The sequence below is a fragment of the Microvirga vignae genome, from assembly GCF_001017175.1.
Taxonomy (GTDB): Bacteria; Pseudomonadota; Alphaproteobacteria; order Rhizobiales; family Beijerinckiaceae; genus Microvirga; species Microvirga vignae.
On sequence record NZ_LCYG01000003.1, the window covers coordinates 57672 to 106109 of the forward strand.

Annotated in this window: 48 protein-coding genes, 2 tRNA genes and 2 pseudogenes (1 of these 52 cut by a window edge); 21 read left to right on the forward strand and 31 right to left on the reverse strand. The window is 61.9% G+C overall.

Going from position 1 to position 48438, the window contains the following annotated elements; translation table 11 throughout:
* A protein-coding gene (gene amaB, locus AA309_RS00595; protein ID WP_047187039.1) for an L-piperidine-6-carboxylate dehydrogenase crosses the window boundary here: on the forward strand, window positions 1-1180 show its 3' portion. Its footprint begins 368 nt before the window's first position; the window shows 1180 of its 1548 coding nt (coding positions 369-1548); its start codon lies beyond the left edge, outside the window; the stop codon is at window positions 1178-1180.
* Window positions 1181-1256: 76 nt separating this feature from the next.
* A complete protein-coding gene (locus AA309_RS00600) occupies window positions 1257-2936 on the forward strand; it encodes a thiamine pyrophosphate-binding protein (protein WP_047187040.1) in 1680 nt (559 codons plus the stop codon).
* Window positions 2937-3021: 85 nt separating this feature from the next.
* Here the strand turns inward: AA309_RS00600 and AA309_RS00605 are convergent, their stop codons facing one another.
* From AA309_RS00605 to AA309_RS00615, 3 genes are all read right to left on the reverse strand, one after another.
* Complete coding sequence (locus tag AA309_RS00605; RefSeq protein WP_047187041.1) at window positions 3022-3579, reverse strand: cysteine hydrolase family protein; 558 nt, start codon at window positions 3577-3579, stop codon at window positions 3022-3024.
* A 5-nt stretch (window positions 3580-3584) separates the two neighbouring features.
* Window positions 3585-4556 carry a transaldolase gene (tal, locus tag AA309_RS00610; protein ID WP_047187042.1) on the reverse strand — a complete coding sequence of 324 codons (972 nt, stop codon included), beginning with the start codon at window positions 4554-4556 and terminating at the stop codon, window positions 3585-3587.
* Between the two features lie 333 nt (window positions 4557-4889).
* On the reverse strand, window positions 4890-5780 hold the full coding sequence (locus AA309_RS00615; RefSeq protein WP_047187043.1) for a LysR family transcriptional regulator: 891 nt from the start codon (window positions 5778-5780) through the stop codon (window positions 4890-4892).
* A 114-nt stretch (window positions 5781-5894) separates the two neighbouring features.
* Between AA309_RS00615 and AA309_RS00620 the strand changes: the two genes are divergently transcribed.
* The 5 genes from AA309_RS00620 (at window position 5895) to mmsB (ending at window position 10377) form a co-directional block, all read left to right on the forward strand.
* Entirely contained in the window at window positions 5895-7391 is a 1497-nt protein-coding gene (locus tag AA309_RS00620) for a CoA-acylating methylmalonate-semialdehyde dehydrogenase (RefSeq protein ID WP_047187044.1), read from the forward strand.
* A gap of 148 nt (window positions 7392-7539) precedes the next feature.
* Window positions 7540-8691: an isobutyryl-CoA dehydrogenase gene (locus AA309_RS00625; RefSeq protein WP_047187045.1), complete on the forward strand. Its 1152-nt coding sequence runs from the start codon at window positions 7540-7542 to the stop codon at window positions 8689-8691.
* The gene (locus tag AA309_RS00630; RefSeq protein WP_047187046.1) at window positions 8688-9059 is read left to right on the forward strand and encodes a DUF5367 family protein; all 372 of its coding nucleotides are present in this window, start codon (window positions 8688-8690) and stop codon (window positions 9057-9059) included. The genes AA309_RS00625 and AA309_RS00630 overlap by 4 nt, the downstream gene beginning before the upstream one ends.
* Window positions 9056-9490, forward strand: coding sequence for a DUF4267 domain-containing protein (locus tag AA309_RS00635; protein ID WP_047187047.1), 435 nt, complete (start codon window positions 9056-9058; stop codon window positions 9488-9490). The genes AA309_RS00630 and AA309_RS00635 overlap by 4 nt, the downstream gene beginning before the upstream one ends.
* Complete coding sequence (gene mmsB, locus AA309_RS00640) at window positions 9487-10377, forward strand: 3-hydroxyisobutyrate dehydrogenase (RefSeq protein ID WP_047187048.1); 891 nt, start codon at window positions 9487-9489, stop codon at window positions 10375-10377. Before AA309_RS00635 ends, mmsB begins: the two co-directional genes overlap by 4 nt.
* On the opposite strand, the gene AA309_RS33945 is transcribed toward mmsB, so the two are convergent.
* Complete coding sequence (locus tag AA309_RS33945; protein ID WP_150117341.1) at window positions 10335-10535, reverse strand: hypothetical protein; 201 nt, start codon at window positions 10533-10535, stop codon at window positions 10335-10337. The genes mmsB and AA309_RS33945 overlap by 43 nt on opposite strands.
* Before the next feature lie 160 nt (window positions 10536-10695).
* On the opposite strand from AA309_RS33945, the gene AA309_RS00650 reads away from it, so the two are divergent.
* Both AA309_RS00650 and AA309_RS00655 read left to right on the forward strand, forming a co-directional pair.
* Entirely contained in the window at window positions 10696-11907 is a 1212-nt protein-coding gene (locus AA309_RS00650; protein WP_047187050.1) for a hypothetical protein, read from the forward strand.
* Window positions 11908-11993: 86 nt separating this feature from the next.
* The gene (locus tag AA309_RS00655; RefSeq protein WP_047187051.1) at window positions 11994-13163 is read left to right on the forward strand and encodes a M20 aminoacylase family protein; all 1170 of its coding nucleotides are present in this window, start codon (window positions 11994-11996) and stop codon (window positions 13161-13163) included.
* Window positions 13164-13210: 47 nt separating this feature from the next.
* Here AA309_RS00655 and ribA read toward each other — a convergent pair whose 3' ends face one another.
* Window positions 13211-14323: a GTP cyclohydrolase II RibA gene (gene ribA, locus AA309_RS00660; protein WP_047187083.1), complete on the reverse strand. Its 1113-nt coding sequence runs from the start codon at window positions 14321-14323 to the stop codon at window positions 13211-13213.
* A gap of 231 nt (window positions 14324-14554) precedes the next feature.
* Here ribA and AA309_RS00665 point away from each other — a divergent pair, with 231 nt between their 5' ends.
* Entirely contained in the window at window positions 14555-15511 is a 957-nt protein-coding gene (locus tag AA309_RS00665) for a hypothetical protein (protein ID WP_047187084.1), read from the forward strand.
* Between the two features lie 137 nt (window positions 15512-15648).
* On the opposite strand, the gene AA309_RS00670 is transcribed toward AA309_RS00665, so the two are convergent.
* Window positions 15649-16647, reverse strand: a complete 999-nt coding sequence (locus tag AA309_RS00670; RefSeq protein ID WP_084730784.1) for a DMT family transporter — start codon at window positions 16645-16647, stop codon at window positions 15649-15651.
* Window positions 16648-17248: 601 nt separating this feature from the next.
* Between AA309_RS00670 and AA309_RS00675 the strand changes: the two genes are divergently transcribed.
* Window positions 17249-17521, forward strand: a complete 273-nt coding sequence (locus AA309_RS00675) for a hypothetical protein (protein ID WP_047187052.1) — start codon at window positions 17249-17251, stop codon at window positions 17519-17521.
* Window positions 17522-17528: 7 nt separating this feature from the next.
* On the opposite strand, the gene AA309_RS00680 is transcribed toward AA309_RS00675, so the two are convergent.
* Together AA309_RS00680 and AA309_RS00685 are read right to left on the reverse strand one after the other, a co-directional pair.
* Entirely contained in the window at window positions 17529-19307 is a 1779-nt protein-coding gene (locus AA309_RS00680) for an SLC13 family permease (protein ID WP_047187053.1), read from the reverse strand.
* 85 nt (window positions 19308-19392) lie between these two features.
* The gene (locus AA309_RS00685; protein ID WP_047187086.1) at window positions 19393-19857 is read right to left on the reverse strand and encodes a CAP domain-containing protein; all 465 of its coding nucleotides are present in this window, start codon (window positions 19855-19857) and stop codon (window positions 19393-19395) included.
* 154 nt (window positions 19858-20011) lie between these two features.
* Between AA309_RS00685 and AA309_RS00690 the strand changes: the two genes are divergently transcribed.
* Complete coding sequence (locus tag AA309_RS00690) at window positions 20012-21283, forward strand: BaiN/RdsA family NAD(P)/FAD-dependent oxidoreductase (RefSeq protein WP_047187087.1); 1272 nt, start codon at window positions 20012-20014, stop codon at window positions 21281-21283.
* Window positions 21280-23082 carry a DNA helicase RecQ gene (gene recQ, locus AA309_RS00695; RefSeq protein WP_084730785.1) on the forward strand — a complete coding sequence of 601 codons (1803 nt, stop codon included), beginning with the start codon at window positions 21280-21282 and terminating at the stop codon, window positions 23080-23082. The genes AA309_RS00690 and recQ overlap by 4 nt, the downstream gene beginning before the upstream one ends.
* Window positions 23083-23210: 128 nt before the next feature.
* Here the strand turns inward: recQ and AA309_RS00700 are convergent, their stop codons facing one another.
* The 4 genes from AA309_RS00700 to AA309_RS00715 all read right to left on the reverse strand — a co-directional run bounded on the left by AA309_RS00700 (window position 23211) and on the right by AA309_RS00715 (window position 27489).
* A complete protein-coding gene (locus AA309_RS00700; protein ID WP_047187054.1) occupies window positions 23211-24329 on the reverse strand; it encodes a Gfo/Idh/MocA family protein in 1119 nt (372 codons plus the stop codon).
* A 216-nt stretch (window positions 24330-24545) separates the two neighbouring features.
* On the reverse strand, window positions 24546-25331 hold the full coding sequence (locus AA309_RS00705) for an ATP-binding cassette domain-containing protein (RefSeq protein ID WP_200901914.1): 786 nt from the start codon (window positions 25329-25331) through the stop codon (window positions 24546-24548).
* The gene (locus tag AA309_RS00710; RefSeq protein WP_244470211.1) at window positions 25331-26473 is read right to left on the reverse strand and encodes an ABC transporter permease; all 1143 of its coding nucleotides are present in this window, start codon (window positions 26471-26473) and stop codon (window positions 25331-25333) included. The genes AA309_RS00705 and AA309_RS00710 overlap by 1 nt, the downstream gene beginning before the upstream one ends.
* 74 nt (window positions 26474-26547) lie before the next feature.
* Window positions 26548-27489, reverse strand: coding sequence for a sugar ABC transporter substrate-binding protein (locus AA309_RS00715; protein WP_047187055.1), 942 nt, complete (start codon window positions 27487-27489; stop codon window positions 26548-26550).
* 265 nt (window positions 27490-27754) lie between these two features.
* Here AA309_RS00715 and AA309_RS00720 point away from each other — a divergent pair, with 265 nt between their 5' ends.
* Complete coding sequence (locus AA309_RS00720) at window positions 27755-28615, forward strand: MurR/RpiR family transcriptional regulator (protein WP_047187056.1); 861 nt, start codon at window positions 27755-27757, stop codon at window positions 28613-28615.
* 152 nt (window positions 28616-28767) lie between these two features.
* On the opposite strand, the gene iolG is transcribed toward AA309_RS00720, so the two are convergent.
* Window positions 28768-29757, reverse strand: a complete 990-nt coding sequence (gene iolG, locus AA309_RS00725) for an inositol 2-dehydrogenase (RefSeq protein ID WP_047187057.1) — start codon at window positions 29755-29757, stop codon at window positions 28768-28770.
* A 150-nt stretch (window positions 29758-29907) separates the two neighbouring features.
* On the opposite strand from iolG, the gene AA309_RS00730 reads away from it, so the two are divergent.
* The 4 genes from AA309_RS00730 (at window position 29908) to iolB (ending at window position 35493) form a co-directional block, all read left to right on the forward strand.
* Window positions 29908-31821 (forward strand): bifunctional 5-dehydro-2-deoxygluconokinase/5-dehydro-2-deoxyphosphogluconate aldolase, encoded by a 1914-nt coding sequence (locus AA309_RS00730; protein WP_047187058.1) that lies wholly within the window; start codon window positions 29908-29910, stop codon window positions 31819-31821.
* Window positions 31822-31921: 100 nt separating this feature from the next.
* Window positions 31922-33769 (forward strand): 3D-(3,5/4)-trihydroxycyclohexane-1,2-dione acylhydrolase (decyclizing), encoded by a 1848-nt coding sequence (iolD, locus tag AA309_RS00735; protein WP_047187059.1) that lies wholly within the window; start codon window positions 31922-31924, stop codon window positions 33767-33769.
* Window positions 33770-33792: 23 nt separating this feature from the next.
* Window positions 33793-34677: a myo-inosose-2 dehydratase gene (gene iolE / locus AA309_RS00740; RefSeq protein WP_047187060.1), complete on the forward strand. Its 885-nt coding sequence runs from the start codon at window positions 33793-33795 to the stop codon at window positions 34675-34677.
* 12 nt (window positions 34678-34689) lie between these two features.
* Window positions 34690-35493, forward strand: coding sequence for a 5-deoxy-glucuronate isomerase (gene iolB / locus AA309_RS00745; protein WP_047187061.1), 804 nt, complete (start codon window positions 34690-34692; stop codon window positions 35491-35493).
* Between the two features lie 99 nt (window positions 35494-35592).
* Here iolB and AA309_RS31560 read toward each other — a convergent pair whose 3' ends face one another.
* The 4 genes and pseudogenes from AA309_RS31560 to AA309_RS37540 all read right to left on the reverse strand — a co-directional run.
* Window positions 35593-36027, reverse strand: a complete 435-nt coding sequence (locus AA309_RS31560) for a PilZ domain-containing protein (RefSeq protein WP_052954411.1) — start codon at window positions 36025-36027, stop codon at window positions 35593-35595.
* 204 nt (window positions 36028-36231) lie between these two features.
* Window positions 36232-36549 (reverse strand): hypothetical protein, encoded by a 318-nt coding sequence (locus AA309_RS00755; protein ID WP_047187062.1) that lies wholly within the window; start codon window positions 36547-36549, stop codon window positions 36232-36234.
* Between the two features lie 184 nt (window positions 36550-36733).
* A tRNA-Arg gene (locus tag AA309_RS00760) sits at window positions 36734-36810 on the reverse strand.
* Window positions 36811-37060: 250 nt separating this feature from the next.
* A pseudogene (locus AA309_RS37540) lies at window positions 37061-37150 on the reverse strand (hypothetical protein); the annotation flags it as partial.
* A gap of 333 nt (window positions 37151-37483) precedes the next feature.
* Between AA309_RS37540 and AA309_RS00765 the strand changes: the two are divergent.
* Window positions 37484-37876, forward strand: coding sequence for a DNA-binding transcriptional response regulator (locus AA309_RS00765; protein ID WP_047187063.1), 393 nt, complete (start codon window positions 37484-37486; stop codon window positions 37874-37876).
* Here the strand turns inward: AA309_RS00765 and AA309_RS31565 are convergent.
* From AA309_RS31565 to AA309_RS33950, 3 genes and pseudogenes are all read right to left on the reverse strand, one after another.
* Window positions 37861-38184: pseudogene (locus AA309_RS31565) on the reverse strand (RNase H family protein); the annotation flags it as partial. The gene AA309_RS00765 and the pseudogene AA309_RS31565 sit on opposite strands and share 16 nt — an antisense overlap.
* A gap of 313 nt (window positions 38185-38497) precedes the next feature.
* Window positions 38498-38899: a hypothetical protein gene (locus AA309_RS00775; protein ID WP_047187064.1), complete on the reverse strand. Its 402-nt coding sequence runs from the start codon at window positions 38897-38899 to the stop codon at window positions 38498-38500.
* Between the two features lie 886 nt (window positions 38900-39785).
* Complete coding sequence (locus AA309_RS33950) at window positions 39786-40181, reverse strand: hypothetical protein (protein WP_210166506.1); 396 nt, start codon at window positions 40179-40181, stop codon at window positions 39786-39788.
* Between the two features lie 301 nt (window positions 40182-40482).
* Here AA309_RS33950 and AA309_RS33955 point away from each other — a divergent pair, with 301 nt between their 5' ends.
* Window positions 40483-40698 (forward strand): DUF6894 family protein, encoded by a 216-nt coding sequence (locus tag AA309_RS33955; RefSeq protein ID WP_150117343.1) that lies wholly within the window; start codon window positions 40483-40485, stop codon window positions 40696-40698.
* 260 nt (window positions 40699-40958) lie between these two features.
* Here AA309_RS33955 and AA309_RS37545 read toward each other — a convergent pair whose 3' ends face one another.
* Window positions 40959-41153, reverse strand: a complete 195-nt coding sequence (locus AA309_RS37545) for a NepR family anti-sigma factor (RefSeq protein WP_047187066.1) — start codon at window positions 41151-41153, stop codon at window positions 40959-40961.
* 1563 nt (window positions 41154-42716) lie between these two features.
* On the opposite strand from AA309_RS37545, the gene AA309_RS33965 reads away from it, so the two are divergent.
* Window positions 42717-43004 carry a hypothetical protein gene (locus tag AA309_RS33965; RefSeq protein ID WP_150117345.1) on the forward strand — a complete coding sequence of 96 codons (288 nt, stop codon included), beginning with the start codon at window positions 42717-42719 and terminating at the stop codon, window positions 43002-43004.
* A gap of 74 nt (window positions 43005-43078) precedes the next feature.
* Here AA309_RS33965 and AA309_RS37125 read toward each other — a convergent pair whose 3' ends face one another.
* The 10 genes from AA309_RS37125 to infA form a co-directional block, all read right to left on the reverse strand.
* Window positions 43079-43258, reverse strand: a complete 180-nt coding sequence (locus AA309_RS37125; RefSeq protein WP_280136860.1) for a site-specific integrase — start codon at window positions 43256-43258, stop codon at window positions 43079-43081.
* Window positions 43236-43451: a tyrosine-type recombinase/integrase gene (locus tag AA309_RS37130; protein WP_280136861.1), complete on the reverse strand. Its 216-nt coding sequence runs from the start codon at window positions 43449-43451 to the stop codon at window positions 43236-43238. Before AA309_RS37130 ends, AA309_RS37125 begins: the two co-directional genes overlap by 23 nt.
* A gap of 695 nt (window positions 43452-44146) precedes the next feature.
* Window positions 44147-44223 (reverse strand) — tRNA-Arg (locus AA309_RS00800).
* Between the two features lie 157 nt (window positions 44224-44380).
* Window positions 44381-45061 (reverse strand): TerC family protein, encoded by a 681-nt coding sequence (locus AA309_RS00805; RefSeq protein ID WP_047187068.1) that lies wholly within the window; start codon window positions 45059-45061, stop codon window positions 44381-44383.
* A gap of 184 nt (window positions 45062-45245) precedes the next feature.
* Complete coding sequence (locus tag AA309_RS00810; protein ID WP_047187069.1) at window positions 45246-45602, reverse strand: hypothetical protein; 357 nt, start codon at window positions 45600-45602, stop codon at window positions 45246-45248.
* 112 nt (window positions 45603-45714) lie between these two features.
* Window positions 45715-46464, reverse strand: coding sequence for a pseudouridine synthase (locus tag AA309_RS00815; RefSeq protein WP_047187070.1), 750 nt, complete (start codon window positions 46462-46464; stop codon window positions 45715-45717).
* Window positions 46461-47375: a class I SAM-dependent methyltransferase gene (locus AA309_RS00820; RefSeq protein WP_047187071.1), complete on the reverse strand. Its 915-nt coding sequence runs from the start codon at window positions 47373-47375 to the stop codon at window positions 46461-46463. The genes AA309_RS00815 and AA309_RS00820 overlap by 4 nt, the downstream gene beginning before the upstream one ends.
* A gap of 93 nt (window positions 47376-47468) precedes the next feature.
* Entirely contained in the window at window positions 47469-47690 is a 222-nt protein-coding gene (locus tag AA309_RS00825) for a hypothetical protein (RefSeq protein ID WP_047187072.1), read from the reverse strand.
* 20 nt (window positions 47691-47710) lie between these two features.
* A complete protein-coding gene (locus AA309_RS00830) occupies window positions 47711-47974 on the reverse strand; it encodes a hypothetical protein (protein ID WP_047187073.1) in 264 nt (87 codons plus the stop codon).
* Between the two features lie 42 nt (window positions 47975-48016).
* A complete protein-coding gene (gene infA, locus AA309_RS00835) occupies window positions 48017-48295 on the reverse strand; it encodes a translation initiation factor IF-1 (protein ID WP_047187074.1) in 279 nt (92 codons plus the stop codon).
* Window positions 48296-48438: the final 143 nt, after the last annotated feature.

The following is a 48438-nucleotide window of genomic DNA, read 5'->3' on the forward strand; positions in this document are numbered from 1 at the left end:
CATCTGCGATTTCGCCGTCGGTCTCTCTCGCCAGCTTTACGGCCTCACCATCGCCACCGAGCGCGCCGACCACCGCATGATGGAAACCTGGCATCCGCTGGGCGTGTGCGGCGTGATCTCCGCCTTCAATTTCCCCGTCGCCGTGTGGTCGTGGAATGCCGCGCTTGCCCTCGTGTGCGGTGACAGCGTGGTGTGGAAGCCCTCCGAGAAGACCCTGCTGACGGCGCTCGCCACGCAGGCCATCGTCGAGCGTGCCGCGAAGCGCTACGGCGGCGTGCCGGAAGGCCTCTGCGAAGTTCTCCTCGGCGGCCGCGAGATCGGCGAGATCCTCGTCGACGATCACCGCGTGCCGGTCCTCTCGGCCACCGGTTCCACCGCGATGGGTCGCCAGGTCGGTCCGAAGCTCGCTCAGCGCTTTGCTCGTGCGATCCTCGAACTCGGCGGCAACAACGCCGCGATCGTCGCTCCTTCGGCTGATCTCGATCTCGCGCTTCGTGGCATCGCTTTCGCCGCCATGGGCACGGCCGGTCAGCGCTGCACCACGCTGCGTCGCCTCTTCGTGCATGACAGCGTGTACGACCAGCTCGTTCCGCGCCTCGTCAAGGTGTATGGCAGCGTGAAGATCGGCGATCCGCGCGAGCAGGGCACGCTCGTCGGCCCGCTGATCGACAAGGCCGCCTTCGAGGGCATGGAGCGCGCGCTCGACGAGGCCCGCACTGCCGGCGGCAAGGTGCATGGCGGCGGACGCTACACGGATGTGGCGGCTGATGGTCTCTACGTTCGTCCCGCTCTCGTCGAGATGCCGAAGCAGACCGGTCCCGTTCTGCGCGAGACCTTCGCTCCGATCCTCTACGTGATGCGCTACACGGATTTCGACGAGGTGATCGAGCAGCACAACGCGGTCGGCGCCGGTCTCTCCTCGTCGATCTTCACGCTCAACATGCGTGAGGCCGAAGCCTTCATCTCGGTGACGGGTTCGGATTGCGGCATCGCCAACGTGAATATCGGCCCCTCGGGTGCCGAGATCGGCGGCGCGTTCGGCGGCGAGAAGGAAACGGGCGGCGGCCGCGAGTCGGGCTCCGATTCCTGGAAGGCCTATATGCGCCGCGCCACCAACACGATCAATTACGGCAACACGCTTCCGCTCGCCCAGGGCGTGAAGTTCGACGTGGGCGCCTGATCATTCCGAAAATCCCTGCGGAGGGCAGCGATGCCCTCCGTTTTTCTGGTCCCCTCGTTTACACCGTGAGCCTTCCATGACAGCGACTTCCCGCACCGGCGGCCAGATTCTTGTCGATCAGCTTACTCTGCACGGAGTCGATCACATCTTCTGCGTTCCGGGCGAGAGTTATCTCGCTGCCCTGGACGCGCTGCATGATGCGAACATCAACGTCACCGTCTGCCGCCAGGAAGGTGGTGCTGCGATGATGGCCGAGGCCTACGGCAAGCTCACCGGCCGCCCCGGCATCTGCTTCGTCACCCGTGGCCCCGGCGCGACGAACGCCTCGCCCGGCATTCATATCGCCAAGCAGGATTCGACGCCGATGATCCTCTTCGTCGGCCAGATCGAGCGCGGCATGCGCGAGCGTGAAGCCTTCCAGGAACTCGACTACCGCGCCGCCTTCGGCCCGCTCGCCAAGTGGGCGACGGAGGTGGACGATCCGGCTCGCTTCCCCGAGATCATCTCGCGCGCCTTCCATGTCGCGACATCGGGCCGTCCCGGTCCTGTCGTGATCGCGCTGCCGGAAGACGTGCTCACCGAGATGGCGGACGTTGCCGATGCGCCGCGTTACCAGGTCGTCGAGACGCATCCATCGCTTGCGCAGATGGCCGATCTGCAGAAGCTGCTTCACGGCGCGAGGAAGCCGGTGGCGCTCATCGGCGGCAGCCGCTGGTCCGAAGTCGCGGTGCAGCGCTTCGTGCGCTTTGCCGAGCGCTTCGAGCTGCCGGTCGCCTGCACCTTCCGCCGCCAGATGCTCTTTCCGGCCGACCATGCCTCCTATATCGGCGATCTCGGCCTCGGCGTGAATCCGAAGCTCTTGGCGCGCATCAAGGAAGCCGATCTCGTCCTGCTCGTGGGCGGCCGTCTCTCCGAGATCCCGAGCCAAGCCTATACGCTCCTCGACATTCCGGCACCGCAGCAGAAGCTCGTTCACATCCATCCGGATCCGAGCGAGCTGGGCCGCGTCTATTCTCCGCATCTTGCCATCAACGCCTCGCCCATCGCCTTCACGGCGGCGCTGGAAGGCGTGCATCCGCCGGCGTCGCTCCCCTGGAGCGAGAGCACCAGGACGGCGCATGCGGATTATCTCAACTGGAGCAACCCGGCTTCGGTCCGCGTGCCGGGCGCGCTGCAGATGGGCGAGGTGATGGCGCACCTGCGCGAGGTGATGCCCTCCGACACGATCTACTGCAACGGCGCGGGCAACTTCGCCACCTGGGTGCATCGCTTCTGGCCTTTCCGTCACTATGGCACGCAGCTTGCCCCCACCTCCGGCTCCATGGGCTACGGCGTGCCCGCCGCCGTCGGCGCCAAGCGCATTCAGCCCGACAGCACGGTCGTGGTGTTTGCCGGCGACGGCGATTTCCTGATGAACGGTCAGGAATTCGCGACCGCCGTGCAATACGACCTTCCGATCCTCGTCATCCTGCTCGACAACGGCATGTACGGCACGATCCGCATGCACCAGGAGCGCGAATATCCCGGCCGCGTCTCGGCGACGATGCTGAAGAACCCGGACTTCGCAGCCTATGCGAAAGCCTTCGGCGGCTATGGCGAGCGGGTGGAAACCACGGAAGATTTCCCTGCCGCACTCCAGCGCGCCCTGACCTCCAGCAGGCCTGCGATCCTGCACTGCATGCTCGACCCTGAGGCGATCACGCCCACCCTGTCGCTCTCCGCGATCCGCGACAAGGCGCTGGAGAGCAAGAAGTAAGCTCTGCCGTTTCAGAGCCCGCCAGAAACAAGAAAGGCGCTATGATCACCGTAGCGCCTTTTCTGCAGGTCCATGCGGGTTCAGATCATGCCGAAACGAAAGCCTCGCTCGCAGGCTTGACCCTGATCATCGCCGTTCCCGCATCGAAGCCATCGAGCAAAGCATTGTGATGATCCACGATCTGCTCGACATTGAGCTTCGGCATGTCGGCCGTCGTATGGGCGTCGGCCACGAGCGTCACGTCGTAACCCAGGCTCACGGCGCGGCGGCAGGTGGTGTCGACGCAATATTGCGTCATGAGCCCGCCAACGACGAGGTGACGGACTCCATGGCTCGCCAGAACATCCTGCAGATCCGTCTCGTAGAACGAGTCGCAGGCCGTCTTGTTGACGACGACATCGTCGTTCGTCCGCCCGAGATCTTTGCAGATCTCCCATCCCGGAGTACCAACTTCCAGGCGGTGCCCCGGCTCTCCATTGTGCTGGACGAAGATGACGGGGAGGCCCTGGCGTCTGGCCTCGCCCGCCAATCCGAAGATGCGGCCACGCACCTCGTCGAAGCGCTGCCTGACGGCGGGGCGCTCCGATCCTTTTTCGGGAAGAATGCCTTCCTGCACGTCGATGATGACGAGAGCTTTCGTCATGACCTTCAGGCCGCCTTCGCCTCGTCGAGCCGCTTCGCGACGAGCGTGCGCAAGCTGCGCAGGTCCTTCACGAAGGAGCGGATGCCCTCGGCGAGCTTTTCGGTCGCCATCGCATCTTCGTTGAGCGCGAAGCGGAAGGTCTTCTCGTCCATGCGCGGCAGGGCCGGGATCTTCTCGACATTGTCGGCCGAGAGCTTGCGGGGCAGTTCGCCTTCCGCCTTCGCCAGCTCGTCGAGGAGCGCGGGCGAGATGGTGAGGCGGTCGCAACCGGCGAGCGCTTCGATTTCGCCGATGTTACGGAAGGACGCGCCCATCACCACGGTCTTGAAGCCTTGCGCCTTGTACGAAGCGTAGATGTTGCGCACGGAGAGCACGCCCGGATCGGTCTCGCCGGTATAGGGCCCACCGCCCGCCTTCACGTGCCAGTCGAGGATGCGACCGACGAAGGGCGAAATGAGGAACACGCCCGCCTCCGCACAGGCCTGCGCCTGGGCCATGGAGAACAGGAGGGTGAGATTGCAGTCGATGCCTTCCTTCTGAAGGACCTCCGCTGCGCGGATGCCCTCCCAGGTGGAGGCGATCTTGATGAGGACGCGCTCGCGCCCGACGCCGCGCTCCTCGTAAGCCTTGATGATCTCCCGCGCCGTGGCGATCGTTCCCTGCGTGTCGAAGGAGAGATCCGCATCCACCTCCGTCGAGACGCGGCCCGGAACGATGCCGGCGAGCTCCGCCCCGAAGGCAACGGCGAGGCGGTCGCAGATCGCAGCCACCACGCTCTCGTGCGTTCCACCCTGCTTGCGGCCCCAGGCCAGGGTCTCCTCAAGGAGGTGCCCGTAGGCAGGGATCTCGACCGCTTTGAGCAGCAGGGTCGGATTGGTGGTGCAGTCCTGAGGCTTCAGGCGGCGCACCGCGTCGAGATCGCCGGTATCGGCGACAACCACCGTCATGGCGCGCAATTGGTCGAGCTTGGAGGGCATTCCGGTCTCCGTGGGTTTTTCTGGTGTCAGACTTAGTGGCTTAAGGGGCCTGAGTGAAGACATTTCAGTGTCATTCCCGGCCTGCGCACCTCCCCTTTCCCGGCGGGGAGGGGCAGGGGTGAGGGTGGTGCGACCGGGTGAGTGGTGGAGCCCGATCGCTTCCCGCCATGCCCGCGCCTGTCGCGGGCATCCACGTCTTTTGACGTGGCGGCTCCTAAGACGCGGATGGCCGGCACGAGGCCGGTCATGACGTGATATCTCCCTCTCCGGCGCAAATCGGGTGTTCCCGACTTGCGTCCTCAAAGGCGGATCTCGGCGGGGGAGAAATACAGCTCACATGAAGAGACTGCGGTTGGCCTTCACCCGGTCGAGCATGAAGGCGTGAACCTCGGCAATGCGGTGGAGGCTGCGCACCTCGGCATGGGTGACGATCCAGTAGGTGCGGGTGAAGGAGATCTCCGGCAGCACCACCTTCAGCTCCGGATATTGCCGGGCGGCGTAATCGTGAATGATCCCGATGCCGACCCCTGCCCGCACGGCTTCGAGCTGCGCCACCACGCTGGCGCATTCGTAGCGTCGGGGACCGTATTTCTCGAGACCGGAGAAATATTCCAGCGCCGGGCTGTAGATGAGATCCGCCACATAGGTGACGAGCAACCGGCCAGACAGATCCTCCGGTATGGCGGGGATCCCGTGCCGCTCGACATAGCCTTTCGAGGCGTACATCCGCAGCCGGTAATCGGTGAGCTTGCGCGAGACGAGGCGGCCCTCGGTCGGCTGCTCGACGGTGACCGCGATGTCCGCCTCGCGCTTGGAGAGCGAGAAAGTGCGCGGCAAGGCGACGAGCTGGATCGTGAGATCCGGATGCCGCTCGGCCAGCGCGCCGAGCTCCGCCGCCAGGAAGTAGGTGCCGAGTCCGTCCGGCGCGCCGACGCGCACGGTGCCGGACAGCGCAAGATCGGAGCCGCCCACTTCGCTCGCGACCGCCAGGGCCTGGCTTTCCATGCTCTCGGCTTTCGCCAGCAGACGCTCGCCCTGCTCGGTGAGGGTGTAGCCTTGCGGCTTTCGCTCGAAGAGCTTGGCCTTCAGGGCGTTTTCAAGGGACGAGATGCGGCGGGAAACCGTGGTATGATCCGCTTCCAGACGGCGGGCGGCGAGCGTCAGCCGGCCCGCTCTGGCAACAGCGAGGAAAAAGCGAAGATCGTCCCAATCGAAAGCGCTCATGCCGACGGTTTAGCATATTGGGATTTTTGCACAACGCAGCCTCACCTTCGCCCATAGTCGTGCAGTTTCGACAATGCTAGAACAGGGCACCTAAAATTTCAGGAGAGAAACGCCATGCGCGAAGTCGGACATTTCATCGGCGGCAAGCAGGTTCCCGGAAAGTCGGGCCGCACCACGGAATTATTCCAGCCCATGACCGGCGAGGTGATCGGCCGGGTCGCGCTGGCCTCGAAGGACGAGCTGCGCCAGGCCGTCGAGAACGCCAAGGCCGCCCAGCCCGCCTGGGCCGCCACCAACCCGCAGCGCCGCGCCCGCGTGATGATGAAGTTCCTCGAACTCATCGCCAAGGAGACGGATTCCCTCGCCGAACTGCTCGCCCGCGAGCACGGCAAGACCATTCCCGACGCGAAGGGCGACATCCAGCGCGGCGTCGAGGTGGTGGAATTCGCCTGCGGCATCCCGCACCTCATGAAGGGTGAGTTCACGGAAGGCGCCGGCCCCGGCATCGATATTTATTCGATCCGCCAGCCGCTCGGCGTCGTGGCCGGCATCACGCCGTTCAACTTCCCGGCCATGATCCCGATGTGGAAGTTCGCTCCGGCCATCGCCTGCGGCAACGCCTTCATCCTGAAGCCCTCCGAGCGCGATCCCGGCGTGCCGATGCGCCTCGCCGAGATCATGGTCGAGGCGGGCCTTCCCGCCGGCATCCTCAACGTGGTCAACGGCGACAAGGAAGTGGTGGACGCGATCCTCGACGATCCGGACATCAAGGCCGTGGGCTTCGTCGGCTCCTCGCCGATCGCGCAATACGTCTATTCCCGCGCCACAGCGCATGGAAAGCGCGCGCACTGCTTCGGCGGCGCGAAGAATCACATGATCATCATGCCCGACGCCGATCTCGATCAGGCGGCTGATGCCCTCATCGGTGCCGGCTACGGCTCGGCGGGCGAGCGCTGCATGGCCGTGTCGGTCGCCGTTCCCGTCGGCAAGGCCACCGCCGACGCGCTGATGGACAAGCTGATCCCGCGCGTGGAGAGCCTGAAGGTCGGCCCCTCGACCGATCTTTCGGCGGATTACGGCCCGCTCGTCACGAAGGCGCATCTCGACAAGGTGCGTTCCTACGTCGATCTCGGCGTGCAGGAAGGCGCGAAGCTCGTGGTCGACGGCCGCAACTTCAAGATGCAGGGCTACGAGAACGGCTTCTACATGGGCGGCTGCCTCTTCGACGAGGTGAAGCCTGAGATGCGCATCTACAAGGAAGAGATCTTCGGTCCCGTTCTCTCGGTCGTGCGCGCCAAGAACTACGACGAGGCGCTGCGCCTGCCGAGCGAGCATGAATACGGCAACGGCGTTGCGATCTACACTCGCGACGGCGACGCCGCCCGCGACTTCGCTTCACGAGTGAATGTGGGCATGGTCGGCATCAACGTGCCGATCCCGGTTCCGATCGCCTACTACACCTTCGGCGGCTGGAAGGCCTCCGGCTTCGGCGACCTCAACCAGCACGGCCCGGATGCGGTGCGCTTCTACACCAAGACGAAGACGGTCACCTCGCGCTGGCCGTCCGGCATCAAGGAAGGCGCGGAATTTTCCATTCCGACGATGAAGTAAGAGCACTCATGATGGCCGGGACTCAGCTCCCGGCCATTTTGTTTATGGGCGCATCTTTTCGGCAGCGACCTAAGACCACTTCGCCGAAAGATGCTCTAGATCCAAAGTCGGGGTGCACGAGGCGCCCCTCTCATGCCGATTTAGAGCCATGACACAGTTCTCTTTGACCGAAGACCAAATCGCCGTCCGCGACATGGCCCTTGCCTTCGCAGCGGACAATCTTGCTCCCCATGCTCTCGAATGGGACGAGAAGAAGCATTTTCCCGTCGATGTCCTGCGCGAAGCAGCGAGCCTCGGCATGGCCGCGATCTACACCCGCGACGATGTCGGCGGATCGGGCATGACGCGGCTGGATGCTGCGCTCATCTTCGAGGCGCTCGCCACCGGCTGTCCCGCCATCTCGGCGTTTCTCTCCATCCACAACATGGTCGCGTGGATGATCGACCGCTACGGATCGGAGGAGCAGCGCCAGCGTTTTCTACCCTCTCTCTGCACGATGGAAACCATCGGCAGCTATTGCCTCACCGAGCCGGGCTCGGGCTCCGATGCGGCGGCGCTGAAGACCCGCGCCGTGCGTGATGGCGACCACTACATCGTCAACGGCGTGAAGCAGTTCATCTCGGGCGCCGGCACCTCCGACATCTACGTGACCATGGTGCGCACGGGCGAGGAAGGCCCCTCCGGCATCTCGACCCTCGTGATCGACAAGAACATGCCCGGCGTCTCCTTCGGCGCGCAGGAAAAGAAGATGGGCTGGAATGCGCAGCCCACCGCCGCCGTGATTTTCGAGGACGTGCGCGTGCCAGTCGCGAACCGACTGTCGGATGAAGGCATGGGCTTCAAGATCGCCATGTCGGGCCTCGATGGCGGGCGCCTCAATATCGGCGCGTGCTCCCTCGGCGGAGCTCAGGCCGCTCTCGACAAGGCGCTGGCCTACGCGAACGACCGCAAGGCCTTCGGCAAGCGCATCGCCGATTTCCAGGCGCTGCAGTTCAAGCTCGCCGATATGGCGACAGAACTCGAAGCGGCACGCACCTTCCTGTGGCGCGCGGCCTCCGCGCTCGACGCCAAGGCGCTCGATGCCACGAAGCTGTGCGCGATGGCCAAGCGCATGGCGACGGACACGGGCTTCGAGGTGGCGAATGCCGCGCTGCAGCTCCATGGCGGCTACGGCTATCTTGCCGATTATGGCGTCGAGAAGATCGTGCGCGATCTGCGCGTGCATCAGATTCTCGAAGGCACCAACGAGATCATGCGGCTCATCGTGGCACGCGATCTGGTGGGGCGTGGCAATCGATGACCTGGAGAGCGATCGGCCTCGGCTTTTCCATCGCCGCGGCAATCTTTGCTCTTTTCCTGCTTGCAGGACCCTGGTTCTTCCTGGAGGGACGCAGGCCCTTCCAGATCAACTTCGTTGCAGGAGCAGCATTCGGCTTGGCTTTCGGCCTGTCGATTCCCCGCATCCTGAACGTACCCGCCCAGAAGGCGGTCAGCGCCATGGCGCTGACCGCCGTTCCGGGCATGCTGATCATGGCTGCCGTCGGCTCGCACTTCGCCGTGTTCTTTCCTAGCCTCGCCCCTTCCCTCGACAAGGTGTTCGGCTCCCTCATGCTCTGGTTCTACGGCTTCGGCTTGGCCGGCGCGCTCTGGAGGGCCCATAGGCCATGAGAGATTCCGGCGGCACACGAGGACTTTCGAACGGCGCGCCGGGCGCCTGGCTCGTGCGCATCTTAAGCCTTGCGTTCATCGGCTTAGGACTGCTCTTTCTTCTTGCGCCGCCCGCCGGTTCTGCTCTTTTCGGGCTTCCTGCGCCCGATGGCGGGAGCTTCGGCTATCTCCCCGCCATCGGACTGCGCGACCTCGCCTTCGGGCTCTATCTGCTGATCCTGTCCTTCACGGCCACGCCGCGCATTCTCGGCCTGATCTTTGCCGCGACGCTCGTGATCCCGATCGGCGATCTCATCATCGTCGCCGCCGTGCGTGGATCGGACGCCATCCTCAATCTGCTGCTGCATGGAGTAAGCGCCGCCGTGATGGCGGCGGGCTCCATCTGGCTCTTGAAATCATCGACACACGACAAAACGGGAGGAAACACATGACCAACATCGCCTTCATCGGCCTCGGCAATATGGGCGGACCCATGGCCGCCAATCTCGTCAAGGCAGGTCATGCCGTCACCGGCTTCGATCTGTCGCCCGCGTCCTGCGACCAGGCACGCTCGGATGGCGTGAGCATCGCCGGCTCAGCGCCGGATGCGGTGCGCGATGCGGAGGTCGTGATCACCATGCTGCCCGCCGGCAAGCATGTCCTCTCGGTCTGGACCGACATCCTGCCCTCCATCAAGGAAGGTGCGCTTGTCGTCGACTGCTCCACCATCGACGTGGAAAGCGCCCGCAAGGCGCATGTCATGGCGCGCGAGCAGGAGCGCAACCTCATGAGTCTCGACGCGCCCGTTTCCGGAGGCGTCGGCGGCGCGAAGGGTGCGACGCTCACCTTCATGGCGGGCGGTACGAAAGAAGCCTTCGATTGCGCCGAGCCCATTCTGTCCAAGATGGGCAGACGAGTTGTCCATTGCGGCGAAGCAGGCGCGGGTCAGGCGGCGAAGATCTGCAACAACATGATCCTCGGCATTTCGATGATCGGTGTGGCGGAGGCCTTCGTGCTCGGCGAGAAGCTCGGGCTCTCGCATCAAGCCCTGTTCGATGTGGCCTCGACCTCCTCGGGGATGTGCTGGGCTCTGATGAACCATTGCCCGGTCCCCGATCTGGTGCCGACCTCTGCCGCCAACAATGGCTACAGGCCCGGCTTCGCAGCGGCCCTGATGCTGAAGGACCTGAAGCTCGCGCAGGAGGCGGCTCTCGCGTCCGGGGCGTCAACGCCGCTCGGCGCAGAAGCCGCCCAGCTCTTCGGTCTGTTCGCCGGAGCCGGCCACGAGGGTGATGATTACAGCGGCATCATCAACTTCCTGCGCGGGCAGAAGGGGTGACGGGTGTCCCCCTCGTCATGGCCGCCCCCGGACTCGATCCGGGGATCAGTCCCGGCCCTCTCTTTCCTGAGAGGCGCTGCGCCTCCCGCCATCGGGATCACCGGCACAAGGCCGGTGATGACGAGAAGGCCGGTGATGACGAGAGAGACTCGAGCCATTTGCTTCTCAAGTCCTGGCGGACTGAATGCCATGGACGTTATGTCGCTGGTGAGGGACAGCAAAGGTTCGGGATGTGTTGCATCGCACCTACAGCTTTTGGGTCCTGCATCCATTAGCTTAACCATTCCCTGATCGCTCAACCGACGGTTGCTCGCCTGCATGGTCCGTTCCGCCCTTCCTACGGCCGATCCCTCCACCGACGCCGCCGCCCTGCTGCGGCGCCTTGGCTTTGCGCTTCTCTTTTTCGCCATTCCTCTGGCTGCCCTCTTCACGCGTCGCGCCCTCGTGGTGATGGCTCCCCTGGCCGTCGCCCTCATCGTCCTCGCGGCCTTTCTCGACGGCACGGCAAGGAACCCATGGCAGAGAGCCCTTAGCTTCGTGACCTCGCGGGCTGGGCTCGCCGGGCTCGTTCTGGTGCTTTGGGCTGGCCTCTCCCTGGTCTGGACCCCCTTCCTGCCCCAGGCTTCCGAGCGGCTCCTCAATATTGTCGCCATGGGTCTGATGGCCCTGGCGGGATATCTGGCCCTGCCGGAACGGATGCGCTCGGCCAATCTCTACCTGCTCCCCCTCGGCGTCGGCCTTGCCGCTCTGATCGCTATCGCGATGCTCTTCCGGGAAGGTGGGAACCTCGATCCCGACGGGACCGGCGTGGAGCGCGGCATCGTCATGCTCGTCCTGTTGCTCTGGCCCGCCGTGACCTGGCTCCATTCCCGCGGACGCAACCTCGAGGCCGTGACCCTCGCCCTAGCGGCGGCGGTGAGCGCCTTCCTGACAATGGATGAACTGCCGCTCATCGGCCTTACCGCTGGTGCGGTCGCCTTTGCCCTGACGGCGATGAGCCCGAGAACCGGCACCAGCCTGATCGGCCTCCTCATGGCAGGCCTCCTGATTGCCGCTCCGGCCCTGCCCTTTCTTCTGAAGCCTGTTGCCGGGGGTATCCTCGGATCCACCTCCCTCGCCGTGGCCAGTCTCGAGGCATGGCAGGCGCTCATCCTCAAGGAACCCTTGCGCCTTCTGACCGGCCATGGCCTGGAGACAGCCTGGCGCGGGCGCCTGTTCGGCCTCGTGCCTCCTGCAGCCCCTTTCAGCCTGCTGTTCGATATCTGGTACGAACTTGGCGTTGTCGGGGCCGTCTCCGGCGCCGTCCTGCTCTCTCAGGCGGCTTTCAATGCAGGAGGAGACCGCCCGATCCTCGGCCCGGGAATCATGGCGTCCTTTGCCTCGGCCTTCGCCTTCGGCGCCTGCGGCATCGGCACCGCCCAGGTCTGGTGGTTCACGGCACTCGTCGTTCTGGTCCTGGTCTTCGTGGCGGTCGAGCGCGGACAATTCCGCACGAAGCGACCGAAAGCCATCCTGCGCCGTCTGCGCTGAAACAGAGCGCACCCTCGTCAAGGATTGACCGGCGCCCCCTGCCTCTGGTTCGCTGGCAACTTGCTGATTCATGCAAAGGATGTCCCATGCCCATCATCAACCGCGTTGCCGATCTGGCCGACGAGATCACGGCCTGGCGCCGGGATTTCCACGAGAATCCCGAGCTCGAATACGACGTGCATCGCACCGCCGGGATCGTGGCCGAGAAGCTGAAGAGCTTCGGCTGCGACGAGGTGGCGACCGGCATCGGCCGCACGGGCGTGGTCGGCGTCATCAGGGGACGTGTCAATTCATCCGGCAAGGTGATCGGCCTTCGCGCGGACATGGACGCGCTGCCGATCATGGAAGCCACCGACCTGCCCTACAAATCGAAGGCGCCGGGCAAGATGCATGCCTGCGGCCATGACGGCCACACGGCGATGCTGCTGGGAGCGGCGAAGTATCTGTCTGAGACGCGCAATTTCGACGGCACGGCGGTCGTGATCTTCCAGCCGGCGGAAGAAGGCGGCGGTGGCGGCGACGCCATGGTGAAGGATGGCCTCATGGAGCGCTTCGGCATCCAGGAGGTCTACGGCATGCACAATTGGCCGGGCGTGCCTGTCGGCCATTTCGCCATGCGCACGGGCCCCACCATGGCGGCGGCCGATCGCTTCACGATCACCATCGAAGGCAAGGGCGGCCATGCGGCCTACCCGCACAAAGGCATCGATCCCATCGTCACGGCGGCGCATGTGATCACCGCCTTGCAGTCTGTCGCCTCGCGCGGCGTCGATCCGCTGGAATCGGTGGTCGTCTCCGTCTGCACCATCAAGGCAGGCGACACCTTCAACGTGATCCCGCAGACGGCAACGCTGCTCGGCACCGTGCGCACGCTCTCGCCCACCATTCGCGAACTCGCCGAAACGCGCATCCGCACCATCGTCGAGAGCACCTGTGCGGCTTTCGGCGCGACGGCGACCATCCAGTACAACCGCGGGTACCCGGTGACGGTGAACGATGCGGAGAAAACCGAGTTCGTCGCTTCCGTTGCGAAAGCCGTCGCGGGCGAGAGCGCGGTGGAGACGAACTTCCCGCCCGAGATGGGCGCGGAGGATTTCTCCTACATGCTGGAGAAGCGCCCCGGCGCCTACATCTTTGTCGGCAACGGCGATACGGCAGGCGTGCATCACCCGGCCTACGACTTCAACGATGCCGCCACGCCCTATGGCGTGTCGCTCTGGGCGAAGATCATCGAAACCGGAATGCCGGCTCGCTAGAGCCTCGGCTCATCACTAGAGCTGATTCCATGCCAATGGAATCAGCTCTAGTCCTTGTTGGAGCAGGCGAGCAGCCCCTCCAGGTCGATATAGTGGCCCGCGCGATCCCGCTTGGCGGCGAGATAGCTCACGTTCTCCGCCGTCGGGCGCCCCAACACGCGGTGGTCGGAGATCACCTCAAGACCAGATTCCGAAAGCGCCCGGATCTTCTCCGGATTGTTGGTCATGAGACGCACTGCGCTCACGCCGAGTTTCTTCAGCATCACGGCGGCGAAATCGAAACGGCGCTGATCCGCCTCGAATCCCAAGACCTCATCGGCCTCGTAGGTGTCGTAGCCTTGTGACTGGAGCTTATAGGCGCGGATCTTGTTGGCGATGCCGTTCCCGCGTCCTTCCTGATCGAGGTAGAGCAGGATGCCGCCCTCGTTGTTCGCCATGAACCGCACGGTCTCGCGCAGCTGGTCGCCGCAATCGCATTTGAGGCTGCCGAAGAGATCGCCCGTGAGACAGGCGGAATGGAGCCGCACGGTCACGGGCTTGGAGAGATCCGGCCTACCGACGATGATCGCCACCTGATCGCGCAATCCCTCGCCTCCGCGGAACACCACGAACTCGCTGGTGGGCGCACCTTCGAGCGGCACCGGCGCGCGGCTGACGAGGGAGAGATCCGCCGCCTTGGCACGGCGATAATCGCGAATGGCTGTCCCTGAGACGCGCACCAGGGAGGGATCGATTTCGATACCGTCGGACAGAGGCACCACGATCACGGCGGGCAGAACCAGGGAGAGGCGGGCGAGCTCCAGCGCCTCCTCGCCCAGGCCGCAGGCTGGCCGGACCGGCGCGTCGATGCGGCTATCGAGCTTGAGGGCCAGAGCTTCGATCCGCTCCCGCTCCACGACCGGCAGAGCCACACGTCCGGGCACGTCCCGGTCGAGCCCCAGACGGCGCAGGCGTGCGGCCGGCAGCACGAGATGGGCACGGCCGCCGGCCACGGCCTCGATCTCGGCGGTCCTGGCCTCGTCCAGATCCTCGACGCCGACCACGAGGGCGCTGCCCTCGGCCCCATCGACCACGACGGGACGGGCGCTGCGGAACTCCATGATCGCCCGCTCGACCGAGGTCGTGGCGGGATTGTCGGACAGGCTTAAAGTGAGGCGCATCATCGATGAACTCAGGGAAAGGCCCTTTTCGTGATGGAGATTTTGGGCACCTGGCTGCTTAAAGCCAAGCTTGCCGCTTGGAGGCACCTTATCACAGGCGGGCCTGGAACCCTAATCCTGGAGACGGGATGGCTGCCATGCCGTATCAACAGGCCCGCTCGACGGGGCCACTCAGCCGAGCTATCTGTGCCGTTCGATACGGCTCAGACAGTTTTCTCAGAGATGGTTTTGATGGCCCGCACGCTCCTCCCCCGGTTTCTCGCTCTCGGTTTCTTTGGCCTCACCTCCCTGGCGCAGGCCGCCACCCTCGACGGCCTGGCCGTTCAGGTCACCAATACGAGCGAGCCGGTGCTCTGCGCCGAAAAGGACAATGTGGCCGTCAATTTCTCCTCTCCGCAAGTGAAGAGCTTCAGGATCGAGGCGGTGCACCCGGCCTATATGGGCAGCCTTAAACAGGACCGCTGGGAGCCGGATTGGACGGCGTGCGAGGATATCTCGGAGGCGACCTCCACGAAGCCGCATCCGGTGATGCATACGCTCTTCGAGGACGATCAGGTTCGCATCATGGGCCTCTCCTTCAGCGAGTTCTGGCGCCCGAGCGACACCACGGTGACCATCAGCGGCAAGGTTTCGCGCGACATCCACCTGCTGCAGCTTCTGAAGAAGCACAAAGACAAGGCGGAGGAGGTGATCGCCCTATATCCGGGAGACGGTTATTGGCGCATCAAGCCGTTGCCGCCGCAGCATCTGGAATGGACGGCCTATGGCTCGTCCTTCATCGTCGGCCCCGTGGAGTTCGATCAGCGCCCGGTCGCCAACCTGAAGGATGTGGCTTTCGATCCAAAGACCATGAGCTTCACGCTCACCCTCGCCAAAGGCGGCAAGGCCCATGTGACGGTCGCCAATCTCAACGAGGAACGCATGACGCTCGACGTGAGCTTCGATCAGGCGGTCACCGGCGTACCTTTCGCCACGCTGCGCTCCATGTACGTGACGGAGTTCAACGCGGATGTGGCGCGCATCGCCGTGCGCGAGGAGAAGGTCCGCTCCTGGCGCGAGGAGATGATCATGAATTTCCGCGACGCCATGGCGACCGATGCGTGGATGGGACGGCTCGTGCCCTCCCGCCACAACACCAGCGCACCGGACATGATGTTCAACCGTTTCCGCGCGGAGCCGGCTCACTAGAGCATCGGAACGATCCCAAAAGTGGACTTGCACTTTTGGGATCGTTCCGATGCTCATTCTTGAGAGGAGCGCATCGTGCGGAAAACCGGGTCCACTTTTCCGCACGATGCGCTAGAACTGATCCCGCGTCAGCGGGATCAGTTCTTTTCTTTGCCGAGACGCATCTTTTGACGGCGAACCGGATCCACTTCGCCGAAAAATGCTCCAGCGCCAAACCACCGACCGATCGCAGCAGAAGGCCGCCCATCGATCAGCATGAGGCCGGCTGCGATCAGCGCCATGCCCGCCATGTGTCGCACTTCCAGTGTCTCGCCGAGAAGCAGGACACCGAAGAGAATGGCGCTGACCGGAATGAGGAAGGTCACGAGACCCACATTCGTCGCCCCTGCACGTGCGAGCAGGCGAAAGAAGATGAGGTAGGCAACCGCCGTCGAGACGAGCGCGAGCGCAAGAAGCGACAGAACGGTCGCCATGCTCGGCATGTGCAGCGTCCAGGGCCTGTCGACGATGAAGCTCACGGGCAAAAGAATGCAGCTCGATGCCGTGACCTGCCCGGCCGCGGCAACGAGCGGCGGAATGCCGAGTGTCTTGAAGCGGCGCCCGAACACGCCGGAAAAGCCGTAAGACAATGCTGCGCCCAGCACGGCGAGCTGTGCCAGCACGTTGGTGTTCAGCGATGTGAGCGCAGCAGAGCCGATCATCACCGCGACGCCGATGAAGCCGACGATCACCCCGCCGAGGCGCGAGCCGGTGAGCTTTTCATCGCTGGTCAGGTAATGTGCCACGACGACCGTGAAGAGCGGCGTGGTGGCGTTGAGGATCGAGGCGAGGCCGCTCGCGATGTGGCTCTGACCCCAGACGATCAGGCTGAAGGGAATCACATTGTTGAGGATGCCCATGCCGAAAAAGGCAGCCCAGGCCCGGCGCTCGCGCGGCAGGCGCATGCCCATGGCGCGGAGCACGATCTGCAGGGTCAGCGCAGCCAGCGACACCCGCAGCGCCACGATGACGAGCGGCGGCAATTCACGCACGGCCACGCCGACGAACAGGAAGGAGCCGCCCCAGATGACGGAGAGAAGCCCGAGCAGCGCCCAATCGGACGCTGCGATGGTCTTTTGGATGGGCGCTTGTGTCATGAGGCTATCCCGAATGATTGGGGTATCTCATGCCATGGAAGAGAGCCGTCCGCGACCCGATTTCTGTGATGAAAGTCATCAGCCAGCGGCTTCCATATTAGATCACCGAACAGAACACATTGCTTTTCCCCCTTGCGTAGAGGGGTGGGGATGGTTCGACCGGGTGAGAGATTGAACGAGATCGCTTCCCGTCATCCGCGGCCTTGGACCGCTCTGGTTTCCGAGACGTGGATGGCCGGGTCAAGCCCGGCCATGACGAGGTGGGCCATGAGGCGATAAAACGAATGCGGCCATGGTGCGAGGGGAACAGCACTCAGTCCGACATGAAGCTCTCTCCGTCATCCCCGGGCTTGTCCCGGGGATCCACGTCTTTGAAGATACTGTTCAAAGACGTGGATGGCCGGATCAAGTCCGGCCATGAGGCGGGAGGGCTGTCGTGCTCTCGATATCAGAGATGCGCTCCGACTTTCTGCCCCCAGTCGGCATAGGCCACCGCGGAAAGATTTGATTTACGAAGGTTGTGAATTGTTCCGGACCTTTACGGCTCGTTCATCCCTTGGGTCGAACTTAGAGGCCTCACCCGTCCCTGGAAGCCTCCAGCATGAACCCGCAGAGCTCTCGCCACCCGTCCTACAGCGCCGGCGACCATCGTTATGGCCAATCGCGCAGCTCCGTGCGGTCGAGCTTCTGCATCATGCCGCATAGGCCCCGGCCGGAGCGCAATGCCAGCTTCATCTTCGGCCGTTCGGATTCGCGCATCCGCCCGCTGCTGAACCAGGCGGAGCGGAACCGAATGCATCTCTGGTCCATGGTCATCGCGCTGACCTCATCGGCAGCCGGCACGGCTCTTCTGCTGACGGCCATCCTGCGATGATTTCTCCTCAACGGAGAGGCCAGAAGACCATGATCAGCGGCGTTCCCACCACCACCACGATGAGTGAGAGCGGCAGGCCAAGCCGCCAATAATCGCCGAATCGATAGCCGCCGGGACCCATCACCAGAGTATTGCACTGGTGGCCGATGGGCGTGAGGAAATCGCAAGCCGCACCGATCGCCACCGCCATCAGAAACGCATCGGGCCGGAAACCGAGCTGCGTGGCAAAGCTCGCCGCGATGGGCGCCATCACGAGCACGGTCGCGGCATTGTTGAGGAACGGCGTCACCGCCATGGCCGCCACCATGATGAGCACGAGCGCCCCGGTGGGCGGCAGCATCTGCGCCGCCGATGACAGCCAGCCTGCGATCAGATCCGTACCGCCCGTGGTGCGGATGGATTCACTGACCGGGATAAGCGCACCGAGCATCACGATGATCGGCCATTCGATCGTCTCGTAAGCTTCACGAAGTGTCAGCGAACCGAAAAGAACGAGCAGCACGCCAGCGCCGAAGAAGGCGATGGAAACAGGGAGCACATTGAAGGCGACGAGCACCATCGTGACGCCGAGAATGGCGACCGGCACGAAGCTACGGCGCGCATTGCCGAGACGGATCTCGCGCTCGGCCAGGGGAAGGCAGCCGAGATCGCGCAATGTGTCCGGCAGCTTCTTGAGATTACCCTGCAGCACGAGCACATCGCCGGGGCGCAGGGTGATGGTGCGAAGACGCTCCTTGAAGCGCTCGCCGCTGCGGCTCACGGCAATGAGATTGACGCCAAAGCGCTCATAGAGACCGATCCGTTCGGATGACAAACCCGCGAGTACGGAGCTCGGTCCGACGATGGCCTCGATCACACCGATCTCGTCCGTTGCCTCGTCCGTTTCAGGCTGGCGGTGCTCGCGACTGAGCTTGAGGCCGGCGCGTGCGACGGTGCTTTCGAGCGCCTCGGATTCGCCCTCCAGCATGAGAAGATCGTTCTCGCGGATCCTGACATCCGGCAACGGGCTGGAGCTGCGCGTCTCGTTCCGGATGATGGCCGCCACCTTCACCTCGCCATTGGCGAGCTTGTGCAGGTCCGCCACCGTCTGCCCCACGACGTCGGATTCAGGGATGACCCGCGCCTCGGTGACGTAGTCCTTGATATTGAGTGCCTCGTCCAACGAGGCCGCGCCCTTGCGGCCTTTCGGCAGGAGCCGATAGCCGAAAGCCAGAAACCCCACGCCCGCCAGTGCGATGCCGACACCCACCGGCGTGAAATCGAACATGCCGAAAGGCTCGCCCAAAAGCTCACCTCTCACCCGCGACACGATGATGTTGGGCGAAGTGCCGACCAGCGTGACGATGCCGCCCAACAACGAACCAAAGGCCATGGGCATGAGGAAGCTGGAGGGCAGCGTGTTCGTGCGTCGCGCGATCTGGAACGCAACGGGGATCATCATTGCGAGCGCGCCGATATTCTTCACGAAAGCGGAGAGCACCGTCACGGCCGTGACCAGCACGATCACCTGACTCTGCTCACTGCGCAGATAGGGCGCCGCCCGGTTGAGAGCGGCCTCCAGCACGCCGGATTTCGCAACCGCCGCGCTCACCAGAAGCGCGCTTGCGACGATGATGACGATGTCGTCGCTGAATCCCGAGAACGCCTTGTCGGCGGGCACGATGCCGACCAGCACTGCCACCAGAAGCGACATGACCGCGACGAGATCGTACCGGAAGCGTCCCCAGACGAAGAGCGCCATCATCCCGGCGACGATGGCGAAGGAGAGCATTTGCTGATGGGTCATGAAGGGCGCGCGAAAGAGGAGAACCTCGTTCCTAACGCGCGACCGCCCTTCTTTGTGCCCGGCCCTTGGCGCGGGAAAGCCTGCCTTATTGCCCCAGCACGAGAGCCCAGTAGCGGCCGTAGCGGTTGTCGGCATCGGCACGGGCAAAGCCGATCCTGCTGGCCTGAGGCATCAGCAGATTGACGTTGTGGCCGGGGGAATTCTTCCACCGGCTGATGGTGCCATCGACGGAATCCGCCCCTGCCGAGAGATTCTCGGCCGCATAGCCCATGACGCCGAACTTATCCATGCGGCCCGCGAAATTGCCGTGGCTGAGCCTGCCGGCCGCCGCCACCACTCGCGCCTGGTATTCGGCCACCTCGTTGAGCTTCGGGTCGACCGTCACCGGGCTCAGGCCCCTGGAGACGCGGTAGGCGGAGATGAGTCTGGCGGCCTCCGCGGCATCCCTGGTGGAGCTGGCGAGAACGACGTCCCTATTGTTGAGCGCCGTATCGCCGGCGCAGCCCGCAAGCGCCAGAGCGATCAGGGCGGAGACGAAAAGAACACGCATGGAAATCCCCTTGGGGCGGCTTGAGACACCGCTCCTCTTGCAAAAAAGTCCCGTGGTGGTCATGTGGAAAAGCCATGACCCGATACGCTGAATGCCATGTTGCAGCCTGAGGGTCCAGACCGTCCCCTTGTCCCTTTCCGCGTCAGCTGAGCGCATGTCCCTGCCCTCCTCTTCCCCCCAGGCCGCCATCATCGGCGGAGGCCCTGCCGGCCTGATCGCGGCGGAAACTCTCGCGCGCGCAGGCGTCGCGGTGACCGTCTACGACCGGATGCCCTCGGTCGGGCGCAAATTCCTGATGGCCGGACGGGGTGGCCTGAACCTGACCCATTCCGAGGATTTCGAACGATTCGTGACCCGCTATGCGGAGGCTGAACCGATCTTGCGCCCCCTCATCGAAGCCTTCCGTCCGGAGGATCTGCGAGCGTGGTGCGAGGGTCTGGGAGAGGCAACCTTCGTGGGTTCGAGCGGACGTGTGTTCCCGAAGTCCTTCAAGGCCTCCCCTCTCCTGCGGGCCTGGCTGACGCGGCTGGAGGACTTGAGCGTGCGCTTTGCCCTGCGGCACACGTGGCAGGGCTGGGATGCGGAAGGAGCCCTGATCTTCACCGATGCCGCAGGCCGGATTGTCAAACGTGAGCCGGACGCGACCATCCTGGCTCTCGGCGGAGCGAGCTGGCCCCGACTCGGCTCGGACGGCTCCTGGGTCGGCAGGCTTCACGGCAAGGATATCGCCGTCGCGCCCTTACGCCCGGCCAATATGGGCTTCCTCCTGCCCTGGTCCGAGGTGATGCGCAGCCGCTTCGAGGGCGAGCCCTTGAAGCGAATCGCCCTCACCTTCGAGGATGTGACGGTGAAGGGCGAGGCGATCATCACGGCGGACGGCATCGAGGGCGGCGCGGTCTATGCCCTGTCCGGCCGTCTGCGCAACGCCATCGAGCGACAGGGCAGCGCCACGCTGCTCCTGGATCTGCGGCCCGACCTCTCCCTGGAGACCCTCACGAAGCGCCTGAGCGCCCCCCGCAAGGGCCAGTCCGCCTCCACCTTCCTGCGCAAGGCGGCGGGTTTGAGCCCGCCGGGCATCGCCCTGTTGCGCGAATCGGCACCCCAGCTGCCGGTGGAGCCCGATGCCCTGGCCCGGCTCATCAAGGCCGTGCCCCTGACGCTCAGCGGAGCGAAATCCTTGGGAAGGGCCATTTCCACAGCAGGCGGCGTACCTTTTGGCGAACTCGACCGGAATCTCATGCTCAGGCGGATGCCTGGGGTCTTCGTGGCGGGCGAGATGCTGGATTGGGAGGCCCCGACCGGCGGCTACCTGCTCCAGGCCACCTTCGCCACCGGCCTTGCGGCGGCCAGAGGCGTGCTTTCCTTCCTGCGGATTCCCGATGCCGCATTGACCTCGAATCCGGCATCGGCCACACGGCATCCGTGATCGACCCGCGCAAGATTCTCCACGACGTTTTCGGCTTTCCCTCCTTCCGCGAAGGACAGGAGGAGATCGTGCGCGCCGTTTTGTCCGGCGAGGACGTGCTCGCCATTATGCCGACGGGCGCGGGCAAGTCGCTCTGCTATCAGCTGCCGACCCTTGCCCGGGAAGGCCTGACCCTGGTGGTCTCGCCGCTCATCGCGCTCATGCGCGATCAGGTGGCGGCTCTGCGCCATTTCGGCATCGAGGCGGGAAGCCTCAACTCCGCCAACGACCCGGACGAGAACCGCCGCGTGGTCGACTCCGTTCGGGACGGGCGCATGCGCATCCTCTATGCCTCGCCCGAGCGCCTGGCCAATACCGGAACCACCGAGTGGCTCGGCCGCTCCGGCGTGAACCTGCTCGCCATCGACGAGGCGCATTGCGTCTCGCAATGGGGCCACGATTTCCGTCCCGAATACGCCATGCTCGGCGATGTGCGCCGCCGTCTCGGCAATGTGCAGACCATCGCGCTCACCGCCACGGCCGACGTGGCAACGCGCGGCGACATCATGCATCGCCTGTTCGAGGAGGAGCCGCGCCTCTTCATCCACGGCTTCGACCGCCCGAACCTGCGGTTGGCCATGCAGGCCAAGGAGCATGCGCGGCGTCAGCTCTTCTCCTTCCTCGACAAGCACCGGCACGAGAGCGGCATCGTCTATTGCTCGTCGCGCGATGCCACCGAGAAGCTCGCCGATTCGTTGAGCCAGGCGGGTTATCGCGCGCTGCCCTATCACGCAGGCATGCCTCAAGGCGAGCGCGCCAAGAATCAGGACATCTTCCTGCAGGAGGACGGCGTGGTGATGGTCGCCACCGTCGCTTTCGGCATGGGCATCGACAAGCCGGACGTGCGCTTCGTCGCGCATGCGGCATTGCCGAAATCGATCGAGGCCTATTACCAGGAGATCGGCCGCGCGGGCCGCGATGGCGCACCCGCCGACACGCTGACCCTCTACGGCCTCGACGACATGCGCCTGCGCCGACTGCAGATCGAGGACAGCGATGCGGCGGACGAGCAGAAGCGCGTGGAGCGCCAGCGCCTCAACGCGCTTGTCGCTTTGTGCGAGGCACCGCGCTGCCGCCGCCAGACGCTGCTCGCCTATTTCGGCGAGACCACCGAGCCCTGCGGCAATTGCGATCTGTGCATCGAAGGCGTCATGTCCTTCGACGGCACCATCGAGGCGCAAAAGATTCTCTCAGCCATCGTCCGCACGGGCGAGCGGTTCGGCACGGAGCACCTCATCAGCATCCTCGTGGGCGACGGGACGGAGCCGATCCTTCGTTTCGGTCACGACAAGCTCAAGACCTTCGGCGTCGGGAAGGACCGTTCCAAGAACGAATGGCGCTCGCTCCTGCGCCAGATCTACGCGGCTGGCCTCGTCAGCCTGGAGCTCGCCGAATACGGCCGCTGGACCCTGACCGACAAGGGCGTCGCCGTGCTGAAAGGTCAGGAGCGGATCGAACTGCGCTCCGATGTCCTCATGAAGCCTGCCGATCGTCGTCGCCGTCGCTCGCGCGTCGAAGCGGAAGCCATCGTGCCTTCCGACGATCCGCTGCTCCTCGATCTCAAGGCGCTGCGCACGCGCTTGGCGAAGGAAGAGGGCGTGCCTGCCTACGTGATCTTCTCCGACCGCAGCCTCATCGACATGGCGGCGAAGCGCCCCACCACCGCGCGCGCCTTCGGCGAGATCCACGGCGTCGGCCAGGCCAAGCTCGATCGCTATGCCGACGCCTTCCTCGAAGTGCTGAAGGCACACGCGGCTTAGGCGTTTCTGCCGTCATGGCCGGGCATGGCCCGGCCATCCCGCTTGGAAAAGCGCAGCGCTTCACGGATCGAGATCACCGGCACAAGGCCGGTGATGACGTGAGGGATATTCCTTAGGCCGCATACGCCTTAAGTAGCCACCTCGATCCACCGCCCCTCGTGCGCGCTGCGCGCCATGGCATCGACCGTTCGCTCGATGCGGATACCATCCTCGAACTCAATGAGGTGCGCCTTCTCACCCGCAAGGCGCCGGATGAGTTCGCGGCATTCGATGATTTTCAGATCGTTGAAGCCGAGGCCGTGACCGGGTGCGGGGATGAACCTGTCATAAGGAGGATGCTGTGGCCCGGTGAGGATGGTGCGGAAGCCTTGTGTCTCCCTCGAGCCATCGACCGTATAGAGCTGCACCTCGTTCATGCGCTCCTGATCGTACACGATGGTGCCTTTCGAGCCGAAGATCTGCACGAAGATGCGGCCCTTCCGCCCCCAGGCGGAACGATTGAGGGAGAGCACACCGGAGGCGCCGTTCTCCAGCTCCATCAGCACGGTCGTAATGTCGTATGTTTCCACGACACGGCGGCCGCCTTCCTGCAAAGGGCGATCCGGGTAGGGCTTCGCCATATGGCCGCATACGCGACGCACACCGCCGAGCAGCACCCGCAGAAGACTCAAAGGATGGACGCCGAAATCGTCGAGCGCGCCGTACCCTGAGGACGCCTCGCTCTTCCAATAGAAGAAATCCTCGGGATTGGCCATGAAGTCCTCGTCCATCTCGAGGCGCACATGATTGACTTCGCCGATCTGCCCCTCGTCGAGAATGCGGCGGATCAGGCGCGTGGCCGGGTTCTGGATGTAGTTGTAGCCAAGTGCCGCGACCCTGCCTGAGGCACGCGCGGCAGCCAGCATGCGCTCCGCATCCTCCAGCCTCGTCGCCATGGGCTTTTCGCACCACACATGCTTGCCGGCCTCCAGCGCCGCAATCGCCATCTCGGGATGGAAGGCATTGGGTGTGGTGATCGAGACCACGTCGATATCAGGATCGTTCACGAGCGTGCGCCAGTCGCCGGTGGCGCGCTCGAATCCGAGCTCCCGCGCCTTTCTCTCCGCGAGATCCTGCGAGGCCTCCGCCAGCACCGCAAGTCGTGGGCGGGGAACGTCGCCGAACACGGAAGCGACCGCGTTCCAGGCGAGCGCGTGGCACTTGCCCATGTAGCCCGTGCCTATGAGGCCGATGTTCAGAGACTTCATTCGCCATGCTCCCGAAAACAACAACAACCCATTGCTCTCACCTTGAGAGTCCCCCGTCATGGCCGGGCATGGCCCGGCCATCCCGCTTGGAAAAGCGCCGCGCCTCAAGCCATTGGGATCACCGGCACAAGGCCGGTGATGACGTGCAGAGGCATGGATGATGCGCAGCGCATGATGAACCTGCCATTCACGATGAGGCGGTGCTCATCGATGCGCCTACACCATCCCGCCGAGCTCCGCCGATACGGCCTGCAGTTCCTTACCACCAGCCATGAGGTTCTGCAGTTCGTCGATGGCGATCTCGGACTTCGCGTAGGTGCCGAGCGTCTTGCCGCGGTTGAGCACCGTGAAACGGTCTCCCACCGCATAGGCATGACGCACGTTGTGCGTGATGAAGATCACGCCGAGGCCCTTCTGCCGCACCTGATGGATGTATTTCAGCACCATGGAGGTCTGCGCGACGCCGAGCGCGGAAGTTGGCTCGTCGAGGATCAGCACCTTCGCGCCGAAATAGACGGCGCGGGCGATCGCCACGCATTGCCGCTCGCCGCCGGACAATGTCCCGACTGCCTGATGCGGATCGCGCACGTCGATGCCGATCTTGTGCATCTCGTCGCGGGTCACGGCATCGCAATGGTCGAAGTCAACATAGCGGAACGGCCAGACGCCCTTCACCGGCTCGCGCCCCATGAAGAAGTTGCGCGTCACCGACATCAGCGGGATCATGGCGAGGTCCTGATAGACCGTGGCGATGCCGGCATCGAGCGCATCGCGTGGGCTTGAAAAGGTCACGTGCCGGCCTTCCACCAGGAACTCGCCCGAGGTCGGCTTGTGAACGCCGGAGAGAGTCTTGATCAGCGTCGACTTTCCCGCGCCGTTGTCGCCGAGCAGGCACATCACCTCGCCACGATGGACGGAGAGCGACACGCCCGAGAGCGCGATCACGGAGCCGAAATGCTTGACGAGGTTGCGGATCTCGATGATCGGAGCTTGTCTGTCCATCAGCGTTCTCCCGTCACCTTGCGGCGGATGAAGTTGTTGAATAGAACCGCCAGCAGCAGCATTGCCCCTAAGAACACCTGGAACCAATCCGAGTCGAAGCGGGTGTACGTGAGGCCGATCGAGACCATGCCGAAGATGATCGCCCCGAAGAACGCGCCGATGGCCGAGCCGTAGCCGCCCGTGAGCAGACAGCCGCCGATCACGGCCGCAATGATGGCCTCGAACTCCTTCTGGAACCCGCGTCGCGCATCGGTCGAGCCCGCATCGAGCACGGTCAGAATCGCCACCAGCGCCGCGGCGCAGGCGGTGAGCATGAAGAGGCCGGTTTTCACGCGATCCACCGGCACGCCGGAATTGCGCGCGGCATTGGCGTCACCGCCTGCGGCGAAGATCCAGTTTCCGGCGCGGGTGCGCAGCAGAATCCAGGTGGCGAGCAGCGCGAAGCCGATGAACCAGAGAATGGAGACCGGAACACCAGTGACCGTGGGGGTTCCGTTCGGGAATTTTGCGATGAGGTCGTTGGCGGCGAGCCAGGAGAAAAGACCCTCGAGCGCAGTCCCCGAGAAGATCTCGCGGACAAAATCCTCGTTCGATTGCGCGCCGATGCCGCGCATCTGCGTGGAGCCGCCGGTCGCCCATTTCAGACCCACGAGAGAAAGTCCGCGCAGGATGAAGAGGAAAGCGAGCGTGACGATGAAGGAGGGCAGTCGTGTGCGAATGACGAGCTGCCCGTTCAACCCACCGAGAATCGCCGCCACCACGAAGGTCGCCGCAATCGCCAGCAGAAGCGGCAAACCGCTGAGCGTGACGAAGGCGCCGAAGACGAGACCCGTGAAGGCGACCATGGAGCCGATGGAGAGATCGAACTCGCCGCCGATCATCAGCAGCGCCGCGGCGATCGCGAGAATGCCGAGCTGCGAAGCAGGCGAGAGAATGTTCATGATGCCCGCCAGCGTGAACATCGACGCATCGGCGGTGGAGATAAAGAAAATCGCAACGAGGATCAGACCGGCGAGTGCGCCGAGCTCAGGGCGGCGCATGATCTTCGTCAGGAGGGAGACCTCCTTGAGGCGCTCGTCCTGAATCTTCTTGATCGCAGGAGCCGGAGACAGATCGGCGGTCGGCTGGGTGGTGTTCACCATGGAAAGCCTCCCTTTGAAAATGATCACGTGAAAAAAGCCCGCGATCCAGCGCGACCGCGGGCTTCGATGAGGCTTTAGCGAATGCCCTTTGCGGACAGATCGATCACCTGATTGGCCTTTTCCTTCGTGATCAGGTTCGGGCCGGAAGGCACGTTGCCGCCGGGCATCAGGCCGTATTTCGCGTTGAGCGCGAGGAACGCCACAGGCAGATAGCCCTGCAGATATTGCTGCTGGTCGATGGCGAAGACCGCCTCGCCCGCAGCGACCGACTTGAGGAAGCCGGCGGACAGATCGAAGGTGGCGACGCGAACGGCCCCCGTCTTGCCGGCATCCTTCACGGCCGCAACCGTCGGCTCGCCCGCCGTGCCTGCGCCGAGCGCCAGGACCGTATCGACCGAAGCATCGGCAGCGAGCGCCGCCTTCACCTTGGCGCGCACATCCGCCGGGTCATTGGTGACCGGCAGCACGGTGACCTTGCCGCCGAAGCCATCGGTGAAGCCCTTGCAGCGCAGATCCAGCGAGACGTTGCCGACTTCCTGGTTCACGCACAGACCGACCTTGCCGCCCAGTTCTTTGAGCTTCGCGCCGGCAATGCGTCCGGCCTCGACTTCGTCCTGGCCCACATGGAGCATCGCGCCGAGCTTCTTCGATACGTCTGAGCCGGAATTCATGGAGATCACCGGAATGCCGGCAGCCACCGCCTTCTGAATCGACGCGGTGAGCGCCGAGGCATCAGGGATCGAAACGACGAGGCCCGCGGGCTTCTGGTTCACGGCGGCGTCGATGAGCTGGCTCATCGACACCATGTCGAAGGTCTCGGGCGCGCGGTAGTCAACCTGGACGTTCATGTCCTTGCCGGCTTCGGCGACGCCGTTCTTCACCACCGACCAGAACGGGTCATTGGCCTGGCCGTGGGTGACGACGATGATGCGGCTGCTCTGCTGGGCCGCGACGGGGCTTAAGGCTGCGACGGTCAGGGCGGCGGCGGCAACGAGACCGGTCAGATAAGATTTCATGTGTTCCTCCCAAAAGGGTTCTCATTCGAGCACCGCGGCCGGAGTCCGGGCGGTGTAGGCAGCGGCCTCAAATGCCGCGCATGAGTTCGCAGAGGATGAACAAATGACTTGAGGTCAGCGAATCACCCTCTTGTGGCCTTTCCTCTGCCGCTCCGGTCGTTCATAGAGATGGAACGCCAGAACCTTTTTGTTTATAGAGTAGAATATTCATTCCATTTTCCGTGGATCGGTGTCAAGGTCCTCGTCTGAGATTCAAGGTAGACGCATGGAGACCGGGAAAAGCACGGAAGCGGCAGAAACTGCCACAGAAGCGCCAGAGGATTACGAGGGCCTGCGGGCATTGCTGCTCAGCCGCCGGGAGACGATGCCGAAGCGCCTCAAGCAGCTGGCGGCCTTCGCCATGGAGCATCCTGAGGAACTGGCCTTCGGCACGGTGGCCGGCATTGCCGAGCATGCAGGCGTGCAGCCCTCGACCCTCGTGCGCTTTGCAAAAAGCCTCGGCTATGACGGCTTCTCTCACCTCCAGCAGATCTTTCGCGACCGCCTGCGCGAGCGCTTTCCTGATTACCGTGAGCGCCTGCGCGTCCTGCGCGACCTGGAAGGCGACCACGTTCATGCGGCCTCCCTTCTCGAAGGCTTTGCCAACGCGGCCGCAATCTCGCTCGAGAAGATGCGCGACTCGGTGCGTCCGGAAGAACTCTCCCGTGCCATCGAGACCCTGGCGAAGGCCGACACGATCTATCTTCTCGGCGCGCGCCGGGTGTTCCCGATCGCAGCCTATTGCGCCTATGCCTTCGGCAAACTCGGCGTGCGCGCGATCCTGATCGACCACGTGGCGCAGCTCGGCCCCGAGCAGCTCGCCACCGCCACCGAGCGCGATGCGGTTCTCGCCATCAGCTTCACGCCTTATGCGCCGGTGACCGCCGACCTCGCGGCAGCCGCCGCGCGGAACAACATCCCGGTGGTGGCGATCACGGATTCAGCCTTCAGCCCGCTGGTGTCGAGCGCGGATGTGTGGCTCGAAGTGGCGGAGGCGGATTTCGGGGCTTTCCGCTCCTTATCGGCCTCCTTTGCGCTTGCGATGGCGCTCGCTGTGGGGACGGCAGAGAAGCGGGCCGAAAGCTGACCAAGACATCATCCCGGACGAGACGCATTGAAGATCCCGGTCGTGGATGCGGCGTGGGAAACGTGGATCCCCGGAACAAGTCCGGGGATGACAGTGCCAGGTTCCGAAAACGATCCCGGGTTTTGCTTCGCAGCCCGGGATGCCGCCTGGCATCAAACCCTCACCGGCTTTCCGGTTTGCGCCGATTCCGTCGCCGCGTCGGCCAGGCGTTGGGCCATGAGGCCGTCGCGCCCCGTGGGATTGCACGGCTTGCCGTCGCGGATCGCGTTCAGGAACGTGGTGAGCTCGTCACGGTAGGCCTCCGCATAACGCTCCAGGAAGAAGTCCTGCACCGGATCGGCGGTGATGCCGGAAGCGTTTGCCACTTCCACCGTGGTGCGGTGGATGTTGCCCGCGCGAATCATGCCCTTCGAGCCATGGACCTCGATCCGCTGATCGTAGCCGTAAGTGGCGCGACGGGAGTTCGAGATCTGCACGATGCGGCCCTTGGCGGTCTTCAGCATCACGGCAGCCGTGTCCACGTCGCCCGCCTCGCCGATGGCCGGATCCACGAGGGAAGAGCCGACCGCGTGCACTTCCACCGGCTCGTCGCCGAGCAGCAGGAAGCGCGCCATGTCGAGATCATGGATCATCATGTCCCGGAACAGCCCGCCGGACGTCTTGATGTAGCTCACCGGCGGCGGGCCAGGATCGCGGGAAAGGATCGTCACGAGTTCCACCTCCCCCGCCTCGCCGTCCGCGAGACGACGGCGCAAGGAGGCGAAGTTCGGGTCGAAGCGGCGATTGAAGCCGATCATCAGCGGCGTGCCGGCCTTCTCGACGGTTGCAAGGCAGTTCTCGATGCGGGCGCTCGAAAGATCCACCGGCTTTTCGCAGAACACGGCCTTCCCGGCCTTCGCGCCGCGCTCGATGAGATCGGCATGGGTCGTGGTCGGCGTGCAGATGAGAATGGCGTCCACATCGGAGCGCTCGACGATGGAGTCGAGGGGCGCGACCTCGGCGCCTGTCTCCGCCGCCAGAGCTTCGGCGGCGGGAGCATGCGGATCGGCGACCGCCACGAGGCGGGCGTCGGGATGGTTGGCGCCGTTGCGCCCGTGAATACGACCGATGCGGCCAGCGCCCAGAACGGCGATCCTGATCATGCTTCCTCCGAAGTGTTTTGCCGGCTATTGAGAAATTTAGAATTGAAATTCCAGTATTAAATGCTAATAGAATAAACGTTCTATAACTGCAAGGGCCAGGAGACGGCCCAGACACGGTCTCTCGAGAAGACCGGCCGCGGGAGGAATAGCATGGAGCCAGCCCTGGATGTGATCACCATTGGCCGCGCCTCGGTCGATCTCTACGGTCAGCAGGTGGGTGGGCGGCTGGAGGATATGGCCTCCTTCTCGAAGGCGGTTGGCGGGTGTCCTGCGAACATTGCCATCGGTACGGCGCGTCTCGGCCTGAAATCGGGCCTCGTCACACGTGTGGGCGACGAGGCCATGGGACGCTTCATCCGCGAGCAGATGGAGCGCGAAGGCGTTTCCACCCAAGGCATCATCACGGATAAGCAACGCCTCACCGCTCTCGTGATCCTCGGCGTGCGGGACGAGGACTCCTTTCCCCTCATCTTCTATCGTGCCGATTGCGCCGACATGGCGCTCACCGAAGATGATATCGGCGAGAGCTTCATTGCCTCTGCCTCGGCAATCGTCGTCACCGGCACGCATTTCTCCCGTGAAAGCACCGCCGCCGCGCAGAAGAAGGCCATCCGCATTGCGAAGGCGAATGGCCGGAAGGTGGTCTTCGATGTGGATTATCGCCCCAATCTCTGGGGCCTCCTCGGCCATGGCGCCGGCGAGTCGCGTTACGTGCGCTCGGACAGTGTCACCGAACACCTGAAGCCCATCCTCGCCGATTGCGATCTCATCGTCGGCACGGAAGAGGAACTTCACATCGCGGGCGGCTCGGAGGACACGCTTGCGGCGATCCGCGCCATCCGTTCGATCTCGAAAGCCACCATTGTTTGCAAGCGCGGCCCCATGGGCTGCGTGGTGTTCCCCGGTGACATTCCTACCTCGCTCGATGACGGCATAAAGGGCCCCGGCTTTCCGGTCGAGGTCTACAATGTGCTGGGCGCAGGCGATGCCTTTCTCTCCGGCTTCTTACGCGGCTGGCTGCGGGATGAGAGGCTCGAAACCTGCTGTGCCTATGCCAATGCGAGCGGCGCCTTCGCCGTGTCGCGTCTCCTCTGCTCGCCCGAGATTCCGACCTTCCCCGAGTTGCAGCATTTCCTCAAAGAGGGAAGTCGTCACAAGGCTCTTCGCTTCGACGAAACAATCAACCACATCCATTGGGCGACCACCCGCCGGCCTCGATCCGACACGCTCATGGCGTTCGCCATCGATCACCGCATGCAGCTGGAAGCGATGGCAAAGGAAGTAGGCGCTTCGACCGAGCGTATTCCCGACTTCAAGGTCCTTGCCGTGCAGGCGGCCGCCAAAGTGGCGAATGGCCGTCCCGGCTTCGGCATGCTGATCGACGGCACCTATGGCCGTGAAGCTTTGTTCCGCGCAGCCGACCATCCGTTCTGGATCGGTCGTCCTGTCGAGCTGCCCGGCTCGCGTCCGCTCGATTTCGAAGACGGCGGCAGCATCGGCGCGAAGCTCGTGGAATGGCCCGTGGGCCACACCGTCAAATGCTTGTGTTTCTATCATCCCGACGATCCGCCGGAGCTTAAAGCGCACCAAGAACGCGAACTGATGCGCATCCACGATGCCGCGCGCCGCATCGGCCGCGAACTCCTGATCGAGATCATCGCGGGCAAGCACGGCGCGCTGATGGCCGATACGGTCTCTAGCATCGTTCAGCATCTCTACGATCTCGGCATCAAGCCCGACTGGTGGAAGCTCGAACCGCAGCAGGATAAGGCTGCCTGGAAAGCCATCGGCGCGGTGATCACGAAGAATGATCCTTATTGCCGCGGCATCGTGCTGCTCGGCCTCGAAGCACCGGAGGATGAGCTTGAAGCCGCCTTCGCCGCTGCGGCCAGCGAGCCTCAGGTGAAAGGTTTCGCGGTGGGCCGCACCATCTTCAACGATGCCGCGCGTCGCTGGCTGAAGGGCGAGGTCTCGGACGAAGCCGCCATTGCCGATATGGCAGGCCGATTCCAGCGTCTCGTCGATGCCTGGCAGCGCGTGTCCGGCCGAGCGAAAGCTGCTTAAGACCAAGGGCTGAGTCAACATTGGCTCCATCCTCTTCCTCCTGGAATAAAAGCTTGAGAACGCTGCCGACGTCACTCGGCGCATTTTGAGAGAAACGACCATGAGCACGATCCGCCTCACCATGGCGCAAGCCATCGCCCGGTTCCTCACCGCGCAGAAGACGGAAATCGGCGAACAAATCCTGCCTCTGTTCGGCGGCGTCTGGGCCATCTTCGGCCACGGCAACGTGGCGGGCATGGGCGAGGCGCTGCACGGCGTGCGCGACAAGCTCCCCACCTTCCGCGCGCACAATGAGCAGGGCATGGCCCATGCGGCGATTGCCTTCGCGAAAGCCTCGCGTCGCAGGCGCATGATGGCCTGCACCACCTCCATCGGCCCCGGCGCGACCAACATGGTGACCGCCGCCGCCGTCGCGCATGTCAACCGCCTTCCCGTTCTGCTTCTCCCCGGTGACGTGTTCGCCAACCGCAAGCCCGATCCGGTGTTGCAGCAGGTCGAGAGTTTTTCGGACGGTACGGTCTCGGCCAACGACTGCTTCAAGCCCGTCTCCCGATACTTCGACCGCATGACACGCCCTGAGCAGATCATTCCCGCGCTCCAGCGCGCGATGGCGGTCCTCACTGATCCGGCCGATTGCGGGCCGGTGACGCTCGCGCTCTGCCAGGACACGCAGGCGGAAGCCTACGACTATCCGGAGAGCTTCTTCGCGGAGAAAGTCTGGACACCACGCCGCATCCGCCCTGATGAGTCGGAGCTCGCTGAAGCCGCGAATCTCATCCGCAGCGCAAGAAAGCCCTTCATCGTGGCGGGCGGCGGCGTGCTCTATTCCGGTGCCGAGAAGGTGCTTGCAGAATTCGCACAAAGGCACGACCTCTTCGTCGGTGAGACGCAGGCCGGAAAGTCCAGTCTCCCTCATGATCATCAGGCCAATCTCGGCTCGGTTGGCGTGACCGGCACAGGCGCTGCGAATGCGCTCGCCGAAGAGGCCGATGTGGTGATTGCGGTGGGCACGCGCCTGCAGGATTTCACCACCGGTTCCTGGGCATTGTTCAAGAACCCGAACCGCCGCATCGTCGGCCTCAACGTGCAGGCGTTCGATGCCACGAAGCACAATGCACTGCCCGTCGTTGCCGATGCGCGTGTGGGTCTTGACGAGTTGAGCCAAGCGCTCGGCAGCTGGAAGGCGCCGGAGGCTTGGGTTGCGAAGGGCCGCGAGGAAAAAACCCGCTGGTTCGAATCTTCTGCCCGCTTCACCGACCCGACCAATGTGGAGCTTCCCTCCGACGCGCAGGTGATCGGCGCGGTGCAGCGCACCTCCTCCCCTACCGATGTCGTGGTCTGCGCCGCTGGCGGTCTTCCAGGTGAGTTGCACAAGCATTGGAAGGCGAGCAGCGCGCTCGGCTACCACATGGAATACGGCTATTCCTGCATGGGCTACGAGATTGCGGGCGGCCTCGGCGTGAAGATGGCCGATCCCACACGCGAGGTGATCGTGATGGTAGGCGACGGCTCCTATCTCATGATGAATTCGGAACTCGCCTCCTCCGTGATGCTCGACCAGAAGCTCATCGTGGTTCTGCTCGACAATCGCGGCTATGGCTGCATCAACCGTCTGCAGCGCGCAACGGGCGGCGAAAGCTTCAATAATCTGTTGCAGCACACGAACCACGTGACCCTGCCCGACATCGACTTCGCCGCTCATGCCGCGAGTCTCGGCGCGCAGTCGCTGAAGGTGAAGAGCATTGCCGAACTCGAGGACGCCCTGAAGAAAGCACGCTCTGCGGATCGCAGCACCGTGATCGTCATCGACACCGATCCGCTCATCTCCACAGACGAAGGCGGCCACTGGTGGGATGTGGCGGTGCCGGAAGTGTCGTCACGCGAGCAGGTGAAGACGGCGCGAAAAGATTACGAAACAGCTCTCGCTTCGCAGCGCGTGGGCGATTGATTAGAACAGAAGGACGGAAGAATATGACGATCCGCATCGGGGCGAACCCCATCGGCTGGTCCAACGACGACATGCCGGAGCTCGGCGGCGAGACTCCGCTGGAGGTCTGCCTGGCAGAGGCCAAGGAAGCAGGCTTCGAGGGCATGGAGCTCGGCAACAAGTTCCCGCGTGAGCCGGAAGCGCTGAAAAAGGCGCTCGCGCCCTTTGGTCTCGCCTGCGTGTCAGGCTGGTATTCCGCCGAGTTGCTCAACCGCGATGCGGATACGGAGATGAAGGCACTGCGCCCGCATCTCGACCTTCTTAAAAGCATGGACTCGAACGTGCTTGTGTTCGCCGAGACCTCGAACGCCATTCACGGTGATCGCTCCAAGCCTCTCTCGCATCGTCCCGTGATGCACGCCGGGGATTGGGCCGAATTCGGCCGCCGCATTACACAGGTCGCGGAGCGGACACTGCAGGAGGGCGTGCGCCTCGTCTATCACCACCACATGGGCACCATCGTTGAATCGGAGGCCGACATCGACGCCTTCATGAATGCCACGGGCGAAGCGGTTCACCTGCTGCTCGACACCGGCCACGCCACCTGGGGCGGTGCGGATCCGGCGGCGCTCGCCCGCCGCTATCGCAGCCGCATCAGCCACGTGCACACGAAGGATGTGCGGAAAAGCGTGATGGAAAGGTCGCGTGCGGAGAACTGGAGCTTCCTCGATTCCGTCATCGAGGGCGTTTACACGGTGCCTGGCGACGGCATGGTGGATTTCATCTCCGTGTTCAAGGAGCTGCCGGGCTATAATGGCTGGGTGGTGATCGAGGCGGAGCAGGATCCCAAGAAGGCTCATCCGCTGACCTATGCCAAGATGGGTTATGCCAATCTCACTCGCTTCCTGAAGGAAGCTGGCCTGCGTTAAGGAGAGCTCACGATGTCGAAGCTTCTCGTCAAACCGTCGAAGCCCGATTCATCTGGGCGTATCCACGCCATCACACCGGAATCGGCCGGTTGGACCTATGTGGGTTTCGAGGTCTACCAGCTCAAAAGCGGTCAGAGCTTGAAGCAGACGACGGGTAATCGGGAAGCCTGCATCGTCATGCTCTCGGGTAAGGCGCATGTGGGTGCAGCGGACCAGGATTTCGGCGTGATCGGCGGGCGCTCCTCGCCGTTCGAGCCGGATCCGTGGTCACTCTACGCGCCCGCTCATTCCGAGTGGTCGCTCAGGGCCGAGACCGATTGCGAGATCGCTGTCTGCACCGCACCAGCCGAAGGAAAGCTTCCGGCGCGTGTGATCCGCCCCGATCAGGTGGGACAGGAAACACGTGGCAAGGGCACCAACACGCGCCATGTGCGCAATATTCTGCCCGAGACTGAGCCTGCAGAAAGCCTGCTCGTGGTGGAGGTGATCACACCGTCCGGCCATTGGTCGAGCTATCCGCCCCACAAGCACGACCGGGACATGCTGCCCCACGAGTCACTCTTGGAAGAGACCTACTACCACCGGCTCAACCCGCCTACGGGCTTTGCGCTGCAGCGGGTCTATACGGATGACCGCTTGCTCGACGAGACACTGGCCGCCAGCAACGGCGACGTGGTGCTGGTGCCGAAGGGCTATCACCCTGTCGGGGCGCCGCACGGCTATGAACTCTATTACCTGAACGTGATGGCGGGCCCGAGGCGGATCTGGAAATTCTACAACGATCCCGATCACGAATGGATGCTGAAGACGGCCTAAGCAGCCGTGAGAGCGTTTCTCGGCGAAGTGGGTCCGGTTCACCGTTAAAAATGCTCTGCGCCAAAGAAAAGAGTCGTTTCCACAGAAGGAGAAACGACTCTAGCGCTCGATCTCGACTCTCAACTGGATCACATCGACGGACACACCGAGAAGCCGCGCGATCCGGTAGCGAGCCTCATCCAGAATTTCCGGCACGCTCGAGGCCTCGCGGCCGAGAGACAACGCCCCGGCATCGTCCTGCACATGAGGAGGCACGCGGCTGGCCACTCCCTCGTCATCGTCGAGGAACATGACGCCGTGGTTCTGCCCGTCGTACCACATGACCTGGGCACGCCGGGTGAGCTTCTTTTTCGGGATCTGCAGCTCGAATTCCGCAGGGACTTTGACAGGTTGAGCGAATACGAGCCGCGCGCCGGTCTCGGAGAGATCTCGCACGGTGCATTCCATTCGGGAGAGGCGATTGTTGTAGACAATATGCCCCTCAAGAAGAGTGCGCGAGCGCTGACTGGCGCGACGCTGCTCAACCGGATTCATAACCCCCCCTTTAGATGTCCCGCCATATGGCAACAAAAGGCAGGACGAACCTAGTCGGCCACATCTTCTAGGCCGTTTGGCCGAGCTCTTCGGATCGCCGTTCTTGAAAGGCTGCCTTAGAGCACGGCACTTATGGTAATTTCGTAACGCCAATTTTGACAACTTGGCGTGGCAATATTTCAAAAATGCCTTGCAAAATTGCGCTTAAGGGTTGGCTGCCCAGCCGGCAATGCTCGAGGGGAGCTTCTTTTCGTCAGCATCCGGTGTGGTCATGGGGCGGGGAGGCACTGCCCGTGCCATGCAATCCCGCATGTGAACCCTGCGGGCGTCTTTGATGATAGCCCGATACTGCTGCTCGGACATGTTGCGGGTCCGATAGATCAGCCTCGTTTCCTTATAGCAGGCGTTCCAGCGGGCATCCTGGCTAGGCTCAATCATCGACAGGGACGTCCAATCCTGAGCGGAAACTCCTCCCGAAACGAGGCTCGCAAGACCAAGAATAAACAGGGCTACGACACGCATCTCTATGCTCCCAAGTCAGGAGCATAAACCTTTTTTCGCGAACTTGTTGCTCCCCTCTCGGAGGCTCCTGCGAGCTACTTCTCAAGGTCCTTGCGCTTTTCAGGATAGAAGAAAACGTCATTCTGCCAGGAGGAGTTATCCCCGTTGAGGAGCGTGGGTTGTCCCGGGAGATGCCCAAAGGGAATGGCGCACCCGACACGATTCGAACGTGTGACCTTTGCCTTCGGAGGGCAACGCTCTATCCAGCTGAGCTACGGGTGCTTGTGGCGGTGGGCCAGTGAAACAGCCAGTGAATCCAATCAGTTACAGTGACCAGCCTAACAGCCTTTACGAGCTTAGCAAGGGACTTGTAGCGATCTGTTCAACCAGTTTGTCACACTCACTGTGACAACCACTGTGACAAGCCGAGGACCACCCCAACGGGGGAAACGGAGCTAAACAAGGGTCGAGCGATCGGCTCAGAGACTTTTGCAGCAAAACTTCATTGGCTCTCGGCTGTGGTTTGAGGCTATCAGCGACGTGGATACGGCTCATACGCCCAACCATCGTTATCCCGGTCATGCTGCGGCCAGTAGCCCGGTTGATCCTTGTAAGCCGGGGCTAAGCCAACGGTGAAAACTGTAGCTCAGCTTAGGTAGGTCACTACGTGCTTTGTTTACATGGTTGCGGTTTAAAGGATCGACGACGGGGTAGATCAAGGCGTCAGATCATAAGGCTCCAACCTACGGCGACTGAGCTACCCATACCCGGTACGTCTAAGGATGATCATGCCAACGGCCGCTGGCGCTTCTTGTTATGAAGGTGAAACATCTGTGTCCGTCCATCGGTAGGCGGCTCCAACTCATGCTGAGTGTCTGGCTGTATCAGTGCCGGTTGGTGAACTTCGACAACGAGAAACGCGCAACTCCTTTTCACGACAAGGGAGGCCCATACGATGGGACGAAAGATCGGATCCAATTGCGTAGCATTAATCGTCGAGGATGATGTGGAGCTTAGAACACTAGCAGTGAAGCTTTTGGAAGAGACTGACCTGAATGTTGTCGAAGTATCCTGTTGTGAAGAGGCTCTGTGCTATCTGAACTTCAATGGAGGGAAGGTTGCGTTTCTTTTTGCTGAGGCAAAAGGTTCTCGCTTAATCAGTGGTGTGGACCTCGCGCGAACAGCTAGGCTGAGATGGCCTAGGATTAGAACAGTCCTTACATCGGGTGAGCCTCTGGAAGAGGACTTACACAAAACCCTGCGGAATGTGCGGTTTATGCTCAAACCTTGGATGGCTCTTGAGGTGTTGATAGAGGCTGAGAAGGCCACTCGTCAGGCGATCCAATAAAATACACTGACAAACTCACAGATCAGCAAACCCTCCCGGTTGCCGTAATTAGCTTCCGGAAGGGTAATCGTTAAACAGCGGGCAAGCCGTTGCCTCACTCTTTCAGCTTGCCTAAGAGTATCAGCCGCCTTCTGAGCCTCAGCGTTAGCAAGCCCGTCAACACGTTCGTTCTGCTCATGTCCGGCGTGACCCTTGACCCATTGCCAAGTGATACTGCGATCAGAGTTGAGCCTATCAAGCGCCTCCCATAGCTGCTGGTTCTTCACAGGCTCACCCGCTGCCGTTCGCCATCCTCTTTTCTTCCAGCCGGGAAGCCATTCCGGTTATCTTCGACCAGCGACTGTTAAAGCCAAGGTTAACTCTTGGTTAGCATTATGGAGTCAGGTTCGAGGCTGAACGTCAACGGAGCCTCACAATGCGTACCCTCAAGAACTCGCTTGTCCTGCTTGTATCGGCTTCTGTGCTTGGTCCATTCTTTGTCATGTCGGCATACGCAACGACGATCCTGGCTTCAGCCTTTGTGGGTCAGTAAGGCTTGAACTAAGGTCGATAAATACCCTCACAAACGGATAGGGCAGCAATCCCCTCAGTTGCGTTGATTGGCTTCTGAGGGGATAAGCATCAGTGAGGCGCGTGATCGCCAAATAGGTGAGGCTGGAAGAAAGAAAGCTGGATCGGCACTTGGCCAGCCCTCGGTGCTTCTCTCTTCATGTTGGGTGTCCTTGCGTCATGCCTCACCCGCTGACGAGGCATTTGGTTTGACATAGAACGGTAGCGTTTGAGTTTCGGACCTTCCTCATCAGTTTCATGAACTATCTTGCCTGCGGCTTCACTCACAGTAGACCACATGGCGACCGCCGATGAGCCTTCATGGCTCATGGTGATTGGAGTATCGTCGGGTACACCCTCGGCTTGCAGGATACGAGCAGCGGTAGAGAATGGCGTCTTGCTCTTGCAGAGCAGTCGTTGACCCAGGGATGCAGCAAAGCGCCCCCGGCCCAATGGACGGATGGCAATGTTCATTAAGTTCTCAATTGATTGGGTTTGGAAAAGGAAAGAGCCAGGTCCAACGAGGATCACTGGCTCATAGAATGTGCTTGTAGTGGGTGAGGCGGAGGGTAAGGGCGGCGTTCAGCCTGTCAGTGGTGGGGTAGTCCCGGATAGTATGTTCTCAAGCCTCAGAGAGTTCTTGTATCACTCCGCTAATTGCGGACGGGATGAAGTAGATCATACCGACTTGATCCGATCCGTCTGGGCTCAGCGTGATGAGTGTATTGTCCGTTACCCCTGCTTCTCGAAGAAGGAGAGCCGTGTCCAAGACTGGGGTCCGACTGACTATTGGGTTAGGGGGTGTTGAAGATGTAAGTGTCTAGCGAGAGGTTATGCCTCTTAGTATCCTTACTTCTTCTTTTAAGGGTCGGTCAGAAAAAATCTTGTGACACAAGGACCTATAACCATTCAGTCCAAGTTTGATGTCTTCAAATATGGACCAATGATCCTTAAGCCTGCTGCCTCACTCAGGGTCTATCTCAGTTAAGTTGAGTCAGCTCAGTGAAGTGCCATGCTGTTGGTATTCAAAAAGGTTGAGCCTGAGTGTCAGACCAATTAGTCAGCCTTGGTGTTAGCCGACCTGTATCAGGTAAACACAACAGATTGGGTATATCTGACGTGATGATGAAGTCATACTCGGTGAGATTCAGTAGCTTTGACTATTCTTGTGGTAGCCAAAAACCCCTTGGCTCAGCAGAGGACTAAACCTCAGCCTCATCCGGTCAACACTAGGGTCAGCTCAGGTCTGAGCTAGTAGAGCAGTCTTACTCACCCATGTTCAGCAAATGGGCTTTGCTCTGATGGTGGACGAAATAGCACGGACTTAGCCAATGCCTTAGCTGCTTGGTTAGCATTGTGGTCAGTGTAGGTCTGAACCATCAGGGCTGGCGTCTCTGCCGTCCCTACGCCGACGCTCATTCATGAGAACGAGAAAATCATGGCGAACGCGATTCAGTTCACGTTGCAAACGTTCAAGGCGGTCAAGCAATTGTGCCTCGGTCAGTCTCGCAGAGACATGATCCTTCATCTTAGCTTGACGTCCCTTCATAACAGCCTCCAATTCCATGAGCAGGGTTTGACCCATGCCCGGAACTGTGAGCCACTCTTTCGCTGGGATGCTGAACACTTCCTGAAGGGCCGGACAACGTCCTTGAAACTCGGCGAGGATTGCTGACCTCAAGCGACCGGAACAACGCTCTAACGGAAAGGGATCACTTGCCTGCATCAGAGCCATCATGGGTTTGTGAACAGTCACCCCACAGCACCCCCCAACCTTGGCCGGATTAAGACTGGCAGGCGGTCTATCTATGTCTCTAGCCTAAGACGTTGGGTAGCTGCGTTGAGGTACGACGGAAGAACTTACCGAGCCTAAGGTCGGATTGATGCTGGCTGGCCCTTTGTCTCGCCACCGGCTGAACCGATCATTGGGCCATTGCTCAGCCTGTCCTCGATAGTGAAGCCGCCAGAACTTTTTACTGCTTGCTGAACAAGTAGTGGGGTCTGGAAGTTGCAGGCCCTAATTATCCTCACCTCGGCTTCAACAACAGGGGAATGAAATGCCCCGCTATTTCTTCCACCTACGATCCAAGGGTCAGTTTATCTGGGATCAGGAAGGGGTTGATCTGCCCGATGCCATGACGGCCCTAGGCGCAGCGGATAAAGCTGCGGCCGAACTTCGCGGTGGTCTGCTTCATGAAAGCAAGCATGGCTGTTGTTGGACTGTTGCGGTCGCGAGTGAAGGTGATCAGCTCATCCACGTCACGGCGCTCTGAGTTCGAAGGATATGTCAGCCGTCGACACAAGGATCAGGCTGTTTCCTCCGGTGGATCTGGCAATGGCATCCAGTGGGTCGCCACCACCACTCCGTGGCTTTGATCGACCCAGATCCCTCGATGAGGAGACCAACAGCCCACGGTGCGGTCTGACCATGCGGTGTAGATCAGGACAGGCGAGCCATCCCGAGGAGCCGTTTCAATCGGCTGCCACCGGCCAAAGGTATGCGGACCTATGAGGCTCATGGTCGAACTTCGAGCTACTCGCCTCGTTCCCGCTGCTCCAACTGCCCCAAGAGTGTGGCGAGACGCTCTGGTAGGGGCTCCTTCATCCATCTTTCGTACTGTGATCGCAGATCCCTGCCAAGTTGGGCTCGCATCTTCAGATCCCAGAAGCTGAGGTTCAACAGGCTCCCTTGGTCTCCTCGCCACTGATGCTCGTCCTTGATCAGCATGACTCCTCACCTCCGCTGAACCGGCTCACAGGTTCGGCGTGATCTTGATTGTCGTTGGGGAGGAGAACCCCTGGAAATAATTGAGGTTTCAGCGTGGCGTTAACATAAGTTGGTCCATGTCGATACCATGTACCACTGACCCTTGCGACGACACCATCATAGGATCGACAAAGGCGGGATCGGGTCTCACCGGAGCCTAGGACTCCAGTCACCCAGGCACACCCCCGGGTAGCAGGGGTATCTTCAAAAACAGGGCTAAAAAACTTGTTCTTGGTGTTCCCAGCCAGCACAGCAGTGAGTGCCTCTGGGAGATCGGCGGCCTTGCAGAAGCCTTTACTGTGAAACGGTGCCATTTCCATCTAAAGTCCCGTCCGGCATGACGACCTTCAGCCGAAACCCTGGTCGTTACAGTTTCCACGGACCTATTCAGCTTGTTCGTGTACCTTCGCTCGTACCTCGTCGGACATGTCTTCATACCAAGGCGTGGCTTTCCCCCTGCTTCTCCGGCCTATCGAAGATCCAGCTATCTTCAGGCACCCAAGAGCATTGCCAAGAGTTCTTCCATCCAGCGGGAAGACCTAGCCTGTCGAAGGTGAAAGAGAACGAGCGAACGCTAATCGTGAATTCCATGATATGATCCCATAGCTGTTATGCGGCGGTTGATTAACGATGCCATAATCGAGCCATGATTTGCGTTAGCTTGGCAAGACATTTAATGATGATTTACCTATCCACCTCTGCACATATTCTCACGTAGTTATTCATCTATGCAGAGGTGGATACTTTATTTACCTGAGTTGGTTCACGAAAAACTCTGTGTGATTCTGAAGACGCACAGGGAGTTGTTCTGACTGAGCCTCTGATGGCTCTACCCCCTTTGGACTCTTGATAGTGTTCTTCCTTACGAGCACGATCACTTGCGAGGAGAATCCGCCTTGAGCCCCAACCGGGGCTCTTTCTTTTGGGGCAGTCCCGCTTCTTCAGCCTGTCGAATACCCGACCGTCTCCAAGGACCCAAGAGCACTATCACGAGGCTCCCCAGCCAGCGAGAAAGTTCGACCTTCGGCATTACCCACTGACCACAAAAATGGCTCCCGCAGGATTTGCCTGAAGGAGCCAGTGGTAAAACAGGGGGAGGAAACAGCTTTGAGGATATCACCGCCCGTCGGTGTTGATGTGCGGACGCGCACCTGAGGCACGGGCACTTTTCTTGGGGCACCCAAGAGTAGACCAAGACATGAGAAAGGGCCGCGCCTGAACTCTGATCCAGGTCTGCGGCCCTTGGCCCGCCGCCCCCACGGGAAGCCTATCGGTATCTGATTTGCTTCCTGTTCGAACAGCAGCCAAAGGGAGTAACGCTTTAGGGCTGTGCTGGTTCGCTGGTTTTCGTTTACTGTTGCTTATCAGCCATGATTTGCCCCTACGGCTGACCACTTGGGAGCGCCTTTACGGGCGCTTTTCTTTTGTCATCCGCACGCTCTTCCGCTCTGCCTCACTCACCCATGAAACGTAACGCAAAGTAATGCGTTGGCTCGTAACTGTCATTTACGAGGGCACGGAAAGATGAAGAAGGTAACTTGGCTATTAACGGCGGCGTTGATTGGATCAGGTATTGTCACTTCGACGCCTTCATTCGCTCAAGTCCAATTTGGTATTGGACCTGAAGGCCCGAGCATCCGGGTTGGACCTGATGAACGCCGCTATGAACGTCGGTATATTGAACGCCGTCGTGTGTACGACGAGGATGATCTTGCGACAGGAAGTGTAAATCGCTGCCGAACCATGGTCATTCGTGAAGAGGATGAAGACGGCGACATAGTTACTCGCCGTGTGAGGCGTTGTCGCCAATAGCTTGTTTCATCATGCGCTATTGAAAGGGTCTGAGAGGCGACATTCTAATCTCTCAGACCTTTCTTCGCGCCTTCTCAGGTTGCTGCTTTAGCCAACTTCTCTGCCATTTTTTCCGGCCTGAGGTGGGTGTATCGGCTCAACATCCTTGGGTCTCTATGACCACTGACAAGAGCAACCTCATGTGCGGTGAGGCCATACTCAAAGAACCGGGATACAGCTTCATGCCTTGGGTCATGTAGCCTCAGGTCTTCCAAGCCAGCCGCACGGCATTGGGTGTAACCGGAAAGACCCGCTCATCCTTCCTCTCCAATGAGATAGCATCTCAACCGCCTTGGGTATCAGCGGGATCGTCCGAGGATGGCCGTTCTTGGTCTTGAGTATGCGGATGGTGAGAGCAGTCGGATCAACATCCTTCCATCGGATCGACGGAAGTTCACCCCGGCGCATCCCTGTCTCAATAGCAAGGGCGATCAATGGGCGAAGATACCACGCTGAGCCTAAATGGCGTCAGACAGTCGGGCATTGTCGCCTTCCTCAAGACGCCGTTCTCTTGGCTTGGAGTCGCTTGGTAGCTTGATTTGGTGGACTGGATTGGTCCAAATGGGGACGTTCCATTCAGTTCGCGCAATCTCAAAAAACATGGCGAAATATCATCAGTTCTCGTCGTACGGACGCTGGTTTAACCGCCTTCAAGCGGTCGTCTCGATAGCGGGTCACTGATGCGCCCGACAGATGGTGAAGGCTGGTGTTAGCTATATCGTGACCAAGGAGCTGGCGAAGCCTCGATTGCTCAAACTTGGCTCCCCGCTTCCTAGGGGTGACTTCAAGTTCGTACCTCCTGAGAAGGTCAGCCACTGTCATTCCCTTAAAGTCCCGGATCGTGACTGGAAGCTCAGCTCGGTCGATTTGCCTCTCTTTGTCCCTCGCGCATTCTGCGGCGTCAGCTCGATTTGAGAAGGATTTGGTAAGTGGCGGGAAGCCGTCTCGGCGTACTTGCACTTGCCAGGAAGAGCCGCGCTTGCGGATGGTCGCCATAGGTTGTTTTCCGTTCAGCTGCGACAGGGCTGTGACGGATTGGGTTCCTCGGCTGTTTGGGAGGCTTAGCCTCTGTGCCAAATCCCTTGCTCTACAAGAGTTTAAGTTGGCGCACCCGACACGATTCGAACGTGTGACCTTTGCCTTCGGAGGGCAACGCTCTATCCAGCTGAGCTACGGGTGCTTCGAGGCTTTGGACCTGATCTCTTCCCTACCTGATTAGGGTCTCCAAGACAACCTCTGACGAATAGGCCACATATCCGATCTGACTCAGGCCTTGGCACACAGCGGGTGAAGAGCGCCAAGGCCTCATTATGGCTGACTGCAAGGCGTTGCAGGCGCTAGGCTTCATCCGTGGCAGTCCGCTGCCGTATGACGTAACCCAGGGCCAGGACCAGGAAGGCTCCTGCAATGGCGCTCGGAATCTCCGCCTTGTGGTCGAGTTCCTGGCCAAGCTGACCTATGAGCCACGGGTCCGAGATCAGCATCTCACCGGCAACCCAGCCTAGGAGAGCCGCTCCTGCCCAGACCAGAAGGGGCACGCGATCCAGAAGCGTCATAATGAGGGCGGCACCGGCCACGATGAGCGGAATCGAAATCGCCAGTCCCAGAACGAGAAGGAAAGTCGAATCCTGTGCCACAGCCGCAATCGCCAAAACATTGTCGAGGCTCATGACGGCATCGGCGATCGCGACTGTCCATACGGCGTGCAACAAGCGATCCGTCTCCTTCACCGACCCTTCCTCGTCGTCGCCGGCAAGGAGCTTCACGGCAATCCAAAGAAGAAGCGCGCCGCCCACAATCTTGAGGAAGGGCGTCGACAGGAGCGCCGCGACAAGAACCGTGAAGACGATCCGCAGGGCAACCGCCACGCCTGCGCCAAGAATCATCCCGATCCGACGTTTGTCCTGTGGCAAGCCTCGGCACGCCAGGGCGATGACCACGGCATTGTCGCCAGACAGGATGACGTTGATCCAGATGATCCCAAGAACTTTGAGAATTTGAGGGAGAAAGGCTTCCATATTCGAGAACTTGATTGATGTTCAGGAAAGGCAGGGTGCTTGGCGCTCCTTGCAGGCCGCAAGAACCCGGCTGCAGTGATTGGCCCGTGCTTCAAAGCTGTTCCTGAAAGACAGAAAGGGGCGCTTCTTTCAAGAAGCGCGCGGCAATCGACCGGAAGCCGTCGAAGCTGCTTCCAGAATAGGCTCAGAGCCAGAGTCCCGGTGGGCCTGTTGCGTGCGGAGCTCCGAGAAGATGGGCTGGAAGGACCGCGTCTGGAACGACCTGGCGGATGCCCTGCCCGTTCACGCCAAGGATCGGACGGCAGAGGATATTCGGCAGAATGAGAGCGTCTGGGCCACCCTCCCCGCCGCTCCGCCCATCCCGGCAAGTCTCCGGGTCCGTCTCTCCGTTGTCGGGCGGATCCGACAGCGAGAGGGTTTCTTCGAGCTGGAACGGGAAGGAGCTCTCAAGACCCGCATCCCCGATGGCGGGAAGCCACGCCAGGAACAGCAATCCAAGCAGCGCCTGCACGAGAAGGAGGAAAATGCGAGGTCGGGCCACCGCTCTATCCAGCTGAGCTACGGGTGCTTGAGGTCTCCGGTCTGATCTCTTCCCTACCTGATTAAGGGCTCCAAGACAATCTCTGAAGGCAGAGCCGTCGAGCCGTCGCGATTTAAGCGGTTCTGGCTGGCGGCAGGATCAGCGCCAGATCGGCCTCGGTCAGGAGTCTAAACTGGCCGGGCTCTAGATCCCCGGGCAGGGCCAGATCTCCGATCCTGTCACGATGCAGGGCCGTCACGTGGTTGCCGACGGCCGCGAACATGCGACGGACTTGGTGATAGCGCCCCTCCGCAATCGTGAGATAGGCGCTTGTGCCCGAGAGCGCCTCCATCGTGGCCGGCAGGAGCGGCTTGTCCTCTCCCTCCAGCATCAGCGTGCCGGCGGAGAAGATCTCCGCCTCGTCACCACGCAATGGGCGATCGAGAGTCACGTGGTAGCGCTTGGAGATGTTAGCGCGGGGCGAGATGATCCGGTGCAGCAGATTGCCGTCATCGGTCATCAGCAGAAGGCCCGAGGTTTCCTTGTCGAGCCGGCCGATGGTGGAGATCGCCGGATCGCGACGGCGCCAGCGCTCGGGCAGCAGACCATAGACGATGGGCCCCGCCTCCTTGTGCGAACAGGTCACGCCGAGAGGCTTGTGCAGCATCAGCGCGAGACCGGGCGGCGGATCGAGCGGCTTGCCGCGGATGAACATACGCTCCGAGAGGTCGCGGGTCACGACGATCCGGTCATCCGCATCCTCAACGGTCTCGCCATCGAGCGTGACGAGACCGGCATGGACGAGTTGCTGCACCTCGCGGCGCGAGCCATAGCCCATATTGGCGAGCAGCCGGTCGAGACGAAGCGTAGGAGCCTTGCTCATTTCTGGGCCTCGTAGATCTTGTATCCGGCAGCCTCGATTTTTGAGGTCACGCGCTTGAACAGAGGCTTCAGCACGCCCTCGTAGGGCAGGTGGCGGTTGGCGACGAGCCAGAGCACGCCGCCCGAACGCAAGGCCTCGGCGGCCTTGCGGATGAAGCTCTGACCCAAGCTCTGATCCTCGGCGCCGCCATCATGGAAAGGCGGGTTCATCACCACGAAATCGAAGCCGCTGAGACGCACGCCACTGCGCACATCCCCCCAGCGGATATCGGCCCGGGTGTCCTCGACATTGCGCCTGGCCATCTCGGTGGCGCGACGGTCGATGTCGAGCATCACCAGATGCTCGACCTTCGGAGAGGCGAGGATTGCGCGGGAAAGAATGCCAATACCGCAGCCGAAATCCGCGCCCTTTCCACTGAGAGAAGGCAAGTTCTCCTTGAGAAGAGCGCTGCCGGGATCCAGGCGGTTCCAGCTGAACACGCCGGGCTGGGTCCACAACCGAAGCGCTGCGTCGAAGCGCGGCGCACCCTCGGCGACAGCCTCCTCGATTCCGATGAGTTGGCTGGGCCGCTCGCAGGTGCAGATGCGATAGTGGCGGCGGGAGGTTTCGTTCACTGCGCAGCCAAAGCCCTTCAGCTCCTTGGCAAGACGCGATCCGCCCTTGTCCTTGGGTGCAAGGACCGTGAGCACGCCGCCAGGAACCAGCGCCTTCAGGGCCAGAGCGACGGCGTAGCGCCGCTCCACGGTGCCGGGAGGAGCGAGCACCACGATTTCTGTCAGGGAGCCTTCCGCCTGATCCTCCAGCTTTCCGGAGCCTGGGATCAGGGGCGAGAACTGGGTGCTGCCGGCCGGCGCTGCGGCCAGTTCTGCCGGTGGCGTTCCATAGACGCCAGTTGATGTGATGTCTTGCAAAGCTGCTCGGTCCACGCTGAACGAGCCGTGTTCTTATTATGCCAGGGCCTGGAAGGTAAGTCTCAAAGGATCGGCGGTATCCGGAACATCGCCTCAATGTGTCGAAAGAGGCTTCGGCCTGGCGGAAACAGCCCGGATTTCTGATTCTCCGACGGCGCGCTGAGTGCCGGTCGTCGTGTGCCTGATTCTGTAGCCGAACTCGCCGTTGGTGCTTTCCGGCATGAGGCGGACGATCTCGTAAACGCCGTCCGTCCGATCAGCGAAGCGTGTTCCAGCAGAGTGGACCAGCTGGCCCAAGGCGTATTTGTGGCTCATGAAAGCCTCCTGTGTGACGGTCAATTGAGAGACATCGACCTGGGTAGAGTGTGAGCCCTGATCGGCAGGGTGTGCTCGACTTCCGCGTCGATGTCCTGGTCGATGATTTCGGCCAGCACCATCGTGTCATCGGCCCCCATGGCACTGGCGGGATAGATCTGGAACTCGCTGTTGCTCTCGACGACGATGGCGTCGCGACCGAACCGCAGCACGCAATTGGTCTGGCGCATGAGCCATTCCGGCACCAAGTCGCCAGCCTCGAACGTCCAAGTCTTTTCAGGCATCGTGAACCTTTGCTGGGCTGACATCCTCAGCCGGAGCGCCGCTTAGCGGCGGCGAAATTGCGGACGGCGTGCACCTGCCGGACGGGGAGCGCCCGATCCACTGTCCTTGTGGCGGAAGATGAGCCTGCCCTTGTCGAGATCATAGGGCGACATCTCGACGGTGACGCGGTCGCCAGCCAGCGTCTTGATACGGTTCTTCTTCATCTTGCCAGCCGTGTAGGCGACGATCTCGTGACCGCTCTCAAGCTTCACGCGATAGCGGGCATCCGGCAGGATTTCGATGACTTCGCCTTCGAACGTGATCAGTTCTTCCTTGGCCATTGATAAATTCCTGTATGTGAAAACAAAAAAGCCGCTCCCGAAGGGCGGCTTTGCCAGGCAGCGTGGGACGCCACGCCGCCTGATGATGAGATGGGCTTTTAAGCCGTCTGGATGTTGTTGACGGCGACCTTGCCGGAGCGGCG

Excerpts from the sequence above, each read along its gene's own strand:
- AA309_RS00635 (WP_047187047.1), top strand. The coding sequence starts at position 9,056 with ATGAGAGATTCCGGCGGCACACGAGGACTTTCGAACGGCGCGCCGGGC.
- AA309_RS00655 (WP_047187051.1), top strand. The coding sequence starts at position 11,994 with ATGCCCATCATCAACCGCGTTGCCGATCTGGCCGACGAGATCACGGCC.
- AA309_RS00680 (WP_047187053.1), bottom strand. The coding sequence starts at position 19,307 with ATGACCCATCAGCAAATGCTCTCCTTCGCCATCGTCGCCGGGATGATG.
- AA309_RS00730 (WP_047187058.1), top strand. The coding sequence starts at position 29,908 with ATGGAGCCAGCCCTGGATGTGATCACCATTGGCCGCGCCTCGGTCGAT.
- AA309_RS00765 (WP_047187063.1), top strand. The coding sequence starts at position 37,484 with ATGGGACGAAAGATCGGATCCAATTGCGTAGCATTAATCGTCGAGGAT.
- AA309_RS00775 (WP_047187064.1), bottom strand. The coding sequence starts at position 38,899 with ATGAACATTGCCATCCGTCCATTGGGCCGGGGGCGCTTTGCTGCATCC.
- AA309_RS00755 (WP_047187062.1), bottom strand. The coding sequence starts at position 36,549 with ATGCGTGTCGTAGCCCTGTTTATTCTTGGTCTTGCGAGCCTCGTTTCG.
- iolG (WP_047187057.1), bottom strand. The coding sequence starts at position 29,757 with ATGATCAGGATCGCCGTTCTGGGCGCTGGCCGCATCGGTCGTATTCAC.
- AA309_RS00705 (WP_200901914.1), bottom strand. The coding sequence starts at position 25,331 with ATGGACAGACAAGCTCCGATCATCGAGATCCGCAACCTCGTCAAGCAT.
- AA309_RS00685 (WP_047187086.1), bottom strand. The coding sequence starts at position 19,857 with ATGCGTGTTCTTTTCGTCTCCGCCCTGATCGCTCTGGCGCTTGCGGGC.
- AA309_RS00670 (WP_084730784.1), bottom strand. The coding sequence starts at position 16,647 with ATGACACAAGCGCCCATCCAAAAGACCATCGCAGCGTCCGATTGGGCG.
- AA309_RS00650 (WP_047187050.1), top strand. The coding sequence starts at position 10,696 with ATGGTCCGTTCCGCCCTTCCTACGGCCGATCCCTCCACCGACGCCGCC.
- AA309_RS00720 (WP_047187056.1), top strand. The coding sequence starts at position 27,755 with ATGGAGACCGGGAAAAGCACGGAAGCGGCAGAAACTGCCACAGAAGCG.
- AA309_RS37545 (WP_047187066.1), bottom strand. The coding sequence starts at position 41,153 with ATGCTGATCAAGGACGAGCATCAGTGGCGAGGAGACCAAGGGAGCCTG.
- AA309_RS00675 (WP_047187052.1), top strand. The coding sequence starts at position 17,249 with ATGAACCCGCAGAGCTCTCGCCACCCGTCCTACAGCGCCGGCGACCAT.
- AA309_RS00620 (WP_047187044.1), top strand. The coding sequence starts at position 5,895 with ATGCGCGAAGTCGGACATTTCATCGGCGGCAAGCAGGTTCCCGGAAAG.
- infA (WP_047187074.1), bottom strand. The coding sequence starts at position 48,295 with ATGGCCAAGGAAGAACTGATCACGTTCGAAGGCGAAGTCATCGAAATC.
- AA309_RS00690 (WP_047187087.1), top strand. The coding sequence starts at position 20,012 with ATGTCCCTGCCCTCCTCTTCCCCCCAGGCCGCCATCATCGGCGGAGGC.
- ribA (WP_047187083.1), bottom strand. The coding sequence starts at position 14,323 with ATGCGCCTCACTTTAAGCCTGTCCGACAATCCCGCCACGACCTCGGTC.
- AA309_RS37130 (WP_280136861.1), bottom strand. The coding sequence starts at position 43,451 with ATGCGCCGGGGTGAACTTCCGTCGATCCGATGGAAGGATGTTGATCCG.
- iolB (WP_047187061.1), top strand. The coding sequence starts at position 34,690 with ATGTCGAAGCTTCTCGTCAAACCGTCGAAGCCCGATTCATCTGGGCGT.
- AA309_RS00830 (WP_047187073.1), bottom strand. The coding sequence starts at position 47,974 with ATGCCTGAAAAGACTTGGACGTTCGAGGCTGGCGACTTGGTGCCGGAA.
- iolE (WP_047187060.1), top strand. The coding sequence starts at position 33,793 with ATGACGATCCGCATCGGGGCGAACCCCATCGGCTGGTCCAACGACGAC.
- AA309_RS33945 (WP_150117341.1), bottom strand. The coding sequence starts at position 10,535 with ATGGCTCGAGTCTCTCTCGTCATCACCGGCCTTCTCGTCATCACCGGC.
- AA309_RS00715 (WP_047187055.1), bottom strand. The coding sequence starts at position 27,489 with ATGAAATCTTATCTGACCGGTCTCGTTGCCGCCGCCGCCCTGACCGTC.
- AA309_RS00710 (WP_244470211.1), bottom strand. The coding sequence starts at position 26,473 with ATGGTGAACACCACCCAGCCGACCGCCGATCTGTCTCCGGCTCCTGCG.
- mmsB (WP_047187048.1), top strand. The coding sequence starts at position 9,487 with ATGACCAACATCGCCTTCATCGGCCTCGGCAATATGGGCGGACCCATG.
- AA309_RS00615 (WP_047187043.1), bottom strand. The coding sequence starts at position 5,780 with ATGAGCGCTTTCGATTGGGACGATCTTCGCTTTTTCCTCGCTGTTGCC.
- AA309_RS00625 (WP_047187045.1), top strand. The coding sequence starts at position 7,540 with ATGACACAGTTCTCTTTGACCGAAGACCAAATCGCCGTCCGCGACATG.
- AA309_RS00805 (WP_047187068.1), bottom strand. The coding sequence starts at position 45,061 with ATGGAAGCCTTTCTCCCTCAAATTCTCAAAGTTCTTGGGATCATCTGG.
- AA309_RS00815 (WP_047187070.1), bottom strand. The coding sequence starts at position 46,464 with ATGAGCAAGGCTCCTACGCTTCGTCTCGACCGGCTGCTCGCCAATATG.
- AA309_RS33955 (WP_150117343.1), top strand. The coding sequence starts at position 40,483 with ATGCCCCGCTATTTCTTCCACCTACGATCCAAGGGTCAGTTTATCTGG.
- tal (WP_047187042.1), bottom strand. The coding sequence starts at position 4,556 with ATGCCCTCCAAGCTCGACCAATTGCGCGCCATGACGGTGGTTGTCGCC.
- AA309_RS00630 (WP_047187046.1), top strand. The coding sequence starts at position 8,688 with ATGACCTGGAGAGCGATCGGCCTCGGCTTTTCCATCGCCGCGGCAATC.
- AA309_RS00600 (WP_047187040.1), top strand. The coding sequence starts at position 1,257 with ATGACAGCGACTTCCCGCACCGGCGGCCAGATTCTTGTCGATCAGCTT.
- AA309_RS00665 (WP_047187084.1), top strand. The coding sequence starts at position 14,555 with ATGGCCCGCACGCTCCTCCCCCGGTTTCTCGCTCTCGGTTTCTTTGGC.
- AA309_RS00825 (WP_047187072.1), bottom strand. The coding sequence starts at position 47,690 with ATGAGCCACAAATACGCCTTGGGCCAGCTGGTCCACTCTGCTGGAACA.
- AA309_RS00605 (WP_047187041.1), bottom strand. The coding sequence starts at position 3,579 with ATGACGAAAGCTCTCGTCATCATCGACGTGCAGGAAGGCATTCTTCCC.
- AA309_RS00700 (WP_047187054.1), bottom strand. The coding sequence starts at position 24,329 with ATGAAGTCTCTGAACATCGGCCTCATAGGCACGGGCTACATGGGCAAG.
- AA309_RS33965 (WP_150117345.1), top strand. The coding sequence starts at position 42,717 with ATGAAGAAGGTAACTTGGCTATTAACGGCGGCGTTGATTGGATCAGGT.
- iolD (WP_047187059.1), top strand. The coding sequence starts at position 31,922 with ATGAGCACGATCCGCCTCACCATGGCGCAAGCCATCGCCCGGTTCCTC.
- AA309_RS31560 (WP_052954411.1), bottom strand. The coding sequence starts at position 36,027 with ATGAATCCGGTTGAGCAGCGTCGCGCCAGTCAGCGCTCGCGCACTCTT.